The organism is Kutzneria viridogrisea DSM 43870, from assembly GCF_000525635.1.
GTDB lineage: Bacteria > Actinomycetota > Actinomycetes > Mycobacteriales > Pseudonocardiaceae > Kutzneria > Kutzneria viridogrisea.
The window spans coordinates 1,596,003-1,653,673 of the sequence record NZ_CP007155.1 but is presented as its reverse complement, the minus strand read 5'-3'; the positions used below and the strand labels follow the sequence as shown (position 1 = coordinate 1,653,673).

The window sequence follows — 57,671 nt, the reverse complement described above, 5'->3', positions numbered from 1 at the left end:
GCAGGCCACGCCCTCGGCCAGGAAGGCCTCGCGGTCCATGCCCGGATCGCCCTTGGGAGCCGGCGGCCGCTTGAGCACGAACCCGCCCTTGGCGCCGACCGGCACGATCACCGCGTTCTTCACCGCCTGCGCCTTGACCAGGCCGAGGATCTCCGTGCGGAAGTCCTCACGCCGGTCGGACCAGCGCAAGCCGCCTCGGGCGACCGGCCCGAACCGCAGGTGGACCCCTTCGAACCGGGTCGAGTAGACGAAGATCTCGAAGCGCGGCCGGGGATCGGGCAGGTCCGGAACGGCCCTCGGGTCGAGCTTGAACGCCAGGTACGGGCGAACCGCGTCCTGCGCGTCGCGGACGAAGTAGTTCGTGCGCAGCGTCGCGGTGATCAGCGCCAGCAGGCTGCGCAGGATGCGGTCGGCGTCGAGGCTGGTGACCTCGTCGATCATCGCCGTGATCTCGGCCGTGATCGACTCGGTGACCGCGCCCCGGCTGTCCTCGGACAGGGCCGGGTCGAACCGGGACTCGAACAGCTTCACCAGGGCTGCGGCCACACCGGTGTGCCGCAGCACCGCGTCCTCGATGTAGTCCTGGCTGTACGGCGTGCCGGCCTGGCGCAGGTACTTGGCGTACGCGCGCAGTACCGATGCCTGACGCCAGCTCAGCCCTGCGCGCAGCACCAGGGCGTTGAAGCTGTCGACCTCGGCCTCGTCCTTCCAGGCCGCCGCGAAGGCGTCCTGGAACAGGATGCGAACCGTGTTCAGGTCCGCGGTGGCCAGTCGCTCCAGCGCGGCTGCCTCGATGCGCAGCCCGAAGTCGAAGATCCAGCACTGGGTGCCGTCCTCGCGCTGGATCTCGTAGGGCCGCTCGTCGACGACCTCCACGCCCATGCGCTGCAGCACCGGCAGCACCGCGGACAGCGTTACCCGCTCGCCGGCCAGGTAGAGCTTGAACCGCCGCTCCCCGGGCTCGGCGTCGACCGGCATGTAGAAGGACATGTCCAGGTCGCCCTCGGCCAGCGACTGGATCCGGCGCAGGTCGGCCAGGCCCTCGGCCGCGGTGAAGTCTTCCTTGTAGCTTTCCGGGAAAGCTGTCGCGAAGCGCTGCCCTTGTTCGGTGGCCGACTCCGCGCCCAGCGGGCTCTGCACCGTGTTCTCGTCGATGTGCTCGGCCAGGATCGCCTCGGCCATGAGGTCGTCCCAGCTGCGCACCGCCTCACCGAGACGGGCCTGGATGTGCGCCGCGTTCGGCTCGACGAGCTCGCTGGGCTCGGTGTGCACCACGAAGTGCACACGTGCGAGCGGGCTCTCCCCCACCAGCGCGCTGTACTCCAGGTTCTTGCCACGGAGCTCGTCGAGCAGCACCTCCTGCATGGCCAGCCGGGAGGTCGTCGTGTAGCGGTCCCTGGGCAGATAGACCAGGCAGGAGAAGAAACGACCGTACGGGTCGCGACGCAGGAACAGGCGCAGCCTCCGCCGCTCAGCCAGCGCCAGCACACCCGTCGCGGTGTCGTACAGGGTGTCGGTGTCCGCCGAGAACAGCTCGCTGCGCGGGTAGTTCTGGATGACCTCCAGAATCCGCTGGCCGGAGTAGGACTCCAGCGGGAAGCCCGCGCGGTGGATGACGTCGCGGACCCGGCGGCTGATGACCGGGATGTCCAGCACGTCCTCGTGCAGGGCGGAGGTGGTGAAGACCCCCAGGAAGCGGTGCTCACCGGAGACCTTGCCCTGTGGGTCGAAGGTCTTCACGCCGACGTAGTACGGGTACATCGAGCGGTGCACTGCGGACGGCGCACTGGCCTGGGTCAGCACCAGCAACTCCGGTGCGAGGGCGTGCGCCGCGGTGTCCGGCCCCGCGGTGAGGCTGCGGGCGGCGAGGCTGTCCTGCCTCAGCACGCCCAGCCCTGAGGCCAGCACCGCGCGCAGCGCGGGCTCGTCGCCACCGGCGGGGTCGTCGACCAGCTCGTACTGCCGGTATCCGATGAAGGTGAAGTGGCCTTCAGCCAGCCAGCGCAGCAGGCTCGCACCGTCGGCGACCTCGTCGGCCGACAGCTGCGGCGGGTTCTGGGTGAGTTCCTCGGCGAGCTGGCGCGCGGTACCCGCCATCTTGTCGGTGTCCTCGACGACCTCCCGGACGTCGCTGACCACGGAGACGAGGCGGTTCTCCAGCTCGCGACCGCGCTCGGCGTCGGTGATGAGGTCGACCTCGACGTGCATCCAGGACTCGGCCAGCGAGTCCTTCGGCGGTGCCGCGGGGTCCGCGTCCGGCAGCACCTCGTGCAGTGCACCGGCCACGTCCCTGCGCACCACGACGATCGGGTGCACCACGCGGTGGACCTGGATGCCGCTGCGGATCAGCGCCGACGTGATCGAGTCGACCAGGTAGGGCATGTCGTCGGTGACGATCTGCACGACCGTGACCGGGCAGCTCCACCCGTCCTGGGCACGGCTGGGGTTGATGATGCGGACGACGGGACGCCCAGGAACGCGGCTCTCGGCGAGCTGATAGGTCGACCGGACCGCTCCGACCAGGTCGCTGGGATCGTCATCGATGACTTCCTCAGCGGGGACGTAGCGGTAGTAGAGGGAGATCAGTTCGGCGAGTTCGGGTGCGGCGTCGATCGCTGCCGCGATCAGTTCGTCACGTACCTGTTCGGGACTGTCCAGCCGGTCTTCGCGGCTTCCACCGGTATCGGCGTCGGCAGGGCGGGACGGGGCTCCAGTCGAGGTCATGTCAGGCGACTCCACGCTATCCGGCGCCTCGGTGCGCCGGGACCACCGTTCACCCTAGTTGGGGACGAATGCCGGTACCGCAAGGGGTTGCAGGCTGAATCGAACGTGTGACGACTGCCACCACGGGACACGCGTGGTTACTGACCGGTCGGTTTGTCGGCCTCACCGGTCGGGCGGAGTCCAGGTCCACTCCGACCAGTCACGCTCGGGCTCCCGCCGTCGCTTCGGAGCACTGTCGTGATCATCAGCGAAGGCAGGCGCGGACCAGCTGTCGAGTGCCGAGGAGTCCGGTCGAGCAGGCGAGGCGGCACCGTTGTGACCGGAGAAGACCCAATCGGACAGCATTGGCGGCTCAGCGGAACCGTTTTGCGCGCCAGGCTCTTCCTCACGCTTGGCGCGCCTGCCTGTCGACACGGGCTGCCAGTCGTAACTGTCCGATTGAACCTGTTGGCGAGGTTGCTCCGCCTGAGCCCGGCGTAGCTGTTCCTGACGTCGGGCTTCCTCTCGGGCCTGCTCCTTCTTCTCCTCTTCGTGCTGCGTGGACTCGAAGGCGACGAGTGCCTCCGCCAGCAGGTCGGCCAGTTCGGACCGGGATCGCCGACCACTGGATGAGGGTTCTTCACGTTGTTCGGCAGCAGGCTCAACCCCAGGTGCCGATACCTCAGGTTCCGGTCGCCATTCAGGTTCCAAGTCATAGGTCGGACTCGCAGGCGGGACGGCCCCCAGAGCGCTGGTGTCAAAGAGCACCGTGGCTGCCTCGGAGCTGCCCCAGTCCGGCAAGACCGGCCCAGGGGACTCGCCGGACGGAAGCGTGACCGGTTGCGGCGAGAGTTCGGGAGCCGAAGGCTCCGGGGTGGTCGGCCAGGAATCAGTGACCGCCTGTGCCGCAGGTTCTGCTTCGGGCACCCGAAGTGCATCAGGCTCCGTCACCCAGGAGGAGGGCGGCACAGTCGACTTGCTGGCCGTCGGTGCCTGCAGTTTCCACTGGACTTCGTCGCCGGCGACCTCAGGGCTGTCGGTGTCGCTCTTGCGCCTGCGACCTGAACTCGACTGATTCCTCGTCGGGACTTCGCTTTCGGCACTTGTGGGCGGCTCAGACGGCTCCGGAGCCCTTCGTCGCCCACCGGTTCCACTGGCCGCTGCGAGTAGTTCAGCGAGCGACGCAAGACTGGGCCGATTCGGATCATCCGTCGCGTGCCTCGACGAAGGTTCAGCAGCGGCTACCCGATCCTCAGCCCGCCTTCGCCCTCCCGTGTGCTGAGGCGCAGGTGCGTCAACTGCCGGAGCGGGCTGCTCGGGCTGCTCGCCAACTGTCCTGAAGAATGCCGCCAGACCATTCTGCGCCGACGGCCTGCTCCGCTCGCCTGACGTCGTGTCGTCGGAGAACATACCGGTGGTGGCTTCAGCCTTCGCCACGATCTGGTCGGGCTGGCCAGCCGAGTCCGTGCCCCGTCCTCGCCACCGATCAGCAGCCTGCGCCCATGCAGCGGACAACCCAGCCGCAGGTTCTTCGGGAGTACGAGCCCTCCTGCGGGGCAACTCCGCACCTTCCACATCAGAAGGAGATCCCGCGACATCGGGCGGAGTCTTGCCCACGCCGAGCTCAGTCCTTGCCTCAGACAAGGCTCGGTCGGCATCAGTGAGCAATGCTTCCCCACCGCTGCCCTGCCGGTATTCGGCGACAGCTGTTCGCACAGTCACCGGCAGATCAGGCGTGACCTCGGAGCGGAACTCGTCAGCCCACCGTTGGGCCTGGTCCCTGGTGGTGTGCGGAAGCAGAACGGCGAGTTCGTCACCGCTGACCCGTCCCACGGCCGCCTTGTCCGGAGCCGTGTTCTTGACCTTGTCAGCGACCTGGCGCAGGACCTGTTCATCCAGTTTGCCGGAGCCCGACATCGCTGCCGGATCGACATCAAGCAGGACGAGCGTCAAAGCGTGGTCCACGTACCCGCCGTTGACCACCGCGTCGAGTTGTCTCCTGAACCCACGCCGATTGAGCAACCCAGTCAGGTCATCCCTGTCAGGCGGCCGCTGCCCGCGTCTGACGGGCGTGCGCACGATCGATGAGAGCTGCTCTTTCAGGCCGGTGGGCTCGCGGTGAGCGGTGGAGAACTCCTCCGCCAGCTTGGCGCGAACCGAGTAAAGGGCCCGCGACCTGCGGCGTTCCGCCGCGTGGGCGCTGCGCAGGCAGGCCAGCGCATCAGACAGCCGCCCAGCGAGTTCGTGGACGTGGGCCAGGGCGAGTTTACTTTCCGAGAGGAGAGCGTCCAGCTGATGCCGTTCGGCGCTGTCCGCGACATCGCACAACAGGTCGTTGGCGATCTCCGAGCGGCCGGCAGGTAGATGAACCCTTGTCGCGAGCGCAAGCTTGAGCCAGCCAATCGCAGCGGCTGCAGGTGCGCGAACAGGCTGGTCCACAACGGGAGCCGCGGCGTCGATCGCCTCTGCGACCTGTTCGGAGTCCATGAGCCCGCAAACCAACTCCAGGACCAGCCTGCCAACGACGTATCCGGAGTCAGCAGCATTGTCCGTCAGTTGCGAGAGGAGACCAAGCCCGTCCCGGGCGGACTCCACCGCGGCCTTGAGATCGCCCCATCGCCGGTGCTGACGCGCGGCCGACGCGCGCAGCAAGGCTCGTGAGAGCAGCTTGGTGTCCGTATCGAGCTGCGTGTCTTCCGTGTAGAGCCGATCAGCTTCGTCCAGCGCTTCGGTGAGTTCCTTGCTTCGCCCGATGACTACCAGGCAGTCACTCAGCCCAACCAGCGCGGCTGCACGGATCTCCGCTGCCGCGCCCCCGGCTTGCAGGACTGGCTTGAGCACTCCGAAGCCGGTGAGTGGCACACCCGCAGCGCGAGCGCTCGCCGCAAGCTCGATCCGCAGTCGCCAACACAACTCGTCGTCGCCTGCTGACTCGGCCGCCTTGAGCGCCGCAACGGCACGCTCTGCCGCTTGCACTCCGCGGTCAAGGCGGTTGAGGGCGAACACCGCCAGGGCTTCCGCCCTCAACCGCTCTGGCTCGTCCCTACGACCTGCGGCAAGCGCGGCGGCCCGTTCACTGAGCACCAGACTCAGTTCCGGGGCACGCCAACGCAGATGCCAGGCGGGCTCGTTGAGCGTTCCCACCTCTGCATCAATGCGTGCTTCGCCTTCGGCCACGATGGAGTGCCGCCTCAGTCCCTGGTGAGCTTCCGGTGTGTGACACGGTGCGGCCGCGCGGCGTCCGCACCAAGTCGGTCGATCTTGTTCTTCTCGTACCCCTCGAAGTTGCCCTCGAACCAGAACCACCGAGCCGGGTCCTCGTCCGTGCCCTCCCAGGCAAGGATGTGGGTTGCGACGCGGTCGAGGAACCACCGATCGTGGGAGATCACGACCGCGCACCCGGGGAACTGTTCGAGGGCGTTCTCCAGCGAGCTCAGCGTCTCCACGTCGAGGTCGTTGGTCGGCTCGTCGAGCAGGATCAGGTTGCCGCCCAGCTTGAGCGTCAGTGCGAGGTTCAACCGGTTGCGCTCGCCGCCGGAAAGCACACCCGAGGGCTTCTGCTGATCAGCCCCCTTGAACCCGAACGCGCTGACATACGCCCTGGATGGCATCTCGGTCTGGCCGACGTGGATGTAGTCCAGACCTTCGGAGACCACCTCCCAGACCGTCTTCTTGGGGTCAATGCCCCCCCGGTTCTGGTCGACGTAGGACAGCTTGACCGTCTCGCCGATCTTGACGTTGCCCTCGTCCGGCTGCTCAAGGCCGACGATCGTCTTGAACAGCGTCGTCTTGCCGACACCGTTCGGGCCGATCACACCGACGATGCCGTTGCGCGGAAGGTCGAATGACAGGCCATTGATGAGGACCCGCTCACCGAACCCCTTGCGCAGGCGGTCGACCTCGACCACCACGTTGCCCAGACGCGGGCCCGGCGGGATCTGGATCTCCTCGAAGTCGAGCTTGCGAGTCTTCTCCGCCTCGATCGCCATCTCCTCGTAGCGCTGCAGACGGGCCTTGGACTTGGCCTGGCGGGCCTTGGCGCCGGAGCGGACCCAATCGAGTTCGTCCTTGAGGCGCTTCTGCAGCTTGGCGTCCTTCTTGCCCTGGACTGCGAGCCGCTCGGCCTTCTTCTCGAGGTAAGTGGAGTAGTTCCCCTCGTACCCGATCACCCTGCCGCGATCGACCTCCATGATCCACTGAGCGACGTTGTCGAGGAAGTAGCGATCGTGTGTGACGGCGAGCACGGCGCCGGCGTACTGCGCGAGGTGCTGCTCCAGCCACAGGACGCTCTCGGCATCAAGGTGGTTGGTGGGCTCGTCCAGCAGCAAGAGGTCAGGCTTGCTCAACAGCAGCTTGCACAGTGCGACACGTCGACGCTCTCCACCGGAGAGTTTGGTGACATCAGCATCGGGGGGCGGGCAGCGCAGGGCATCCATCGCCTGCTCCAGTTGCGAATCCAGGTCCCACGCGTCCGCGTGATCGAGCTCCTCCTGGAGCTTGCCCATCTCCTCCATGAGCTCGTCGGAGTAGTCGGTGGCGAGCTTCTCCGCGATCTCGTTGAACCGGTGGAGCTTGACCATGACCTCGCCAACACCCTCCTCGACGTTGCCGAGGACGGTCTTCTCCTCGTTGAGGGGGGGCTCCTGCTGCAGGATGCCGACCGAGTAGCCCGGGCTGAGGAACGCCTCGCCGTTGCTCGGCTGGTCAAGGCCAGCCATGATCTTGAGCACAGTGGACTTGCCAGCGCCGTTGGGGCCGACAACACCGATCTTGGCGCCGGGGAGGAACGCGGTCGTGACGTCGTCGAGGATGACCTTGTCCCCGTGCGTCTTGCGCGCCTTTTTCATGGTGTAGATGAACTCGGCCATGGCCGCGATCGTAGAGCCGCACGAGTCGGACGAGTACCTCGGTAGCCATGAACGAGGTTCTTGACGCTCCGTAGTTGACTCGAACGAGGATGCCCCCTCGGCTTGTGTACCGCCGTTCGGACGCACCCGACCAGCGGTTACCTACCTCTGGCCACCTACGCGGACCCTACCGGCGAGCACAGCCACCGCTGGCGCCAACTCCCCAAGCGACCCTTGACCGTCGCCATCAGAACCAGCAGGCACCTCGAGGCGGCGGGGCGGTGCGCTCCGCCCAACGCACCGCACCGCCACTCGTCAACCGGCAACCGCAGACAGCACGTCTTCGGTCTGAGCCGCCCGCTCGCCCTCAACGAGTTCGAATCGCACCGGCTTGGCCTCCTCGCCCGATTCAGAGGTGGGCCTTCGGTTCACCCGAGCTGTGCACTTCGCGAGATTCGGCCCCACGGCCGATGCATCCAGCCGGAGCTGCGTGCGTTCCTCGCCGTTGACCTGGTAGCGCTCCTGGTAGACCCGTCCGGTCACGACAACCGGGTCCCCCTTCTTCAATGACTCGAGAACTCCGACTGCGAGCTTCCTCCAGCACGTCACCTGGAAGTAGATCCGCTCCCCATCCACCCACTGGGCCGTGTCCTTGACATACCTCCTCTCAGTGGAGATCACACCGAAGTTCACTACTTTCACACCCTCCATCGTCGTGCGCTCGACCAGATCCCGAGTGACGTTACCGACAACTGTAATCACAGTTTCAAACATTTCAGCGCCCTTCACGAGGCAAAGCCAATGGAACGTCTTTCACCACAAACTGCTACCAACAAGTACAGCCTGACACCACCAGCACCTGCCCGGAAGCACCTAGACGCAGCCTGTGGACAACCGGACCACCTGTGGACAGGCACCCAGATAACGATCTTGCGACACGCGAACTGTCAGGGGTGTGTGGTAATGCAAAAAATCAACGGCAACCCGATTGGGTGATAACAGGCCCTTGTCGAAGCAACCCCTTGCCAGAACAACCGACCGAACCTAGCGTCAGTGTCAAACCGACAACCGGGGGAGAAATGAAGGACGAAGAAGTTACTCGCACGGCGAGAGAAATCCTTGAGCACGTCGTGCGCGCCACGGAGACCCTGGAGGCCACGGAGAAGGCCGCAGTACTGACCGTGCTGAGCAACAGTCTGAAAGCCGAACTGTGCGATGCTGTTGGCGCCGTCGAGGAGAAACGTCAGTACCTACATGTCGGCTGCACAAGCACCGCAGAGTTCCTCAAAGCCGCATGTCACTACTCAGGCCGCGAAGCATCAGCGTTGGTCTCATGCGCGACCCTGTTCAGGGAGCACCTGCCCCGGACCCGAGTGGCGCTCCGCGAAGGGCGCATCGGCTGGTCCCACGCGACCACCATGGTCAGAACAGTCAAACGGCTCGGCATCGGCCCAGTCGCCGAGGCGGAGCCCATCTGGATCGACTCGATCGCAACCGATCAGCGCCCAGAGGCACTTCAACGCGTCGCCCGGGCCCGTGTGGTCGAGGCCGAAGCGAGCTCGCAGGGAAGTATCAGCACAGCCATAGAAAGATCGTCCAGGAAACAGGCCGCACTGACTCCGCTCACGCGCCCAACGGCGCCGACGTCACCGCGACCGCAGATCGACACGCCCTCTTCGACGCAGATTTTCCTCTGCACCACCCGTCACTGCATTCGATCGGGATGCACAAGCGCACCGAGCATGTGGAAGTTCGAGGTCGGAGTTCGTTGGCGAGACGGACAGGTTGAGCAGTTGAGCTGTCACGTGCTGGCGTGTGACCACCACGGCGAGAACGTCGTCGCACTCACGAGCGCGATCAAGGGGCACAGCGGCAGAGTTAGGCTCACCAGGTTGGCTGGGATGGATGAGGCAGCCTGACGGCACTGTGAGGTTGCTGGGAGAAGCCGGAGTCGAGGTTCGTGATCAGCGAGGATGGGGCGATGCGTGTCCTGGTCGTAGATGACGAACCAGCTGTCCGCGAGTCGATCAGCCGTAGCCTCCGCTTTGAGGGCTACCGCGTCGAACTGGCCGCCGACGGGGTGGCGGCGCTGCGATCACTGGCAGCCGAGCCTGCGGACGCCGTTGTGCTGGACGTGATGATGCCAAGCATGGATGGTTTGGAGACCTGCCGTCGACTGAGGGCATCGGGCGACCGCGTCCCGGTGCTGATGCTCACAGCAAGACGGGCGGTCGGCGACCGGGTCGCGGGGCTTGACGCTGGTGCCGATGACTACCTGGCAAAGCCGTTCGCCCTCGAAGAGCTACTAGCGCGTCTCCGGGCACTGCTGCGGCGCTCTGACAACAACATCAACGAAAAGCTCAGGTTTGGCGACCTCGAGTTGGACATGTCGACCCGGTCGGTCTCTCGATCCGGTCGCCTGATCGAACTCACTCGCACTGAGTTCGACCTTCTGGAGCTTCTACTCAGACATCCGCGACGCGTCTTGTCCAGGTCGGTGCTGTTCACCGAGGTCTGGGGCTACGACTTCGGCACCGGATCGAACAGCTTGGACGTGTACATCGGCTACCTGCGCCGCAAGTTGGAGACGAACGGGGAGGCCAGACTCGTGCACACAGTGCGCGGCGTCGGGTACGTCCTGAAGGAATCGGAGAGCACTTGAAGCTAAGACGCCCGTCACTACGCCGCAGACTGGGAATTGTCTCTGCAGCAGCGGTTGCAGTTGCGGTGGTGGGCGTGTCGCTGGCCGCCTGGCTGCTGCTTCGCGACCAGTTGAGTGACGTCGTCAACGAGCGCCTCAACCGGCAGGTCGGATTCGCCATCAAGATCGACTCAGCGGGCATGCAGGTACCCGCTCCAGATGGCGGACCCGACACCCCGCTGTACCAAACCGTCTTCGCCGACGGCTCGTGGTTGGCGCCCACAGGTCAGGCCGCGATCCCTGTGTCGGCCACTGACCGCGAGGTGGCACGTCGCGAAAGGTACGAGTCCACCGAGGACGTCAAGATCAATTCAACTTCGTACAGAGTCCTGACACGCTGGATCCACACGAAGCAGACCGGCCCCAACGGGCGCGCCGTCCAGATTGCAATAGACCTGAGCGAAATGAACAACACTCTCGGCCGCTTCGGACTGATCCTGGCGTTGACCGGCTCAGTCGGCATCATCGCCGCGGGTGTTCTTGGCTACCTGCTTACACGCGCAGGATTGCGACCAGTGGACCGCGTGATTGCAGCAGCTGAGCACGTCGCCAGCACTCAAGACCTACGTGCCGCAGTTCCCGTGGAGTCGAACGACCCCGACGAAGTGACACGGGTGGCTGACAGCATGAACTCGATGCTGTCAGCCTTGGATGCGTCACGCGAGGCCCAGCGACGGTTGGTCGAGGACGCTAGCCACGAGTTGGCAACCCCCCTGACAAGTCTCCGCACAAATGTCGACTTGATGCTGCGAGCGGAAAACCACCCAAGCCGCAGATTGGCCCCAGAGGATCGGCAGCGACTGCTAATAGATGTGCAGGCCCAGATGCGCGAACTGGACCATCTGATCGACGAAGTGGTCGAACTGGCGAGAGACCCACGCAGCGATGAGGAGACAACCCCACTGGACCTCGCTGCGGTGGTACGGTCGGCGGTGGCCAGAGCGCGAACACGAACGCCACAGGTTGAGTTCCAGATCGACGCAGAATCGGTCGAGATCAGTGGTCGCACTGGAGCACTTGAGCGCGCCGTGCTGAACCTGCTGGACAACGCGGCAAAGTGGGGACCGGCGGACGCACCCGTGGATGTGAGCGTGCGGCGGCAGGCAAGTGGCGCGGTGGTCTGCGTGGCTGACCGCGGACCTGGTGTACCCACCGCGGATCTACAGCGGGTCTTCGAGAGGTTTCACAGAGCCCCCGAGGCGCGGTCGATGCCAGGTTCAGGACTAGGACTGGCGATCGTGAGACAGGTGGTGCTGGCGCACGGTGGCCGGGCGTGGTTGACACCTCGTGACGGCGGCGGGACACAGGCTTGGATCGAGTTGCCCAGCCCGGGCAGGGGCACAGCTAGACTGAGTGAGTGTGGACTCACTCATTGACATGAGTGAGCGCTCACTCATAAACTCTCCGGCATGCCAGCGGACTCAAGCACGCGACGGCGCCGAGCCCCGGCGATGAGCACGGAAGAGCGTCGCGAGACGATAGCGGTGGCCGCTCTGCCGTTGCTCGCAGAGCACGGCACTGACGTCACCACGAGCCAGATCGCCAAGGCCGCAGGCATAGCGGAAGGCACGGTGTTCCGGGTCTTCAAGGACAAGCAAGAACTGTTGGACTTCTGCGTGCTCCGCGCATTCCAGACGCACGAGACGCTGGAGTTGATCGACAGCCTGCCGGATTCGACACCGCTGGTGGAGCGACTGGTGCAAGCAGTCGGCGCACTGGCGGAGGCAGCGGGGCGTGCGGGGGCACTGATGCACGCGTTGGGTGCGACGGGGTATCGGCCGGACGAGTCCCGGTTGAGGAAGTCGGCGAGCAAGGAACACGAACACCCGATCAACGAGGAGTTCAAGAAAGCGACCACAGCCTTGGCGAAGCTCCTTGGTTCGGGGTCCGAGGTACTGCGAGTGCCGGCCGAGCAGGCGGCAGGTTACCTGCTGGGACTGACGTTCGTCGGTCAGATGCAGGCCAAGAGGTCGGGCGGCCCAGCTCCAGAAGTAGCAGAACTCGTCGACCTGTTCCTTCACGGCGCGGTCGGCGCAACGACGAATCAGGGGGGAAAGGACAGGTAATGACCGATCTGATGATCGAAGCGACCGAGGTGACCAAGTCCTTCGGCACCGTGAAGGCACTGGACGGCGTGAGCATCCAGGTGCCGAAGGGAACGGTGCTGGGCCTGTTGGGGCACAACGGAGCAGGCAAGACGACGTTGGTGAACATCCTCACCACGCTGATGTCCCCGACGAGCGGTCACGCGACAGTGGCTGGCCTGGACGTGATGCGGCACGGGGACCAGGTCCGCAGCAGGATCGGACTGACCGGCCAGTTCGCCGCGGTCGACGAGAACCTGAGCGGCGTGGACAACCTGGTGCTGATCGCCCGCCTGCTGGGGGCGAGCAGGAAGCAGGCAAAGGACCGGGCGGGCGAGCTGCTGGCGACGTTCGACCTGAGCGAGGCGGCGACCCGGCTGGCCAAGACCTACTCCGGCGGCATGCGGCGCAGGCTGGACCTGGCGGCAAGCCTGGTGGGCAGGCCAGACGTGATCTTCCTGGACGAGCCGACCACTGGGCTCGACCCGCTCAGCAGGATTGGCCTGTGGGAGATCGTCGAGGGGCTGGTCGGCGACGGCACGACCGTGCTGCTGACGACGCAGTACCTGGAGGAGGCCGATCGCCTCGCCGACTCGATCACCGTTCTGTCCAAGGGCAGGGTGGTGGCCGCGGGGACGGCGGCACAGCTCAAGGCGGAGGTCGGGCAGCGCACCGTGAGCGTGGTGCTGGCGAATCCGGACGACGCGGTGACGGCACTCGACGCGCTGTCCAGGGCGGGGCTGCACCCGATGCACGACAGGTCGCGCAACTCGATCGCCTCACCGGTGGCCAAGTCGACCGACCTGGCCACTGTGGTCCGAGCACTGGACGAGGCAGGGGTGGAGGTCGGCGAACTGGCGCTGTCCGAGCCGACCCTGGACGACGTCTACCTGGCAGTCAACAGCGAAGCGCCCGCCGCCTGACCTTGAGGAAGCAACGATGACAACGACCATCTCGACCGCACCCGCGGTCGACCAGGACAAACCGGGGCGTCCGAGCGGCTGGCACGGCAGCAGCTTCGTGACCCAGGTGTGGGTGTTGACGGCGCGTTCGATGAACGCGTTCTGGCGAGACCCGAGAATGCTGTTCTTCAGCCTGTTGCAGCCGCTGGTGATGCTGCTGCTGTTCAGCCAGGTCTTCGGCGGGCTCAGCAAGCTGGGCGGCCTGGACCAGTACGGCGACTACATCAACTACCTGTTGCCGTCCACATTGGTCACCACCACCATGACGGCGGCGATGAGTTCGGGTGTCGGTCTGCTCACCGAGATGTCCAACGGCGTGATCGCCAGGTTCCGCTCGATGCCGATCAGCCTCTTCTCGGTGCTGCTGGCGCGCAGCCTCTCCGACATCGTGCGGATGGGCATCCAGCTGCTGGTGATGCTGGTGGCGGCCGCTCTCCTGTTCGGGTTCCGGCCCGCCGGTGGAGTGATGGGGGTCGTCGGAGCGCTGGCGGTGTCGCTGGTGGTGGGCTGGGGCCTGAGCTGGCTGTTCCTGGCGATCGCCACCTGGGTGAAGAAGCCGGAGACCATGCAGGCGGTGGCGTTCCTGACGATGTTCCCGCTGATGTTCGCGTCGAGCGCCTACATGCCGCCGTCCACCATGCCGAGCTGGGTCCAGGCCGTGGCCACCGTGAACCCGCTCAGCTACGCGGTCTACGCCTCGCGTGGGCTGGCGACGACGATCTGGGAGTCGCCGGCGGTGCAGACGCTGACCGCCTCGCTGGCGATCTCGCTGGTGATCGCGGCGGTCGGTGGCTGGATCGCGACGAGGAACTTCCGCCGCACCACCTGATCAGTACGGGGCACGACAAGGGGCCTGCCGCGATCTGCGGCAGGCCCCTTGTCGGCTACTTGGGGGAACGGCGCTCGCTGAGTTTGTCGAGCATCGCGTTGTAGGCGGCGAGCTCGGCGTCACCGTCAGCGTCGGCCCTGCGGTCGGAGCGGCGGGCGGCGCGCTCGTCGGTGCGGGCCCACTGGGTCAGCAGCGCGAGCATGACCACGAGCAGCGGGATCTCGCCGGAGGCCCAGGCGATGCCGCCGCCGAGTCGCTGGTCGGCGAGTTCGTTGGTGACCCAGGGCAGCGCGAGCGACCGGTAGAAGTTCTGGCCGATCACGGTCTGCATGCTCATCAGGATGACGCCGAAGAACGCGTGGAACGGCATGGAGGCGAAGACCATGCCGAGCCGACCGAGCGGTGGCAGCTTGCGCGGCGCCTGGTCCACGCCGATGACCGGCCAGTAGAACAGGTAGCCGACCAGGATGAAGTGGGCGTTCATGGCGAGGTGCGCCCAGTGATAGGCCAGCGCGGAGTCGAACAGCCCGGAGAAGTACAGGACGTAGAACGAACCGACGAACAGCACGAGCGCGATCACGGGGTGGGTCAGCGCGCGCGCGATCGGCGAGTGCACGGCGGTGAGCAGCCACTCCCGCGGACCGCTCGGCGCGTCCCTGCCTGCGACGGGCAGCGCGCGCAGGGCCAGCGTGACGGGACCGCCGAGCGCGAGCAGTGGCGGCGCGAGCATGTTGAGCATCATGTGCCCGCCCATGTGCACGCTGAACATGGATGGCGAGTAGCGGCCGATCCCGGACGAGGTGGCGAGCAGCACGGTGAGGCAGCCGCCGAGCCAGGCGACGGTCCGGCCGACGGGCCACTTGTCCCCGCGCTGGCGCAGGCGCCGAACTCCGAGCAGGTAGGTCAGGGCGCCGAGTATCGAGGCGGTGCCGAACACGAGGTCGAACCGCCAGTCGAACAGCAGTTTGAGCACGGTGGGTGCGCCGTCAAGCGGATAGCCGATGAGCAGCTCGATCGTGCTGACCTGGCCGTAGACGTCCTGCGGCGGCGGGGTCCTGGCCAGCGCGGCGGCGACACCGATCGTCACGAACATGATCAGGATCTCGACCGCGGCGAGCTTGACCAGTGCCCGGCCGGAGCCACCGGCGGCGATCGCCCGCACCCCGCGTTGGCGCTGGAGGTAGCCGAAGACGCCGAGCACCACCAGCAGCGCGATCTTCGCGAGCACGAGCAGGCCGTACGAGGTGGTGAACAGGTCCTCGACCGGCAGGCGGACCAGCGCGTTGATGACCCCGGACAGGGCCATCACGAGCCAGCACACCAGCGCCACCTTGGAGAACCGGCTGGCGGCGAGCCCGAGGTGGTCGCCGCGCCTGCGGGCGTGCGCGAGCAGGGCGACCAGGCCGCCGACCCACAGCGCGGCGGCGATCAGGTGATAGAGCAGGCTGTTGGTGGCCAGGTCGTGCGAGCCGCCGCTGGAGGAGTGCCCGCTGGCGGCGACCGGCACGAGCGCGACCAGCGAGCCGAAGAACAGGGTGGCGGTCCAGCCCCAGGACACGGCCAGGAAGCAGCCGACGGCCAGCACGAACACGATCGCGGCGGTGATCACCCAGGCCTCGGCCTGCTCCACGTCGCCGATGCTCTTGAACAGCACGGCGGGGGCGAGCATGGAGCCGACCGGCTTGCCCACGGCGTCGGCCAGGGTGAACGGCACTTCGAGCAGGGCGCCGACGCACCAGGCCACGGCGGACCAAGCGGCGGCGCGCAGCGCGGCGTAGCCGTCCACGGTCAGCACGCCGTTCTGCCTGGCGGGCACCAAGAACGCGGCGAGCAGCAGCGCACCGACGCAGAGCGTGGAAGCGGCCTCAGTGAGCACGCGCACGGCAGTGATGCCGTACCGGGTGAGCGCGCCGGGGTCGGGCAGGCCGAGGTTGGTGTAGAGCTGCTCGCTGCCGGAGAACATGGTCAGCACCGCGGCCACAGCGGCCGCGATGACCGTGCTGACCAGGAGCAGGGGCAGTAGCGCCGCGCGCCGTCTTGCCGGTGCGCTGGGTGCGGGAGCGGCGATCACGACGTCTTCAGGCACATGACGAGCCTAAGCCGCGACACAGGTCACACCGTCGGCGCTCCGGCCATCACGGGATCGGCCTCCCTGCGCCGGGCCCTGACCACGAGCAACACCGTGGGCGGGATCAGCGCGACGATCACAGCGGCCATGCCCAGCGCGAAGGCCAGGGTGGTGGCCTGGGCCACCTGACCGATCAGCGGCGGCCCGGCGAGGAAACCGGTGTAGGCGACGGTGGTGACGAAGGCGATCTCACGCTCTCCCCCGGTGCCGTCAGCGCGGCGGCCGACCGCACCGGCCAGCCCCATGGTGACGGGGAAGGAGAACGCGAGGCCGATCCCGGCGAGCATGAAGCCCAGGTAGCCGGCGGGCGCGGCGGGTACCAGCACGGCGGTGAGCAGGCCGACCGCGGCCAGGGTGGCTCCGCCGGCCAGCAGCCGGTACGGCCCCCACTTGCGTTCGGCTCGCTCACCGGAGAGCCGAGTCGCCGCCATGGCCACGGAGAACACGGCGTAACCAGCGGCGGCCAACGCGTCGGCGACTCCGCGTTCGCGCACGAGGAACAGCGCGGTCCAGTCGGCGGAGGCGCCCTCGGCGATGGCCGAGCACAGTGCGATGGCGGCCAGCAGCCAGAGCACTGGCATGCGGACCGGCGAGGGTCCGCTGACCACTTCATCCCCGGCACGGGCACGGGAGCGTTCGCCCTCGGCAGCGGGCAGCGAGGAGGTGATCAGCGCGATGAACAGCAGCCCGGCGGCCCCCGCGATGCTGAACTGGCTCAGCGGGGACCAGCCTCCCGCGGCGGCCAGCGCGGCACCGAGCGAGCCGAGCAGGCCGCCGATGCTGAACCCGGCGTGGAACACCGGCATCAGCGGGCGGTCCACCTCGCGGATCACGGCGACGGCGGCGATGTTCATCGACACGTCCAGCGAGCCGACGGTCAGTCCAAGCAGGAACAGCACGAGCCCGAGTTGCAGTGGGTCGGCGACCAGGCCGAGCACCGGCAGCACCAGGCAGCCACTGGCCGCACCGAGCACGACGAGCAGGCGCGCGCCGAACGCGGCGCACAGCCTGCCCGCGATCGGCGCGGAGCAGACCAGGCCGACGCTGACCCCGAACAGGGACAGCCCGAGACCGCCGGGTTCGGCACCGACCTGCGCGGCGAGTGCGGGCACGCGAGCCGCCCAGGTGCCGAACACGGACCCGTTGAGCACGAAGACGCCGAACACCGCGGCTCGCCTGGACAGCACGGCTCCCCCTAGTTCCCGGTACTGAAGCGCTTCAGTGAGTCTAACCGGCCAACTGGCGATTCCGCGCCAACTATTCTTTGTCACGTGGACACCGAGCAGACCCGACGGCCGACCCTGGACACGGTCGCCCGTGCCGTCGGCGTCTCCAGGGCGACGGTGTCCAACGCCTACAACCGCCCCACCCAGCTGTCAGCGGACCTGCGCGCCAGGATCCTGGAGACGGCGATCAAACTCGGGTACACCGGGCCGGACCCCGTGGCGAGGAGCCTGGCCACGCGCAAGTCGGCCGCGGTGGCGTTCATGCTGCAGTCCGGCCTGTCCAGCGCCTTCTCCGACCCTGCGCTGTCGATCACCCTGGACGCGCTGGCGGCCACGGTGGACGGCCGCGACCACGCACTGGTGCTGCTGCCCGGCAACGAGGCGATGGGCCCCCGCCCGGAAAGCGTGACCCGCGCGCAGGCCGACGTGGCGATCGGTTACTCGCTGCCCGACGACGCGCCCGCGCTGGAGGCCGTGCGCAGGCGCGGGCTGCCGCTCGTAGTGGTGGACCAACCCGCGGTCAGCGGGGCGGCCCGGGTGGAGCTGGACGACTTCGGCGGCACGACGGCCGCGGCGAAGCACCTGCTCGAACTCGGACACCGCCGCTTCGGGGTGATATCGCTCACGCTGCACCCCGACGGCAGGACGGGACTCGCCGACGAGCAGCGCAGGCAGGGGTCACCTTTCCGTGTGACCCGCGAACGGCTCGGCGGTTACCTGGACGCGCTGTCGGCAGCCGGGGTCGACCTGGACGAGGTCGCGGTCTGGGAGACCACCTGCAGTGATCGCGAGACCGGACGCACCGCGGCGCGTGCGCTGTTGAGCGCGGCCCCACGTCCGACAGCGCTGCTGTGCATGTCGGACGAGCTCGCCCTCGGTGCCCTACAGGGCGTGCGCGACCTCGGTCTGTCGGTGCCCGCGGACATCTCGGTGGTCGGGTTCGACGACACGCCCGCGGCGGGGCAGGCCGATCCCCCGCTGACCACGGTGCGCCAGCCGCTGGCCGAGAAGGGGCGGCTGGCCGGGGAGCTGGCGCTGATGTTGCTGGACGGTGGCAGACCCGGCAGACCGGTCAGACTCGATGTCGAACTGGTGGTGAGAGCGTCCAGCTCTCTCCCGGTCGGGTGAGTCCCTCCACCGACGGACAACACCGGGTACCTCCAGTGACACGGTGAGTGGTTGTCCATATTGTGATCATCCGAACGGGGGTCAACCGGAAACGGATTGGCCGCCAGGAGCGATGAACCCCACGGAGCGACAGGATCGCTCCTCAAGCCTCCGTAGCTCAGCGGACAGAGCGAGTGACTTCTAATCACTTGGTCGCAGGTTCGAGTCCTGCCGGGGGCGCCGCAGTTGACCAGCACGAATGACGGACGGTACGTGAACGAATACAGTTCCGTTGTGCATTGTGCAGACACGGAGAGTAATCAGTCGGCGATCGAGCGTCATGCCGGGTGACCACCGAAGACGGACACCGCACCCGGCATGACGAACGCCCTGAGCATCGGCACTACTACCCTGCGTGAGTTCGCGCGGACCACTCCTCGACGCCGAATCATTACCCGATGTCGACGTGGAGTTGGTGGACTCCACTGTGACGCAGGTCGCGTACCCGCAAAGCACGCCCGCCCGCCTTTCCGCTTCGCCTATTCGGCAGATCAACCCGTTTCTCAGTGGAGCATTCCCGCGCGCCATTCGGTCCAAGTGAAGTCCGTGTGAGCTCGATTCACACGGCGGCCTTCTCGTCCTGGCCGCGGTCGGCCTCGACCCTGCGCAGCAGCACGGTGGCCGCCACGGCGAGCACCGCCAGCACGGCGGCCGCGACCAAGGCGGACCACTGCATGCCGGACACGAAGGCCGCGCGGGCGACCTCCAGCAGCCGGGTGGCGGCCTCACCGCCGAGCCGGGCGGCGACGGCGACCGCACCGCCGAGCGTCTCGCGGGCCTCTCCGGTGACGTCGGCGGGCAACTGCGCCAGGTAGACGGCGCTGCCGATGCTGCCGAGCACCGCGATGCCCAGCGCTCCGCCGAACTCCTGACCGGTCTGCGCGAGCCCGGCGGCGGCTCCGGCGCGCTCCGGGGGCGCGGTGGAGATGATCATGTCGGAGGCCAGGGTGAGCACCACACCCAGCCCCAGCTGCATCACGGCGGCACCCAGTACGACCACCACCAGCCCGTGGCTGGGCTCGGCCCCGGTCCCGGTCATCAGGGCTAGGCCGACCGCGCCCAGCCCGACGCCCGCGCCGAGCACGTAACCGGGTCTGGTCCAGCGCACGAACAGCGCGGTCATCGAGGCGCTGGCGATCATCGCCCCGATCGCGGGCAGCGCCCAGAGACCGGCCTGCAACGGGCTGAGCCCGACCACGAGTTGCAGGTACTGCGCGGTGTAGAGGCCGAACCCGGTCATGGTGAACAGCGCGAACAGGTTGACCAGTACGGAGACGCTGAACGCCGGGGCGCGGAACAGCCGCAGGTCGATCATCGGGTGCTCGATGCGCCGCTGCCGGTGCATGAACACCGCGCCGAAGCCGAGCCCGACCACGATGCCCGCGATGGCGGCAGGCCCGAGCCCGCCCTCGGCGACCTGCTTGATACCGAAGATCACCGGTAGCACGGCGAGCAGGGACAGAGCGGCACTGGGCAGGTCGAACCGGCCGGGGTTGGCGGCCTTGTACTCGGGCACCAGCAGCGGAGCGATGACCAGCAGCAACAGCATGAACGGCACGTTGATCAGGAACACCGATCCCCAGGGCAGGTGCTCCAGCAGCACCCCGCCCAGCAGCGGCCCGAGCAACGCGCCCGCGCTCAGCCCTGCGGTCCACACCGAGATGGCCACGGTGCGCTGGCGCGGGTCGTGGAACATCGCGCGGATCAGCGACAGGGTGGAGGGCTCGAGCACGGCGCCCGCCAGCCCGAGCACGGCCCGACTGATGATCAACATGGTGGGGCTGGTGGAGAACGCGCCCAGAACCGAGGCCGCGGCGAAGGTGGCCGCGCCGATCAGCATCAGCCGCCTGCGGCCCACTCGGTCGCCGAGCGTGCCCATGGCCACGAGCAGCCCGGCCAGTACGAACGAGTAGATGTCCATGATCCACAGCTGTTGCGCGGCGGTGGGCGCCAGGTCGGCGCTGATGAACGGCAGTGCGTACACCAGCACGGTCATGTTCATGGCGATCAGCAGACACGGCAGCAGCAGGACAGTGAGCCCGATCCACTGTCTGCGGCCGCTCGTGGGCGGGTTCTGCGACACGGTTTCTCCCTGTCCTACTGCGCGGGCACGACGTCGGTCGTGGCGTGCGCGGCCTGTTCCAGCGCGCGCACGTCGGCCTTGCCGTTGGGCGTCACCGGCATCCGGTCGACGATCGCCCACAGCGTGGGCACGGCGTAGGCGGGCACGGTCTCGGCGACGAACCCGGCCAGTTCCTCGCGGGTGCACGGCGCGTCCTCGGCGAGCACGACTCCGGCGAGCACGCGGCGTGAGTCGGAGTCGGCGCCGACCGCGATCACCAACGCGTCACGGACCGAGGGGTGCTCCAGCAGCCTGCTGCGCACCTCGCCCAGCTCCACCCGGAAGCCCATGATCTTGACCTGGTTGTCCCTGCGGCCGAAGAACCGCACGCGGCCCAGCCGGTCCCAGCGGGCCACGTCCCCGGTGCGGTAGATCCGCAGCCCGTCCTCGGTGATGCCGAACGCCTTGGCGTTCTGCTCCGGGGAGTTGTAGTAGTCCACGGCGAGCCCGTCGCCGAGGCAGCACAGCTCGCCGACACCGCCGGGCGGCACGAGGCGGCCTGCCTCGTCCAGCACCAGCACGCCGTTGCCCGCCATCGGGCGGCCGATGGGCAGCGGATCGCTGACCTCGCTGGCGTCGGACATCAGGTGCAGGGTGGTCCACACCCCGTTCTCGGTGGGGCCGTACAAGTTGCCCACGCGCAGGCCGGGATAGCTCTGCAACAGGGAACGGACCTGTTCGGCGGGCACCACGTCGCCACCGGCCAGCACGCAGCGCACCCCGGCGAAGGCGTCCGGCCTGCTGTCGGCGAGCACGCGGAACAGGCCTGAGGTCAGGTACACCACGCTGATGTGCTGCTGGGCGAAGAACTGGGCAAGTTCGGAGGGGGTCAGCGAGGTCTCCGGGCAGACCACGAGCGCGCCCCCGGAGATCAGCGGGGTGAAGACCTCCAGCACCGAGACGTCGAAGGACAACGTGGCGAACCGCATGTAGCGGTCCTCGGGGCGCAGGTCGATGTAGTCCGGATCGGCCACGAGACGCACGATCGCGCGGTCCGGGACGCGCACGGGCTTGGGATCGCCGGTCGAGCCGGAGGTGAACAGGATGTACGCGACCCGCTCGGGATCGGCCGGAGCCGCGGGCGGGATCGGCAGCTCGGTGCCCGCGGCCGACAGGTCGGCAGGTGCGACGACCGCACACCGCCCGGACATCAGCGGCAACAGCGGGGCGACCCCCGACTCGGTGCCGATGATCGCCTTGGGGTGCACCTTGGCGAGCATCTTGGTGAGCTTGTCGGGCGGGCTCGCCGGGTGCAGGGACACGTAGGCCACGCCCAGGCGCAGGATCGCCAGCACGGCGACCACCTCAGCCGCCGAGCGCGGCACGGCCACCACGACGTGGTCGTTCTCGCGGACCTCCGCAGCGGCCAGCATCGCCGACTGGATCTCGACCGCGGTGTGCAGTTGCCGGTAGGTCAGCGTGATGTCCGACTGCGGGTCCTGCACGGCCACGGCGTCAGGTGTGGCCAGGGCCTGCCGCTCGACGAGCTGCCACGCGGTCCGGCTCACGTCCGCGGGCCGACCGTCACGCAGGTCGAGCAGCACCTGACGTTGCCGGTCGGACATGCCGCGCACGGTGCCGAGCGGGTCGGCGTAGTGCCGTTCGAGCTCCAGCAGCGTGCCCTCGACCGCCTCGGCCAGGTCGTTGGCGTCCGAGGCGGAGTAGGCGGAGGTGGCGTACTCCAGGGAGAGCAGCGGGGAGTCGCCCCAGCGCTGCACGTAGAGCAGCAGGTCGTTGGGGGCGCCGCCGCAGTGCCCCTCGTGCAGGCGTACCTCCAGTTCACCCGCGTGCAGCGACTCGGGCGCGAACTGGTCGTTGGCGGAGAACACGATCTGCGTCATCGGGATGCGGCGGCCGTCGGCCACGGCGAACGCACCGGTGCCCATCATCAGCTCGGCCAGGCGCACGTCCCCATAGGACAGGCTGTCCGCCATGGCGGCGGCCGTGCCGTGCAGGAACTGCTCCACGGTCTGGTCCTCGGGCAGGCGGCAGACCATCGGGGCCGGTGCGGCGCAGGGCCCGAACACACCGAGGATCTCCTCAGTCGGCCGCATGCCCACGCTGTTGGCGATGAGGAACTCCGCCATGCCGGTGCGGCGGCCGATCACCAGCGCCCACGCACCGAGCAGCACGGCGGTCCTGGTGACCTTCGCGCGGGCGGCGAGTTGTTCGCAGGCCTCGCGCGCCTGCCGGCTCAACCCGAAGTCGAGCATCGCTCCCTTGTAGTCGAAGGCCTGCGGGCGCGGCGTGTCGGAGGGCACCTCCACCACCGTGGGCAGCCCGGAGAGCTGGGCGATGCGGTCCTGGGTGATCGACACCAGGCTGCCGCTGGCGTCCAGGGCCTGCCTGCGCCGCACCACGACGTCGGGCACCGGCGCGGGCGTGGGGTCGAGCTCCTGCCCGGCGCGCAGCCTGCCGTACGCCTGGGCGAACTCCTGCCACATCAGCCCGACCGACCAGCCGTCGGAGATCACGTGGTGCACCAGCATCGACAGCAGGTGGTGCTGCTCGCCGAAGGTGGTGAGCACGAAGGCGTAGCTCGGCTTGGTCCACGGCGACAGGTAGTGGTTGCTGGTGCTGCCGAGCTGTTCGTGCACGGCGCGGACCGGGCTGTCGCCCTCGGGCACACGCAGTGACTGCACGAACAGCTCGGGCTCCCACTCGGGCACCACCCGACGCCAGACCTGCCCGTCCTCGCGGACGAGCACGGTGCGCAGCGACTCGTGCCGGGCGGCCAGCCAGCGCAGGGTCTCCCGCAGGGCGGCGAGGTCGAGCGGTCCGGTCAGCTCGGCGCTGGAGAGCATGTGCCACTCGGTGCCGGTGCTGAAGTTCTCCGACAACAGCAGGCCGCGCTGGGTCTCCATCAGCTCCAGCAGTTCCGGCCCCTCCCCCGGCTCGACCTGGGCGACCGGCGGGCACTCGCTGGCCGCGGCGAGCACCGCGGCCAGCGGGGTCCGGCCGAGCAGGCCGCCCGCGTCCACCGCGAGGGCGAGCCTGCGCTCGGCGAGGCCGACGAGCTTGATCGCGTCCATCGAGGTGCCGCCGAGCGCGACGAAGGACTCCTCGGTGGCGCGGGCGAGCACGGCGTCGGCGCCACGGCCGAGGACTTCGCCGACGAGTCCGGACAGCTGCGTGAGCGGGGTGGGCGCGTCGTCGACCGACGGTGCCATGAGGTCCTCCATGCGGTGGTGGCTTGCGCGCAGGTGTGGCGGCGGTCAGGCGGATCCGGGCATCGCCGCGGCGGAGCACAGCGGCACGCTGGACACCAGAGCGGCCCGGTTGTTGACCTTGAGCTTGCGGTACACCCTGGTCAGGTGCTGTTCAACGGTGCTGACGGTGATGTGCAGCCGGTGTCCGATCTCCCGGTTGGTGTAGCCGAGCGCGGCCAGCCCCGCGACCCGGCGCTCCGCGTCGCTGAGCGATCGGGTGGCGGCCGACTCGACCTCCTGCCACAGCTCGATCTGCTTGCTGAACTCGGTGGAGCGGTGCAGCGCGACCCGTTCCTGCAACGGCACCGCCTTGCACGCCTCAGCCTCCTGCGCGGCCCGGTGCGCCATCATCTGCGCCCGGCCGAACTCACCGAGCTCCTGGTGCACCTGGCCCAGGTCGGCCAGCGTGTGCGCCAGTTCCAGCCGGTCCCCGCAGCCCTGCAACAGGTCGATCGCCTCGCGCAGCAGCGGTGGCCGCTGCTTGAGGTCGCTGCTGGCGGCCAGCACGCGCAGTGAGATGCCCCGGGTGCGCGCGTTGGGCGCACTGGTCGCCAACTGCTGCGTCACCAGCTTGCGGGCCTCCTTCGGCCGTTGCAGCAACAGGAACGCCTGCGCGAGGTCGCTGCGCCAGGGCACGGCACCGGGCAGGTCCAGGCGCGGGTTCTTGGACATGAGGTTCGCACAGTTCTGGAAGTCGCTGACCGCGGCGAAGGCCCGGTTGGTCGCCAGGTGGTAGTGACCGCGCGCGTGCAGGTACCGGTGCCCGAACACGGTGTCGAGCATGGCCTCCGGGGTGATGTGCCTGGTCAGGTCGGCGGCCAACTCGAAGCGGCCCATCGCGGTGTAGGTGAGCAGCAGGGTGGACAGCGGCAGCCCGATGAGCACGCCCCAGCTTTGCGTGTTGAGCAGGCCGAACGCCTGCTCCGCCTGGGACCGCGCGGTGGGCAGGTCACCCAGCTGGTAGGCGATGTCGGCACGGATCCCGCCCAGGACCGCCTGCCAGGTGACGGCCTTGCGCTGCACGGCCTCGTGCAGCAACGAGTCGCACCAGGCGGCGGCCTTGTCCGCGTGGTCGGCGTGCACCAGCGCGAGCAGCGCCGAGGCCACGACCTCCAACGTGGTGTCGCCGAGCCGGCAGCTCTGCAGGATGTGCTCGACCGCTGCGGTGTCCTCGGCGCCGCCGGAAAGCACGGCGGCAGCACGGGCCCACAGGTTGCCGGTGGCGTAGTCCGGCCCGTCCCCGGCTCTGGGGCGCTTGTGCTGGGGCACGAAGGAGGGTGGCGCGCCGTGCACCCACTGGTAGGCCAGCCGCAGCTCGGCGCCGACCTCGGTGTCGGCGGTGGTGGCCGCGCTGAGCGTGGCGATCGCCTGGCTGGCGCCGCGCACATCGCCCTGCCACAGCAGGTGCCGCACCGCGATCGCGGCCTCGCGGGCCGGCAGTTCGCCCTCGTGCAACGCGGTCAGCAGCGGGCTCATGTGCAGTGCCGCGCCCGAGGGGTTGACCCGCCACTGCGCCTGGACCAGTGCGGCGGCGATCGCGGTGCCACGACGCGGGTCGGTACAGCAGCGCAGCGCCAGTTCCAGCGAGCTGGTGGCCAGCTCGACCCGGTCTTCGGCCAGCCACTGCTCGGCGGCGTCGCGCAGGACCTCGATCGCCCACTCCGCGGGCGCGTCGTCGGCGGCGATCAGGTGCGTGGCCACCTCCACCGCGCTGCTGCCGTGCTGGTGCACCAGTTCGGCGGCGCGACTGTGCAGGGCGGTCCGGAGCGCGGATCCGATGCCGTCCAGCACCGCGGACCTCACCGCAGGGTGGCGGAACCCCGACTCGGTGAGCAGACCGGCACGGACCAGTGTGTCGGCGGTGTGGCTCACCACGTCGGCGGACTCGCCCACCAGGCGAGCGACCAGCGCAGGGCTGGCGTGCTCGGCCAGCACCGCCCAGCCGCTGGCCACGTCGAACAACAACGGGTCGCCGCGGTGCAGGCAGGCCAGCACGGCCTGGGCGAAGGCGTCACCGGGAGTGCACGTGAGCTGCTCGTCCGCGGCCTGGTCCGCCACCAGGGCGTGCAGGAGCAGCGGGTTGCCGCCGGTGAGCCGGTGGTACTGCGGTGCGAGATGAGTGGCCAGTTCGGCATCGAGCCGCTCGCCGATCAGTTCGGCGACCTCGCCCTGCGCCAGCGGACCGAGCGTGATCCGGTGGTGCGGCCTGCGGGTGATCTCCGCGCGGAAGTGCGCCGGAGTGAGCTGCGGGCGGTCCCACTCGGTCAGCACGACGAGCACGGCGGCGCTCTGCATGCGCCGTTGCAGGTACAGCAGCACCTGCAACGAGGCTCGGTCGGCGAACTGCATGTCGTCCACGGCCAACACGAGGGTGCGGTCGCGGCTGAGCTCCACCAGCGCGCGGCACATCTGGTGGGCCGCCTCCACCTCGGACTGCCGGACGGCCACCGGGTCGGTCCCGGTCCGCGGCGGTGGCTCGTCGAACCCGAGCAGCCCGCTGACCCTGTCATAGATCGCCTCGGGCAGCTCGGCGCTGTGGAAGAGCTGCCCCATCACACCCATCTGGAGGGTGGACTCCGCCAAGGAGCAGGTCGCACTGAGCACCAGCGCGCCGCGGTGCTCGGCGTGGTCGAGAAACTGCTGAACCAATTCGGTCTTACCGCTGGCCAGACCCCCACTGATCAGGGCAATCCGTCCCTTGCGCCTCGCGCACTCGGCGAACAGCCTCTGCAGGTCGGTCAGTTCGTTGTTTCGCGCCACCAATCTCACTAGTTTTTCCTCCCCAGTAACCCGTACCACCACCAGGCTGCGTAGGACTGGAGATACATCGCCGCTGCGCCTGATAGCGCCAGGGGCCGCCAGGTAGTGAATCGGGTTCATCGCTGACCCCCGCCAACAACACTAGCGAGATGTCGCGCTCTGTACGCGTACCGCTGAACGCGTTCTGTATTAGCCCATTCGGGATGTGACCTGGCGATAGCGGCGCGTCACTACGCTAGATTATGTTGTCACGCACAGTCAAAAATACCTCACATACAGCAGCGCGTTACGCCATCAAGGGCAGCGATCACTGGGGGGAACGGCTCAATGGACCGGAGTGATGTGGGAACGGACTTCCGCACTTCGTTATCCGAGACCGGGCAGTTGTGCCGCGATTCGGCGTCCAGGGAGCTGTTCGCGCGGGTCACCGGCCGGTTCTTCCGGGCGGAGACCCGGCGGAGGGCGCGGACCTACGTGCAGGGTCTGCTCACCCCGCTCGAGACGAAGAACGGCCGAACGCTGGCGATGGCCTCCGGGGAGCGCCGCCCGGACGGCATGCAGCGCCTCCTGACCGAGGCGACCTGGGACGTTGACGGAGTTCGCGACGACGTGCGCACGAGCGTGTCGGAACGCTTCGCGAACGAGGAGGGAATTTTTGTCATCGGCGAAACAACATTCGTGAAGAACGGTCAGCACTCGGCCGGGGTGGAACGGCAGTGCATCGGACGGTCCGAGGTGCCGGAGAATTGTCAGGTCGGCGTGTTCCTGGCCTACGCGACCGGCGACGGATGTGTGCTGGTCGATCGGGAGTTGTACCTGCCCAGGTCGTGGACGGACAACCCGCGCCGCCGGTCGGCGGCGGCGGTGCCCGCGTCGGTCGGCTACGCCTCGCCGAGCGAGCTGGCCAGGGTGATGCTGGCCCGCGCGGTGGACGCCGGGGTGCCGGGGGCGTGGGTGAGCGTGGACCTGACCGGGGGCGCCGATCGCGACCTGCGCGACTGGTTGCAGCGGCGGCACCTGGGCTACGTGGCCGCGATGCCCATCGACCAGCCGATTCCGCACGGAACCCAGCAGGTCAGCGCTGCCGACCTGGTCGCGGGGGCCCCGAACTCCGTGTGGAAGCGCTGGCCAGGACGGGCGTGGGGGCGCAGCGGGCTGTGGGCGGTGGCCAGCCCGCGCACTCCGCTGGGCACGACGCCGAAGTGGGCGTCCTGGCTGCTGGCCGGGCGTGAGCCCGAGGCCCTGCCCGGCGAGGAGCTGACCTGCCACCACTGCTGGGGGCCAGCGGGCACGACCGACGGAGAACTGGTCGAGGTGGCCAGCGCACAGCTCGACCTGGCCGACCGGTTCCGGCTGGCCAAGGCGTCCGTGGGGCTGGGCGACTACCAGGTGCGCCGCTACGACGCCTGGTACCGGCACATCACCCTGGCCATGCTGGCCGACGCGCACCTGGCGCTCAGCGCCGCCACGGACTCGGCGGCCTCCACCGGGAGCGCCGTGCCGGGCGACCTGCGGTGGCACACCTGAGCTGACAGGGCAGGACAATGGGGTCGAACGTCAACCGTGAACGGGCACCTCGTATTCGCAGCTCGTCCGCAGATCTGCGGTAAAGTCGCGCGCCTTCAGAGCAAATTGAGTTCACTGCACCAAAAGAGTTGAACTTTTGCTTGGGCATCTGTGCGCGCGTTCGCCCCAGAAGGACGCTGACAGCTACAGGTCGTGACCACGGCGGGACGGTGCGTCTCGAACGGAGGTGGGGCCAGCCCTACCCCCGCGGTGGTCCCAATCGGCTTCAACCCGGATCCCCGCACTCGTAACGTCGTCACCAGTTCCCCACAAAGCATGGAGGTTGGAGATGCGGACCTCGGTACGGACGACTGGTGGCGCTGGTGCGCGGGAGCGCGGCAGGCGTGCCGTGAGCACCCCACAGCGGGTCCAGGCGCCGGTGCTCCGGGTCCGCGCGCTGGCCAAGCAGTTCGGTGACCAGGTGGTCGTGGACGGGGCCGGCCTGGACGTTCCGGGCGGCAGCGTGCTCGGGCTGGTCGGTCCTGCGGGGTCGGGCAAGACCACGCTGCTGGCGATGGTGACCGGCCTGCTGCCGCCGGACGAGGGCACGGTCCAGGTCCTCGGGGTGGACGCCTGGGCACAGCACGCGCGGGCACGACAGCTGGTCGCGGCGATGCCGGACGACGACGCCGTTCCGGACAGCCTCACCGGCCGCGAGCTGCTGATCTGGAAGGGGCTCGTGGCCGGGCTGGACGCGAGGACCGCGGCCGAGGCGGCTGGGCTGCTGCTCCGCGCGACGGGGCTGGCGGAAGCCGAGGGGCGCACCGTCGCCGAGTACACGGTCGGGATGCGCAGGCGGATCTGCCTGGCCACGGCGCTGGTGCGGCGACCGAAGCTGCTGGTGCTCGACGACCCCTTCGCCGGGGTGGACGAGGACTCGGCGGCCACCATGCGCGTCGTGCTGCGCTCGTTCACCGCGGAGGGCGGGTCCGTGCTGTTGGCCAGCCGCTCGGCCGAGTCCGTGTGCGACCTCGTCTGCGCCGTGGAGCGCGGGCGCGTCGCCACCGGTCAGCGTTGAACGGGCGACCGTGGACATGCGCACACACGGCGAGGCGCTGACCGCGCGGGAACTGGTCGAGTTCCTGGACGACCAGTCCACTGGTGAGGAGTTGCTGCGCAGGGAGCTGGAGGCGGCGCGACAGCGGCGGATCGCGGCGGACCTGGCGGCGGCAGCGGCCAAGGGCGCACCCGGGCAGCGACAGCCCTGGGGCGGCGTGCGCCGGGTGGACCCCGCGGTGCTGGTCTTCGGCGACCTGGCCGAGGCCGCGGCCAACTCCGAGGAGGACCACCGGCGTCAGCACCGGCTGTGGGTGCTGTGGTGGGCCGACACCGCTTCAGTTGCGCTCAAGGCAATCGCGCACGATCGCATCGTGCGCTACAGCCGGATCGCACCGGCCGGAGCCGATTCGCTGCGCATCGGGCAGGTGCACTGCGGCATCCACACCCTGTGGTGGGGAACCGGCCTCTGCCTGCCCGAACTGCCCAGCGTGACCGCACTGGCGTGTGCCCTGGAGAGGCTGGCGGACCAGTGCGGATTCACCCCTGGCGACGCGGGGCAAATCCGCCAGGCGCACGAGGACGTGCGCGCCAGCGGAGCACCGGGCGTGGACGAGGCGACCGCCTACGCCACCGCGATCACCCGGGCGCTGCGCCGCGTCCGGTTCTGACGCGGCGACGCCAAGGCGGTGTCCGCACTAGTTCTGCGCCTCCAACTCGCCGTCGAGGATGCTGAACAGCTCGTCCGCGGTCGCCGACCTGAGCTGGGCGCCGTCGTCGACCGGCTGCTCGGCCCGTCCGAACGACTCGACCCACCGGGTGGTGAGCGCACGCAGCCGGGCGGCGATCCTGTCGTGCTGGGCGTCGTCGGGGGTCACCCCGGCCAGCGCGGCCTCCAGCCTGGCGAGGTCGGCGTCGAGCGAGGACATGGCCAGTTCCTCCTCGTCGACGAGCTCGGCGAGCAGGTGGCGAGCCACGGCGGCCGGTGACGGGTAGTCGAACACCAGGGTGGCGGGCAGCCGGACCCCGGCCATGCCGCTGAGCCGGTTGCGCAGTTCCAGCGCGGACAGCGAGTCGAAGCCGAGTTCGGCGAACTCGCGGTTCGGCTCGATCGCGGCGGCACCCTCGTGCCGGAGCACGGTCGCGATGTGACCGCGCACCAGGTCCAGCACGAGCCGTTCCCGCTCGGGTGCCGACAACGCGGTCAGCCGCTCGGCGAGGGACAGTTCGGTGTCCTGCTCGATGACCTGCACGGCCCGTCGCGCGGGCGGCCGGACGAGTCCGCGCAGGATCGCGGGCACCTCGCCCTCGCGCAGCACGGTGGTGTCGAGCTGGATCGGCAGCAGCACGGGATCAGCCCCACCCAGCGCGAGGTCGAACAGCCTCAGGCCATGCTCGGTGGACAGCGGCTGGACGCCAGCGCTGGTCATGCGCTGCACGTCGGCCTCGGTGAGCTGGCCGGTCATCGTGCTGCGCTCAGCCCAGAACCCCCACGCGAGCGAGGTCGCGGCGAGCCCCTGGGCCCTGCGGTGTGCGGCCAGCGCGTCGAGGAAGACGTTGGCCGCGGCGTAGTTGCCCTGGCCAGCACCGCCGAAGGTGCCTGCCGCCGAGGAGAACAGCACGAAGCGGGTCAGGTCCTTGGTCAGCTCGTGCAGGTTCCACGCGGCGTCGACCTTCGGCCGCAGCACCGCCTCGACCTGCTCGGGTGTCAGCGAGGCGATCGTGGCGTCGTCCAGGACGCCCGCCGTGTGCACCACCGCGCTGAGCGGGTGCTCGGCCGGGACGGCCGCGAGCACGCGTTGCAGGGCCTCGCGGTCCGCAGCGTCGCAGGCCGCGACGGTGACGTGTGCGCCCAGCTCGGTGAGCTCGTCGAACCGGCCTCCGCTGCGGCTCACCAACAGCAGGTGCCGCACGCCGCGCTCCACCAGGTGCCGGGCGAAGTGCCTGCCCAGCGTGCCGGTGGCCCCGGTGATCAGCACCGTGGACTGCGCGTCCCAGTCGTCGGCAGGCGCACGGCCCTGCGCCCAGGCCAACCTGGGCGCCAGCAGCGCATCACCGCGGATCGCCACCTGCGGCTCACCGCTGGCCAGCACGGCGGACAGCTGCTGCGAGGTCGGCGACTCGGCGTCGACCAGCACGAAGCGGTCCGGGTTCTCCTCCTGCGCGGCGCGGATCAGACCCCACACCGCGGCGCTGGCCAGATCCGACACGTCCTCGTCTTCAGTGGCGCACACCGCCCCGTTGGTTAGGACCAGCAACGTGGCGGTGGCGAATCGTTCGTCGGACAGAACGGTCTGCACGGAGGTCAGCACGCGGTTGGTGGCGGCGTGGGCTGCTGCGGGCACGTCGGAGGAGTCGGCGCGGACGGGTAGCACCACGACATCGGCACCGGCAGCCGCGTCGAGGTCGGGCACCGACTCACCGACGGTCGCCCAGGTCCCGGTCGGTTCGGTCGCCGACCCGGTGATCGGCGTCCACTCGACCCGCAGCAGCGAGTCGGCGCCCGTGGTCCGGGCCGAACCGAGTTGGGCGTCGGAGACCACGCGGACCGCCAGCGAGGACACGGTGGCCACGGGGGCACCGGTCAGATCGGCGGCATCGACACTGATGTTGCCGGACTCGTCGCGCAGCAGTCGCACACGCAGCGCGGAGGCGCCGGCGGCGTGCAGCGTGACCCCGTTCCAGGCGAACGGCAGCACGGTGCGGGTCTCGTCCTCGAACAAGGTGTCGGCGTGCAGCGCGGCGTCGAGCAGCGCGGGGTGCAGCCCGAACTGGGCTGCTTCGGCGGTGGCGGGCAGCGTGACCTCGGCGAACACCTCGGCGCCGCGCCGCCACACGGTGCGCAGGCCCTGGAAAGCGGGGCCGTACCCGTAGCCGCGCTCGGCCAGCTGCCGGTACGGCTCGTCCACGGTGATCAGGCTGGCGCCTTCCGGTGGCCACACGGTCAGGTCGTGCGCGTCGACCTGGACGGCCGGTGCCAGCAAGCCGGTGGCGTGCCGGGTCCACGACTCGTCCACGGCGCTGGAGTACACGTTCAGCGCACGTCGCCCCTCGGGATCGGGCGCGCTGAGCGAGACCTGCACCCCGATGGCGCCCTGCTCGGGCAGCACGAGTGGCGCCTCAAGGGTCAGTTCCTCGACACGGCCGCAGCCGACCTGGTCGCCCGCGCGGATCGCCAGCTCGACGAAGCCGGTGCCGGGGAAGACGGCCACACCGTTGACGGCGTGGTCAGCCAGCCACGGGTGGGAGTGCAGCGACAGCCGTCCGGTCAGCACGACCCCGTCGGACTCGGGCAGCGGTACGACGGCACCGAGCAGCGGGTGTTCGGCGGCGACCTGGCCGAATCCGCTGGCATCGGCCACAGTTGTGCCGCTGTCCAGCCAGTAGCGCTTGCGCTGGAAGGCATACGTCGGCAGGTCGACCCGCCTGGCGTTGGGCAGCAGGGCCGACCAGTCGACGGCGATTCCGCGCACGTGCAGTTCGGCCAGGGACAGGCACAGGCGGTGCGGGCCGCCCTCCTCGCGGCGGAGCGTGCCGGTGACGACCGCGTCCCGCCCGAGCACGTCCAGGGTCTCCTGGATGCCGATGGTCAGCACCGGGTGCGGCGAGGACTCGACGAAGCCACCGAAGCCCTCACCGGCCAGAGTCCGCACCGCCTCGTCGAACTGGACGGTGCGGCGAAGGTTCTCGTACCAGTACTCGGCGTCCAGGGCCACGCTGTCGACCCACTGGCTGGTCACCGTGGAGTAGAACGGGACCTGGCCGGTACGCGGCGTGATGGCACCGAGGTCGGTGCGCAGCCGGTCGCGGATCGTCTCGACCTGGGCCGAGTGCGAGGCGTAGTCCACGGCGATCTTCTTGACGCGGACGCCCTCGGCACCGAACTGGCTCATCAGCTGGTCGAGCGCCTCCGGTGTGCCGGAGACGACGACCGAGTTCGCTCCGTTGACGGCCGCGAGCGAGAGCTGACCGCCCCACTCGTCCAGGCGTCCGGCGACCTCCTCGGCGGGCAGCGCGACCGACACCATGCCGCCGCGACCGGCCAGCGCCTCGCCGATGGCCTTGCTGCGCAGGGCGACCACCCGAGCAGCATCCTCAATGGACAGTGCACCGGCAACGCAGGCCGCCGCGATCTCACCCTGGGAGTGGCCGATCACCGCGGCCGGTCGCACGCCCAGCGACTGCCAGACAGCGGCGAGCGACACCATCACCGCCCACAGTGCGGGTTGCACCACGTCGACCCGTTCGAAGGGTGGCGTACCCTCGGCGCCGCGGATCACGTCGAGCAGATTCCAGTCCACAAAGGACGAGAGCGCGGCGGAGCACTCGGCGAGGCGCTCGGCGAACACCGGTGACTGCTCCAGCAGTTCGGCCGCCATGCCGACCCACTGCGAGCCCTGACCCGGGAACACGAAGACCAGCCGGGAGCCACCGGAGGCCTTGCCCTGCACGAGATCAGTGGAGGACTCCCAGCCTTCCAGTGCGGCCAACCCGGCGAGCACCGACTCGTGGTCCCCACCAACGACCACGGCGCGGTGCTCCAGCGCGGCACGCGTGGTGCCCAGCGAGAAGCAGACATCGGCCAGGTTGACGGTGGGCTCGGCACGGAGGAAGTCCGCCAGGCGGGCGGCCTGTGCTCGCAGTGCGGTCTCAGTCCTGCCGGACAGCACGAGCGGAACAGAACTGTGCACAGTGGACTGCACTTCGGTGGCCACCGGGTCCGGCGCCTGCTCGATGATCAGGTGCGCGTTGGTGCCACTGATGCCGAAGGAGGACACGCCCGCACGACGCGGGTGACCGTTGACCTCCCAGGGCCGCGCCTCGGTGAGCAGTTCGATCGCGCCCGCCGACCAGTCGACCTTAGTGGAAGGCGTGTCCACGTGCAGGGTCTTCGGCAGGGTCGCGTGCCGCATGGCCATCACCATCTTGATCACACCTGCGGCACCGGCCGCGCCCTGGGTGTGACCGATGTTGGACTTGACCGAGCCCAGCCACAACGGGCGGGTGCGGTCCTGGCCGTAGGTGGCCAACAACGCCTGTGCCTCAATGGGATCGCCCAGGGTCGTGCCCGTGCCGTGTGCCTCGACCACGTCGACCTCGGCCGCGGACAGCCCGGCGTTGGCCAGGGCCTGGCTGAGCACTCGTTGCTGGGAAGGACCGTTCGGGGCCGTGAGCCCGTTGGACGCGCCGTCCTGGTTGATCGCCGAGCCCTTGATCACCGCCAGCACCGGGTGCCCGTTGCGGCGGGCGTCGGACAGCCGCTCCAGCAGCAGCATGCCCACGCCCTCGGCGAAGCCCGTGCCGTCGGCGGCCTCCGCGAAGGCCTTGCAGCGGCCGTCCGGGGAAAGCCCGCGCTGACGGCTGAAGTCCACCAGCAGGTCGGGCGTGGACATCACGGTGACGCCGCCGGTCAGGGCGAGCGAGCACTCACCCTGCCGCAGGGACTGCGCGGCCATGTGCATGGCCACCAGTGAGGCGGAGCATGCGGTGTCGATCGTGAGCGCGGGACCTTCCAGGCCGAGCACGTAGGCGATGCGCCCGGAGGCGATGCTGCCCATGTTGCCGTTGGTGAGGTAGCCCTCGACGTCCTCGGGCACCTGGGTCAGACGGCTGGCGTAGTCGGTCTGCAACACGCCCGCGAACACGCCGGTCCGGCTGCCCCGCAACGAACTGGGGTCGATGCCCGCGCGCTCGAACACCTCCCAGGAGGTCTCCAGCAGCAGCCGCTGCTGCGGGTCCATGGCCAACGCCTCGCGCGGGGAGATGCCGAAGAACTCGGCGTCGAAATCGGTGGCCTCGTGCAGGAACCCGGAGTGCCTGGTGTAGGTCTTGCCGAACTTGCCTGGCTCCGGGTCGTACACCCCGTCCACGTCCCAGCCGCGGTTGGTGGGCATCGCGGTCACCGCGTCGGTGCCGGAGGCGACCACCTCCCACAGCTGTTCGGGTGAGCTGACCCCGCCGGGGAAGCGGCAGCTCATCGACACGATGACGATCGGGTCTTCGTCCACATCGGACTTGACTGCCACGGCGGCGCTGACCGGTGACTCGGCGCCGAGGAGCCGGTCGCCGATGTGCTCGGCGAGGGCCGCGGGCGTCGGGTAGTCGAAGACCAGCGTGGCGGGCAGTCGCAGGCTGGTGGCGGAGTTGAGCCGGTTGCGCAGTTCCACGGAGGCCAGCGAGTCGAAGCCGAGCTCACGGAACGCCCGGCGCGGATCGATGGCGGCGGCCTGTTCGTGGCCCAGCACCGTGGCCACGTGCGTCCCCACCAGGTCCAGCAGCAGCTGTACCCGCTCGGGCTCGCCGAGCGCGGCAAGTCGTTGTGCCAGCGTGGATCCGCCAGTGGTGAGCGAGGCGTCGACCACGCGGCGCGAACGCGTGCGCACCAGGCCGCGCAGCACCGAGGGCAGCGCCGACCTGGATCGCAAGGCGGTGGTGTTGAGCCGGATCGGCACCAGCAGCGGCTCGTCGCTGCTCAGCGCGGCGTCGAACAGGTCAAGGCCCTGCTCGGGTGTGATGCCCAGGATGCCGGACCGTTCGAGGCGTGCCAGGTCGGCGTCGGTGAGCTGCCCGGACATGCCGCCGACCTGGTTCCACAGGCCCCAGGCCAGGGACACACCCGGCAGGCCGTTCGCGCGGCGGTGCTGGGCGAGCGCGTCCAGGAACGTGTTGGCAGCGGCGTAGTTGCCCTGGCCCGCACCGTCCACGACACCGGCCGAGGAGGAGAACAGCACGAACAGGGCCAGGTCGAGGTCCTTGGTCAGCTCGTGCAGGTGCCAGGCGGCGTCCACCTTGGGCCGCAGCACGGAGTCGAGCTGCTCGGCGGTGATCGCGCCGATCGTGCTGTCCGCCAGGGTTCCCGCGGTGTGCACGACTCCGACGAGCGGGTGCTCGGCGGGAACATCAGCCAGAACAGCTTGCAGTGCGGCACGATCGGCGACATCGCACGCGACGACCGTTGCCGTGGCGCCCAACTCGGACAGTTCGGCGCACAGCTCGGCCGCACCCGGCGCGTCCGAGCCGCGGCGGCTGGTCAGCACGAGGTGCCGAACCCCGTACTGCGCAACGAGGTGGCGGGCCACCAGCGCGCCGAGTGAGCCGGTTCCGCCCGTGATCAGCACGGTGCCGTCGAGTTCAGCCGTGGGCGTCTCGGCAAGCGCGGTGCGGGTGAGCCGCGGCGCGAACACCTCGCCACCGCGGACGGCCAGTTGAGGTTCGCCGGACTCGATGGCGGCCAGCACCGCCTGCTCGGGGAGTCCGTGCTCGTCGACGTCCAGCAGAGTGATGCGGTCCGGCTCCTCCGCCTGGGCCGCGCGCAGCAGGCCCCACACCGCAGCCGCCGGAAGGTCGGTGACCGCCTCTCCGCGCGCGGACATCGCGCCCTTGGTAAGCACGACAAGCCGTTCCGACTCGCCTGCCAACCAGTTCTGCACCAGCGACAGCGCGCGCTGGGTCGCCGCGTGCGTGTCGGCCGCCAGATCGCCGGTCGGCTCGGTGATCATCGGTACGACCACCGCGCCAGGGAGGTCCAGCTCGGTGCTGGTGCAGGCACCGGCGGCCACCGGGATCCAGTCCACTCGGAACAGTGCGTCGCTGGCAATGGACGTGGTCTTGGCCGACATGGCCCGCACCAGCAGGGATTCGACGGAGGCCACGGGTGCACCGGCCGCGTCGGCGACCTGGATGGTGACCGCGTCCGTACCGGCCGATGCCATGCGCACCCGGAGCGCGGCGGCCCCGGCGGCCAGCAAGGACACGCCGCGCCACGCGAAGGGCAGCGTGATCTCCTCGTCCTTGGCGGGTTCGAGGAACTCGCCGAAGTTCATCGCGTGCAGGGTCGCGTCGAGCAGCGCCGGGTGCATCGCGTACTTGTCGGCCTCGCTGCCCTCCGGCAACGCGACCTCGGCGAACACCTCGTCGCCACGCCGCCACACTGCGCGCAAGCCCTGGAAGACAGGCCCGTAGCCATAGCCCTGTTCGGCCAGTTCCCGGTAGGTGTCACCGATCTCGACAGGTGTGGCGCCAGCGGGTGGCCAGGTGGTGAGGTCGAACGCCTGCGCGGTGTCTGCCTCGGCCAGGAAGCCGGTGGCGTGTCTGGTCCACGTGCCCTCACCGCCGGAGTACACGCTGAACTGGCGATCTTCGGTCACGACCACCTGCACGGCGACGCCGCCGCGCGCGGGCACGACCAGCGGGGCACCGATCGTCAGTTCCTCGACCACACCGCAACCGATCTGGTCACCGGCCTGGACTGCCAGTTCCACGAAACCGGTACCGGGGAACAGGATGCTGCCACGCACCTCGTGGTCGGCGAGCCAAGTCTGGGTCTGCGCGGACAGGCGGCCGGTGAGCACCACGCCGCCACTGTCCGGTGTGGACACAGCAGCACCCAGCAGCGGGTGGTTGATCGCGACCTGACCCACCGCGGACACGTCACCGTGCGCCGCGGTCGCGTTGATCCAGTAGCGCCGGTGCTGGAACGCGTAGGTCGGCAGATCGACCCGGCGCGCACCCCTCCCGGCGAAGAACGCCGCCCAGTCCACGTGCACGCCGTGGCTGAAGGCCTTGGCCAGGCCGGAAACCAGCTCGTGCTCCTGGGGGCGGTCCTTGCGCTGCAAGGCGATGCACGCGGCGAGTTCGGACTCGACGCAGTCCTGGGCCATGCCGGTCAGCACACCGTCCGGGCCGATCTCCACGAACCGCGTCACGCCATGTGCTTCCAGGGCGCGGATCTCGTCGTGGAACCGGACTGCCTCGCGCACGTGACGCACCCAGTACTCGGGCGAGTCGACCTGTCCCATCATCGGGATGCTCGGCGCGGCGAAGCTCAGCCCCTCGGCGACCCGCGCGAACTCCGCGAGCATCGGTTCCATCAGCGGGGAGTGGAAGGCATGCGACACCCGCAGCCGACTGGTCCTGCGGCCCATCGCCTCGAACTCGGCGCGGATCGCGAGCACACCGGCCTCGTCCCCGGAGATCACCACGGAGGACGGCCCGTTCACCGCGGCGATGCCCACCCCGTCACGGCTGGGGATCTCGTGCTCGCCCGCCTGCACGGCGACCATCGCGCCGCCGGTCGGCAGGGCCTGCATCAGTCGGCCGCGCGCGCTCACCAGGGTGCAGGCGTCGGTCAGTGAGAGCACTCCGGCGACGTGAGCCGCCGCGAGTTCACCGACCGAGTGCCCAGCGACGAAGTCCGGTGTGACGCCCCAGGACTCCAGCAGCCGGTACAGGGCGACCTCGTGCGCGAACAGCGCGGGCTGCGCGTAGCCGGTCTGGTTCAGCAACTGTTCGTCGTCGACCCGCAGCGCGTCACCGAGATGAGCCGCGACGGCGTCCCAGGCCTGCGCGAACACCGGGAACGCCTCGTACAGCTCGTGGCCCATGCCGACACGCTGTGCGCCCTGGCCGGTGAACAGGAAAGCGACGGCGCCAGACTCGGCAGCAGCGCCCTGCGCATCTGCGAGACCGCGCAACAGCTCCGCACGATCCGTACCGGCAACTGCCGCACGGTGAGGCAGCGCGGCACGGGTAGTCGCGAGGGAGTACGCCACGTCGAGCGGGTCAGCGTCCACATCAGACATTCGCGCCACCTGGGCGGCCAACGCCTCGGGGGTCCTGCCGGACACGATCCACGGCACTACACGGGGTTCGAGCTCACGTGCGGACGGCTCGAGGACCGGTACCTGTTCGAGGATCACGTGGGCGTTGGTGCCGCTGATGCCGAACGAGGACACGGCCGCACGGCGCGGGCGATCCAGCTCGGGCCAGGGCTGCTCCTCTGCGAGCAGCCGCACATTGCCCGCCGACCACTCGACCTGGTGCGAGGGCTCGTCCACGTGCAGGGTCCTGGGCAGCACGCCGTTGCGCATCGCCATGACGGCCTTGATGATCCCGGCGACCCCGGCGGCGGCCTGGGTGTGGCCCATGTTCGACTTGATCGACCCCAGCCACAGCGGCAGGTCGCGGTCCTGGCCGTAGGTGGCCAGCAGTGCCTGCACCTCGATCGGATCACCCAGTGTGGTGCCGGTGCCGTGTCCCTCGACCAGGTCCACTTCGGACGGATGCAGTCCGGCGGAGGCCAGCGCCTGGGCGATGACCCGCTGCTGGGAAGGTCCGTTCGGCGCGGTCAGGCCGTTGGAGGCGCCGTCCTGGTTGACCGCGCTGCCCCGCACGACGGCCAGCACCTCGTGCCCGTTGCGCCGCGCGTCGGACAGCCGCTCCACCAGCAGCAGGCCCACGCCCTCCGACCAGCCCGTGCCGTCGGCGGCCTCCGCGAAGGACTTGCACCGCCCGTCGGCGGCCATGCCCCGTTGGCGCGAGAAGTCCACGAATGTGTCCGGTGTGGACATCACGGTGACGCCACCGGCCAGTGCGAGCGAGCACTCCCCCGACCGCAGCGCCTGGATCGCCCAGTGCAGTGCGACCAGCGAGGAGGAACAAGCCGTATCGACCGTGACCGCGGGGCCTTCCAGGCCCAGCGCGTAGGCGATGCGCCCGGACACGACGCTGGCGAGGCTGCCGTTGCCGAGGTACCCGGCGAGGTCCTCGGCGACCTCACCGAGGCGGGTGGCCCAGTCGTGGTACATGACCCCGGCGAACACGCCAGTTCGGCTGCCGCGCAAGGAGATCGGGTCGATGCCCGCGCGTTCGACGACCTCCCAGGCGGTTTCCAACAGGAGCCGCTGCTGGGGGTCCATGGCGGTCGCCTCACGCGGGCTGATGCCGAAGAAGTCCGGGTCGAAGTCCCCCGCCTGGTGGAGGAATCCGCCCTCGCGGGCGTAGGTCTTGCCGGGCATGCCGGGCACCGGGTCGTACAGATCCGCCACGTCCCAGCCGCGGTCGACGGGGAAGTCCGAGACCACGTCCACGCCCTCGGCCACGACCCGCCACAGGTCCTCGGGCGAACCGATGCCGCCGGGGTAGCGGCACGCGATGCCCACGATGGCGATCGGTTCCTCGCTGGCGGCGACGAGGTCGGTCCGCGCGGGCTGACGGCGCTCGGCACCGAACAGGGCCTCGGCGATGTGCCCGGTCAGCGCGGTGGAGGTTGGGTAGTCGAAGGTCAGGGTCGCGGGCAGCCGCAGTCCGGTCGCGGTGTTGAGCCGGTTGCGCAGCTCCACCGCGGCAAGCGAGTCGAAGCCCAGCTCGGTGAACGCCCGGCCGGGGTCGATCGCGGCGGCGCTGTCGTGGCCGAGCACCTCGGCGACCTTGCCGCGGATCAGCTCGAGCAGCGTCCGATCCCGTTCCGCGGGCGGCAACTGGGCCAGCCGGTGCGCGAAGGTCACCTCGCCCGCGCCCGAAGCCGTGCGCCGCGACGGGGTGCGGACGAGCCCGCGCAGGATCGCGGGCACGCCGTCGGCGCGGGCCAGCAGGGCGCGGGTATCCACGCGGGTTGGCAGCGTGACGGGTGCGCCGGAGCGGACCGCCAGGTCGAACAGCGCGAGGCTTTCCGCGGCGGTCAACGGGTCCAGGCCGAGGCGGGAGATTCGTTGCAGGGTAAGGGAGTCGAGGTTGGCGCCCATGCCCGCGTTGTCGGCCCACAGGCCCCAGGCCAGCGAGGTGGCGGGCAAGCCCTCGGCGTGCCGGTGCTCGGCGAGCGCGTTCAGGAAGACGTTGGCGGCGGCGTAGTTGCCCTGCCCTGCGCCGTCAACGAACCCGGCCGCCGAAGAGAACAGCACGAAGGCAGTCAGGTCCAGCTCGCGGGTCAGCTCGTGCAGGTACCAGGCGGCGTCGGCCTTGGGCCGCAGCACGGTGTCGACCCGTTCCGGGGTGAGCGAGCCGATCAGCCCGTCGTCCAGGACACCGGCGGCGTGCACCACAGCGGTCACGGGGTGTGCGGCGAGCAGGTCGGCCAGCGCGCCGCGGTCTGCCACGTCGCAGGCGAGCACCGTGACGGTCGCGTCCAGTTCGGCGCACAGCTCGGCCGCACCGGGCGCGTCCATGCCGCGGCGGCTGGTCAGCACGAGCTGCCGAACCCCGTACTGCGCAACGAGGTGACGGGCCACCAGGCCGCCGAGGCCGCCCGTGCCGCCGGTGATCAACACCGTGCTGTCCGGGCCGAAGGGCTCGCCGTCCTGTGTGGACTGATCGACCGGCGCGAGGCGCGGTACGAGGACTTGGCCTGCGCGCAGGGCGAGTTCGGGCTCGCCACTGGCGATGGCCGCGGGCAGCAGGGCCTCCGATGCGGGGTCCTCGTCCAGTTCGACCAACACGAACCGGCCCGGCTGCTCGGCCTGCGCGGAGCGGACCAGGCCCCAGACCGGGGCACTGGACAGGTTGTCGCGGGTGATCAGGACAGTTGGCGCCGAGCCCTGGACCTGCTCCAGCGCCTGGCCCACGGCCTGCCGCACCGCCTCGGGCACGTCCTGGGCATCCGACGAGATCCGCACGAGTTGCACGTCAGCGGGCAGCTCGGCGGGCTGCGGGGTGATGGGCTGCCAGCGGACCTCGTACAGGGAGCCGCCGCGCTCGGTGACACGCAGTTGCTCGGGGCTGACGGCGCGCACCACGAAGGACTCCACCGAGGCGACCGGCGCCCCGCTCGGGTCCGCGAGTTCCAGGGACACCGCCTCCGGCCCGGTCGCGGTGATCCGCACGCGGAGCGCGGCGGCGCCGGTGGAGTGCACCGACACACCGGTCCAGGCGAAGGGCAGCCGGATCTCGGGGCCGGGCGGCACCTCGGCGGCGAAGTCGGTGGCGTGCAGCACGGCGTCGAGCAGGGCGGGGTGCAGTGCGAAGGCGCCGGGCTTCTCCTGCTCGGGCAGGGCCACCTCGGCGAAGACCTCCGCCCCGCGCCGCCACACGGCGCGCAGCCCGCGGAAGACCGGCCCGTAGCCGTAGCCCTGCCCGGCCATGTCCTCGTACAGCGCAGAGATGTCGATGGCCCGCGAGCCCTGCGGGGGCCACACCGTCAGGTCAAATGAGACTGCGGTCTCAGTTCGCCCGAGCAGGCCGGTCGCATGACGGACCCATCGGCCGTCGCCCCCGCCGGAGTAGAGGTCGACCGTGCGGCGGCCGGACTGCTCGCCACCGACCACGACCTGGAGCGCGACGCTGCCCTCGGACGGCAGCACGAGCGGGCTCTCCAGGGTCAGTTCCTCGACCAGGTCGCAGCCCACGTGGTCACCGGCCTGCACGGCCAGTTCCACGAAGGCCGTGCCGGGGAACAGGACCGAGCCGGACAGCACGTGGTCGGCCAGCCACGGGTGGGACCGCAGGGACACGCGTCCCGTCAGGACCACCCCGTCCCCGGCGGCCAGGCCGAGGACCGCGCCCAGCAGCGGGTGGTCCGCGGCGACCTGGCCGAAGCCAGCGGCGTCCACCGTGGACGAACCGGCGGGCAGCCAGTAACGACGGCGCTGGAACGGGTAGGTGGGCAACTCGACACGCCGCGCCCCGGTACCGGCGAAGTACCCGGCCCAGTCCACGCGCCCGGTGCGGACGTGCACCTGGGCGAGGGCGGCAACGGCCTCACGGGCTTCCGCGTGGTCACGGCGCAGTGCGGGCACGAAGGCGACATCGGCCTCGTCGGCGACGGACTCCGGGCCCATGGCCGAGAGCACGGCGTCCGGTCCCAGCTCCAGGAAGGTGGTCACGCCCTGGTCGACCAGCTCGCTCACCCGGTCCCCGAACCGGACCGCGTCGCGCACGTGCGCGACCCAGTACTCCGGGGAGGTCACGTCCCCGCTGCTGGCGATGGGGATCGTGGGCGGCGAGTAGGTCAGCACCCGGGCGATGCGCAGGAACTCCGCCAGCATCGGCTCCATCAGCGCGGAGTGGAACGCGTGCGAGGTACGCAGGCGCCTACTCTTGCCGAACTGGCTCGCGACGGCCAGCACGGACTCCTCGATCCCGGACAGCACAACGGAGTTCGGGCCGTTGACCGCGGCGATGCTCACCCCGTCGGTGAGCAGCGGCAGCACTTCCTGTTCGGTCGCGCGCACCGCGACCATGGCGCCACCGGTGGGCAGCGCCTGCATGAGACGGCCACGGGCGCAGACCAGCAGGGCCGCGTCCGCCAGCGTGAGCACCCCAGCGACGTGCGCCGCGGCCAACTCGCCGATCGAGTGCCCGGCCAGGTGGTCGGGGCGGATCCCCCACGAGCTGACGAGCCGGTACAGGGCCACCTCGACCGCGAACAGCGCGGGCTGGGCGTAACCGGTCTGGTCGAGCAGGTCCGCGTCCTCGCCGAAGAGCACGTCCAGCAGCGGACGGTCCAGGTGCAGGTCGAGGTAGCCGCAGGCCTCGACCAGGGCGTCGGCGAACACCGGGAAGGCCTCGCACAGCTCGCGTCCCATCGCCAGCCGCTGGCTGCCCTGACCGGTGAACAACACCGCCAGGCCGCCCGGCACGGCGGTGCCCGAGGCCCGGGTACCCTCGGCGAGGGCGCGCAGCTCGCGCACCACCTCGTCGCGGTCACCGCCCAGCAGCACCGCGCGACGCTCCAATGTGGACCGTGAAGTCGCCAGCGAGTAGGTGAAGTCGGTGACCTCCTCGCGCGGCAGGGCCTCGGCCAGTTGGCGGGCCTGCGCGCGCAATGCCTCCTCGGTGCGGGCCGACAGCACGACGGGCAGCACGGCCGGCGCTACGGCCTGTCCGTCCTGTTCGGACTGTGGAGCCTGCTCCACGATGACGTGCGCATTGGTCCCACTGACCCCGAACGAGGAGACTCCGGCCCGGCGCACGCCCTCCGGCCAGGGCCCGGTCTCGGTGGCCAGTTCCACCGCGCCCACCGACCAGTCCACGTGCGGGGTCGGCGCGTCCACGTGCAGGGTGCGCGGCAGAACTCCCCGCCGCATAGCCATGATCACCTTCAACACGCCCGCGACACCGGCGGCGGCCTGGGTGTGCCCGATGTTGGACTTGACCGAACCCAGCAGCAGCGGCTGCTCCCGGTCCCGGCCGTAGGTGGCCAGCAGGGCCTGGGCCTCGATCGGGTCGCCGAGCCGGGTCCCGGTGCCGTGCGCCTCCACGACCTGCACCTGCTGGGCGGTCAGCCCCGCGTTGGCCAGCGCCTGCCGGATCACCCGCTGCTGGGACGGCCCGTTCGGGGCGGTCAGCCCGTTGGACGCGCCGTCCTGGTTGATCGCCGAGCCGCGCAGCAGCGCCAGCACGGTGTGCCCGTTGCGCTGCGCGTCCGACAGCCGCTCCAGCACGAAAACGCCCGCGCCCTCGGCGAACCCGGTTCCGTCGGCCGCCGAGGCGAACGCCTTGCACCGGCCGTCGGCGGCCAGCCCGCGCTGGCGGCTGAACGAGGTGAACACCCCGGGACTGCCCATGATCGCCACGCCACCGGCGAGCGCGAGCGAGCACTCGCCCTGCCGCAGGGACTGCACGGCCAGGTGCAACGCCACCAGCGAACCGGAGCAGGCCGTGTCCACGGTCAGCGTCGGGCCCTCCAGCCCCAGTGTGTAGGCGACCCGGCCGGACACCACGCTCGGCGCGTTGCCGGTGAGCAGGTAGCCGTCCAGGCCCTCCGGCGCCTCGTGCAGGCGCGGGCCGTACTCCTGGGGTTCGGCGCCGATGAACACCCCGGACTGGCTGCCGCGCAACGTGGCCGGGTCGATGCCCGCGCGTTCCAGTGCCTCCCAGGCGGTTTCCAGCACCACGCGCTGCTGGGGGTCCATGGCCACGGCCTCGCGCGGGGAGATCCCGAAGAACTCCGCGTCGAACTCCCCCGCCTCGGCGAGGAATCCACCCTCGCGGGCGTAGGTCTTGCCCGGCTGCCCGGGGTCCGGGTCGAACAGCGAGTCCAGGTCCCAGCCGCGGTCGTCCGGGAACGGCGAGATCACGTGCCGCTCCTCGACGAGCAGCTGCCAGAACCGCTCGGGGGAGTCGGCCCCGCCCGGGTAGCGGCAGCCGATGCCGACCACGGCGATCGGGTCGTCCGAGGGCGCGAGCGCGGCGGTCACCGGCGCGACCTCCTCGGACAGCCCGAGCAGTTCCGCGCGCAGGTAGCGGGCCAGCGCGGTGGCGGTCGGGTGGTCGAAGGCCACGGTCACCGGCAGGTCCAGCCCGGTCTCCGCGACCAACCTCGCGCGGAGCTCCACAGTGGACAGTGAGTCGAACCCGGCGTCGCGCAGCGCCCGGTCGGGGTCGAGCGCGGCGGGCGCGTCGGGACGGATCCCGCGCAGCACCGCGAGGGCGGCACCGGCGACCAGGTCCACCAGTGCCCGCAGCTGCTCGGGCGCCGAGAGGGTGTGCAGCCGGGCGGTCAGCTCGGCTCCGGCCACGAGGTCTTCGGACTCACTCATCGGCGCGCTCCACTGGTCCGCCAGGAGAACTGGCTGCGAGTTGGTGCTTGGCATCAGGGCTTGGGTGTCGAACTTGGTCCGCACGAAGGACAGCGACCGCAGCAGATCGCTGGAGCCCATCGGGCGGGCGGAGGTGGTGCGCACGATGCCGCCCAGTGGCATCGAGCCGAGCTCCGACCAGCGCAGCGTCCCGTCGGTGTCCAGGTAGCTGCGACTGCGGCCCATGTTGTCCGGGTGCAGGCAGAAGGGCACGTCCAGGTAACCGCGGCGGAACGCCAGGAACAGGGCGCGGCCTACGTCCTCGTCCAGGTCGAGCACCGCGTCCACGAACGCCCTCGCCTCGGCGTAGGTCTGCGTGTCCGCGTTGACCAAGTCCTTGTCCAGCAAGGGGGTTCGCTCGGCCACGGCGCCGGCGTGCTCCAGCGCGGCCACGTTCTCCGCCACCGTGGGGATGCGCAGGGACTCGGCCACGGTCTTGACGATCAGCCGTTCGCAGCCGGTGGACCTGGCCAGCTCGGCGGCCTGCCCCAGCAGCAGGTACGCGCCCTCCGGCGTGGTCGGGTAGACGCCCATGTGCGCGTAGACCACCACGTGCCAGCGCACCCCGGGCAGCAGTTCCGCGCACAGCCTGCGCAGCGCGAACACGCCCTCGCTGTCCTGGGCCAGGTTGGAACCCTGTGCGTAGCTGGCCGAGACGCAGCGCATCCCGTGCTGGTGGAAGAACAACGCCTCCAGGGCGCTGATCGCGACGAGCTGGCTCGGCGGGCAGAGCTGCCCCATCATGCAGCCGCCGAAGCTCTCCAGGTGCGGCTGGGCCGAGCGCAGGCTCGCGAACAGCTCGGTGGACCGCTCCCAGTTGCGTAGCGAGTCGTACAGCGGGGTCCGGCCGTAGGGCAGGCAGTAGGACACCGGCCCGCCCTCGCTGGCGGTCAGGCCCGCGCGCATCATCGCGGCGAAGATGTCCAGCGGCACAGCGGATCCGTGCCGAACCTGCACCGGGAACGCCTCGTCAGCGACCCCGTCGAGCACCGAGCGGGTGGTGGCCTCCGGGTGGCTGACGATCGGGTAGCCGTTGAGCCCGATCCCCTGGCGCAGCGCGGTCTCCACCGCGTGCAGCTCGCCGACCCTGGTGTAGCTGTCCAGGGTGATCGTGCCGACCGTGGTGGCCCGCGCGTCCTTGGTGGACAGCAGCCCGGCGCGCATCGCGGCCGGGTCGGACATGCCCATCCTCGGCTGCACCACCAACCGCCCGGACTGGGCGGCCCGGCGCACGAACTCGCCGAACCCCCCGGTGACCAGCTCGGCTGCGGTCAAGACGACACCCGCGCGGGCAGCGACCCGACGAAGCTGCGGAACAGCGCAAGCCCCTCGGCCCCGTCCTCGAAGACCGCGTCGAACCCCGCCTGGATCAGCGCGTCCACGTGCGCGGTGTTGCCCGGTCCCGCGATGCCCAGCTTGCCGCCGATCACCATCGGGGTGGTGGCCAACTCGGGGCGCTCGCGCAGCTTGCGCACCACGCGCGCCCCGTCCTGGTAGCCGTGCCCGTTGACACTGCTGATGACCAGCATGTGCGGTCTGCGGTCCAGGCACTCGCTGACCAGCAGTTCGTCGGGCACGCAGGGGCCGAGGTTGACCACCTCGCAGCCCAGCTCCTCCACCAGCAGCTGGAGGAAGACCAGGTTCCAGGTGTGCGAGTCGGAGGCCACGCTGCTGATCAGCACGGTGCGGCCCCGGCTGGCCACCGGCCAGTCCGCGGGCTCACTCATCGCGTTGCCCATAGGTCCGGACGTGCTCGATGCGCGAGACCGACACCACCTCGCCGCCGCGCACGACCACCTCGGCCGGGGCCGGCCTGCCCAGGAACATCAGCAGGCTGGCGGTGGGCCCGTAAGCCCCAGTGTTGGGGATCGTCACCAGGTCACCGGAGGCCAGGTCGGGCAGGGCGATGTTGCGCCCGAGCACGTCGCCGGGGGTGCACAGCGGGCCGACCAGGCTGGCGGTCTGCGCCGCGGCGGCACCGTCCGCGTCCGGTTCCACGGCGACGGGGAGCAGCCTGCCCAGCCCGGACATGCCGCCGAAGGTGTTGATGCCCGCGTCCAGGATCACGAACCGGCGGCCCCGGCTGTCCTTGACGTTGACGACCTCGCTGACCAGGTGCCCGCTGTCGCCGACCAGGTAGCGCCCGGACTCGCAGGCGAAGTGCGGGTTGCCCTCGCGCCACTCGGGGAAGTGCACGTCCAGTGTGGACTCCAGCTCCCCGCGCAGCTTGTCGTAGACCGGGCGGGCCCCGGGCGCCCCGTAGGGCGCGGCGAAGCCACCGCCGATGTCGATGAACCGCAACGGCACGTCCAGCTCCCGCCGCAGACGCGCGGCCAGCTCGATGGTGTGCTGGAACTCCCCGATCAGGCTCTGCTCGTCCTTGGCGTTGCTCAGCGGGAAGAAGTGCAGCCCCGCGATGCTCACACCCTCCACTTGGGACAGTCGCGGCATCAGCTGGGGCAGGGTCTCGCTGTCGAAGCCGAACTGGGAGGGTGTGCCGGTCATCCGGATGCTGGTGGTGGCGCTGGCCGAGGCGCTGTTGACCCGCAGCAGGCAGTCCGCCCGCACACCGTGCGCGACCGCGGCGGCACCGACGTGCTCCAGGTCGGTCGGCGACTCCACGGAGAAGGTCCGCACGCCCTTGGCGATCGCCACGGCCAGCTCGCCGTGCGTCTTGCCCGGCCCGGTGTACATCACCTCGGCGCCGAGGAAGCCCGCCACCAGCGCGGCGGACAGCTCGCCGGTGGAGGAGATCTCCACCCGGCAGGACCGACCCTCGCCCTCGCGTAGCGCGCGCAGCAGCTCGGGGTGCGGGTTGGCCTTGGCGGCGTAGAACACCGTGAAGGACTCGGGCAGCGCCTCGAACAGGTCGCGGCGGGCCGCCTCGACGCGGTCCAGGTCGTAGACGTAGAGCGGAGTTCCGTACCGCTGGGCCAGATCGGCGTAGCGCGAGCTCATCGCCGGCCTCCCTCGATCAGTGCCAGGAGCTGCTTGCGCTCGTTCTTGCCGTGCAGGGTCAGCGGAATGTCCTCGACCACGTGGCAGGCCGCGGGCACCTTGGCCGGTTCCAGGCGGGTGGCCAGTTCGCGAAGCACCGCGTGCGGCGCCAGGTCGGCATCGACGAACAGCAGCAGGTCGTGCTCCTGTCCCGGGGGCAGCGCGGCGGCCGCCCGCACGCCAGGGATGTCCATGGCAGCGGCCTCGATCTCCACTGTGGACATCCGAATTCCCTTGCGCTTGAACATGTCGTCGCGGCGTCCCTCGAAGTACAGGTAGCCGTCGGCGTCCAACCGCCCGTAGTCCCCGGTGTGCAGGCGCAGCTCGCCGGTGACCGGTTCGTAGCGGAAGTTGCGCGCGGTCTGCTCGGGCGAACGCCAGTAGCCGGGCATCACGTGCGGGCCGCTGACCACGATCTCGCCGACCTGCCCGACCGGCAGCTGCGTCCCGTCGGAGTCCAGGATCCGCACCAGGGTGCCGGGCAGCGGGCGGCCCACCGAGTCGGGGCGCTCCCCGTCCTGCTCGGGCGGCATCACCGAGATCCGCTTGCACTCGGTCTGGCCGAACTGCCGCACCACCCGCACGCCGGGGAAGGCCGCGCGCAGGCTGTCGATCGTGCTCGGCGGCAGGGCGGCCCCGGTATTGGTGAACATCCGCACGGTGGGGGCGGCCTCCTCCTCGCGGGCGGCCAGGGTGGCGATCATCGTGGCCAGCGAGGGCACGATCGGCACCACGGTGGCCCCGCTGGCACGGATCCGCTTGAGCAGCAACAGATCGGAGTCCCCGTCGGCCAGCACGATCTCAGCACCGACCGCGGTGCACATGACCACCTTGTACAGGCCGTAGTCCCAGGACATCGGGAACCGGCAGAACACCACGTCCTCGGCGCGGTAGCCCAGCTCGGAGACCAGCGCCCGGCTGGCGAAGGTGATCTGCGCGTGCGGGCACACCACGGCCTTGGGCGCCGCGGTGCTGCCCGAGGTGTAGACCAGCACCGCGATGTCCTCGGGCAGGACCTCCACCGGGACCGCGCTGCGACCGCTCATGCGCAGGCCCTGGACCTGGTTCCACACCTCGCCGAACCCGATCACCGGTACCTGGGTCAGCTCGGACACCCGCTGCACCGAGGCGTCGTCGACGACCACCAGCGCGGGATCGGCGTTGTCCAGCACCGAACTCAGGTGGAAGGACTTCATCGCCGGGTTGAGCGGCACGAAGACGGCGCCGCTGCGCACGGTGCCGTAGAACAGCGCGACGAGCTCGCGCGTGGTCGGCAGCTGCACGACCACGCGCTGGCCGGGCAGCACCCCGCGGTCGGCGAGCCAGGCGTGCACGGCACGGCTGTGGTCAGCGACCTCGGCGTAGTTCCACCGGCCGTAGCCGTCGCTGACCGCCACGGCCTGCGGTGTGCTCGCGGCCGTCCCGTCCAGCAGGGTGTGCACGAGCCCAGCCCGCCCGCCGGTGCGGCTGTCCAACGCGGTCATCGCACATCTCCGATCGCATAACGCCGGAAGTTGCACAAAATCGGTACCCAAGAAATTACTGCCGACCCGCACCACATTCCCACCCCTAGTTCACCCCTAACAAACAGTGAGCAGGTCGGCGGCCCTGGCCCGCAGAACCCCGCGGTCGACTTTCCGGTTGGAATTGAGTGGGAACTGTTCGAGGTGGTGGTAGCGGCGTGGAATCATGCGCTCCGGCAGCACCTCGCGCAGTTGTCGCACGAGTCCCGCGGGCGGGGTGTCCACGCCGGTGTAGAACACCACCAGTTCGGCGGACTCGGCGCGGGTCACCGCCACCGTCACCGCGTCCTGCACCCCCGCGCAGCCGCGCAGCGCGTGGTCGATCTCGGCCAGTTCCACCCGCCAGCCCTGCACCTGGACCTGGGCGTCCATCCGCCCCAGGTAGGCGAGTTCGCCCTCGGCCACCCAGCGCACCCGGTCCCCGGTCCGGTACCAGCGGCGCCCGCCGTGCTCCAGGAACCGGCCCTCGTCCTCCGCCGGGTCGAGGTAGCCCCTGGTCAGCTGTGGTCCGGTGACGCACAGCTCGCCATCGGCCCCCTCGGCGACCGGCCGGTCCTGGGCGTCGATCAGCAGCACCTCGTGCCCGGGGTGCGGGGCGCCGATCGGCACCACCCCGTTCACGGCAAGCTTCGGGGACACCGCTTCCGACCAGCGGTGACCGGTGATGGTGATGGTCAACTCGGTGGGCCCGTACAGGTTCTCCACCAGCGAGCCGGGCGCCGCGCGCTGCCAGTCGGCGGTGTCCTGGCACTGCAGGGCCTCGCCCGCGAAGAAGCTCCAGCGCAGGCCCGGCAGGGTGCCCGCGCCCAGCCCGCCCATGCGGCGGACCAGCGAGATCGCGCTGGGCGTGGCGAACCAGACCGTCACGCCCTGGTCCAGCAGGAACCGCGGCAGCTCGCGGTAGGCCAGCGGCGGCACCCAGACCAGGGTGGCGCCCGCGCCCCAGGCGCAGAACAGGTCGAACATCGCGCAGTCGAAGTTCAGGTCAAACGTTTGCGAGAACACGTCCTCGGGGCTGAAGTCGTAGCGCCGGTCGAGCAGGTCGAAGTAGTAGGTGGTGCTGTCGTGGCTGATCGGCACCCCCTTGGGGCGACCGGTCGAGCCGGAGGTGAACAGCAGGTAGGCCGGGTCCGAACCGCGCGCGGCCCGGGGCCGGTCCAGGGCGTGCGCGGCCGAGGGCAGGGTGCTGCCGGGCGGCCGCTCACCCTCGGGCACCTCGCCGACCAGCAGCACCGGCACGTCCGCCCCGGGCACCGCGCGCAGCCCGGGCAGGTCGGCGACCAGGGCGCTGACCTGCGCGGAGTCGAGCATCTGCCGGGTCCTGGCCGCGGGGAAGTCCGGTTGCAGCGGCACCACGGCGGCCCCCGCGTACAGGCAGGCCAGGATCGCCACGTAGGAGTGCACACCCCGCCCGGTGAGCACGCCGACCGCCCTCGGCGGGTCGGGGCAGGCCGCCAGCAGGGAACCCGCCCAGGTCAGCGCGAGCTCGTGCGCGGCCCGGTAGGTGATCGACTCCTCGGCCACGCGCACCGCGTCCCGGTCCGGGCTCACCGCGAGCCCGCGCAGGAACCGGGCGTGCAGCCCCAGTTCGGAGTTGTCCACGAATACCCCCAACAATGGTGTGCGAAATTGACCCGCCAGCATTCCGGCGAGTTCTTCTCTGATAGCGGAATTATCGGCTCATCGTGGCCATTTTCATGCTAGCGTCGATTCAGCATCCCCGATCAGTGATATTCGCGCATCCACTGGGAGTCATCATGTGGGACCCACAGTTCGAGCAGATCCTCCGCGACTACCTGCCGTTCCTGTCCGCGGACGAGCCGCTGACGGAGGACATCAACCTGCGTGAGCACGGCCTGGACTCGCTGGCCATGGTCGAGCTCCTGGCGAACCTGGAGAACGCCTTCGCCGTGCGGTTCGTCGACGAGGCGCTGAAGCTGGAGACCTTCCAGTCCCCCGGCGTGCTGTGGTCCACCCTGTCCGGGCTCACCGCGGCCAACGCCTGAGGACCAGCCGCGGCCCGGCTCCCGCTGGGGGCCGGGCACGGGGTTCACACCGCCCGCGCGGCGAGCACCGGCCGCCGGGGCCGCATCGCCAGCCTCGGGTCCACCGCGACCACCGTGAAGGCGTTCCTGGTGACCTTGACCCGGCCGAACAGGCTGTCCACCCCGCAGACGTGCACGGTGTCCACGCCCTGCTCCCGCAGCGAGGCGACGACCTCCGGCCAGCACAGTGCCCGGGTGAACCCGTCCAGCAGCAGCGTGCGCATGCCCTCGGCGCCGCGGATGACCGTGCCGTCCTGGTCGGCGATCACCGGTAGCTCCGGGTCGGCGAACTCCAGGCCGGTGAACAGGTCCCGCTCCACCTCGGCCCGCAGCGGGGCGAAGGCGGCGCAGTGCATCGGGGGCCGCATGGTGTACAGCGACAGTCCACCGGCCGAGCGCAGCCGCTGCTGCAACCAGTCCACACTGGACTCAGGCAGGCTCAGCATGTAGAAGTCCTCGTCCACGTAACAGGACACGTCGTTCCACTCCCCGCGCGCGTCCAGCTCGGCCCGCACCTCGTCCAGCAGTTCCCTCGGCGTGCGGACGAACGAGTGCGTGACCAGGTCGGTCAGCTCGCGGGAGAAGAAGTCCTCCATGTGGCGGGCCAGGCGTGCGGTCAGCAGCACGGTGTCCGCGAAGGACAGCGCGCCGGAGTAGGCCACCGCGGACTTCGCGCCGAAGCTGGCCCCGGTGCAGTACTGCGGGCGCAGGCCGAGCGCGTCCTGTGCCCAGTGGGCCAGCGCGACCGAGTTGACCAGGAACGCGACCTGGGCGTATTCGGAGTAGTCGCCCTCGGTCTCGCGGAAGCGGTCCACCAGCGAGTAGCCCAGTACCTCGTCGGCCTGCGCGACCAGTCGCCGCGCGACGGCGTTGCCCACCATGAACCGGCCGACCTCGGTGAAGTCGGCGGGCCCCATACCGGGGAAGACCACGGCTCCGGCCATCTCAGCTCAGCCCCTTCAGGTACTCGACCAGCACGGCGGTGAACTTCTCCGGCTCCTCCAGGTGCGGCACGTGGCTGGACTGCTCGAAGATCTCCCAGCGCACGTCGCCGATCAGGTCGGCGTAGGGCTGCACGGTGGCCGGGGTCGCCTCGTCGTGGCGGCCGGAGATCAGCAGCGTGGGCACCTCGATCCGTTCGCACAGGTCGATCACGGAGAAGTCCTTGAGGCTGCCGATGACGTGGAACTCGGTCGGCCCGTTCATGGTGAAGTAGACCGTGGGGTCGTTGTAGATCTCCATGAACGAGGCCGTGTAGTCCGCGGGCCAGGGCAGGATCCGGCACACGTGCCTGTCGTAGAACACGCGCATCGCCTGGAAGTACTCGTCGCTGTCGGTGGTCCCGGCCGCCTCGTGACGCAGCAGGGTCTGTTGCACCTGTTCGGGCAACTGCGCCCGCAGTACCGCCATCTCCTCCAGCCACAAGGGCATCGAGGCAGGCGAGTTCGCGATCACCAGTCCGCGCAGGCCCTTCGGCCGCCGGGCGGCGTGGCTCGCGGCGAGCATGCCGCCCCAGGACTGGCCGAACAGCACGTACTGCTCGGTGATGCCCAGGCCGCGCAACAGGTTGTCCAGTTCGTCCTGGAACAGCTGCACTGTCCAGAAGTCGGCGCCGCGGTCGGGCAGGTGGCTGGAGCCGCCGTTGCCCAGCTGGTCGTAGTGCACCACCGGCCAGCCCGCCTCGGCCAGCGCTGTCAGCGCGAGCAGGTAGTCGTGGGTACTGCCCGGTCCGCCGTGCAGCACGACCACCGGGGGCCGTCCGCAGTCGAGCCGACCGGTGACCCGGTACCAGGTGCGGTGCTCACCGAACCGCAGCGTTCCCTTGGCGCTCGGGGCCAATGCCGCCATGTCCACCACCTCACCAGCGATGTACGTTGTCGCAAAACGACTGTTCCCCAGGTGCGGGGTCTCCAGCACCGGCCAAGCTACCGGCCGTGCGCGGCCCGCGGACCCCTAGCGCTCCCCCTAAAGCCCCCCTGTGGCCAGGTCTTTCACGTGGTCGGGGTGGTTCGTATCCAGACGGTGGGACCCGTTGCCCGGTGATAGGGGTGCGGCAGGGGTGGGGTCCGGCAGTAGCCTCCGAATCAGAACCATTGCCAGCACAGGGAAACCTGGGGACAGGACTCCGCCATGACCAATGCCGAGGCACCGGCCTTCCCGATGCGCAGGGCCTGCCCGTACAGCGAGCCCGCCGAGTACGCCAAGCTCCGCACCGACCAGCCGGTCTCCCAGGTCACCCTCGCCACCGGGCGCAGGGCCTGGATCGTCGCCAGGTACGAAGACGTGCGCAAGCTGTTGCTGGACCCCAGGGTCAGCTCCGACCAGGCCAAACCGGGCTTCCCGCACCACGTGCACATCCCCGAGGAGATGCTCGCCCACCTGTCGATCCCGTTGGCGGGCATGGACGCCCCGGTGCACACGGCGCAGCGCAGGATGGTGCTGCCCGAGTTCACCGTGGCCAGGATGCGGGCGCTGCGCCCGCGCATCCAGGAACTGGTCGACGAGTTGGTCGACGCGATGCTGGCGGGCGAGCGCCCGGTGGACCTGGTGCGCGCGCTGGCCACTCCGGTGCCCTCACAGGTGATCTGCGAGATGCTCGGTGTGCCCTACGCGGACCGGCACATCTTCGAGACGGTCACCGAGCTGATCCTCGACCACAACACGGCCCCGCAGGACCGCGCCGCGGCCGACGGCCAACTGGTCGCACACCTGGACAAACTGGTCACCGCGGCCGAGGCCGACCCGGGCGACAACCTGCTGGGACGGATGATCGTCAAGAACCGGGAGACCCCGGTCTTCGACCACGCGGGCATGGTGGGCCTGATCAGGATCCTGCTGATCGCCGGGCACGAGACCACCGCGAACATGGTGTCGCTGAGCGTGTTCGCCCTGCTGGACCGGCCGGACCTGCTCGCCCAGCTGCGCGAGGACCCCGACCTGACCCCGAAGGCCGTCGAGGAGCTGATGCGCTTCTTCAGCATCTCCGACCACGTGACCTGCCGGGTGGCCACCGAGGACCTGGAGATCGACGGGGTGTTGATCCGCGCGGGCGAGGGCGTGATCGCGCTCAACGGCTCGGCCAACCACGACGAGTCGGTGTTCACCGATCCCGACGAGGTGGACTTCCATCGCGAGGCCCGCCACCACGTGGCCTTCGGCTACGGCATCCACCAGTGCATCGGGCAGAACCTCGCCCGGCTGGAGTTGGAGATCGTGCTGAACACGCTGATCGCCCGGCTGCCCGGCCTGCGGTTCGCGGTACCGCCGGAGGAGCTGTCCTTCAAGTACGACGGGGTGATCTACGGCATGCACAGCCTGCCGGTCACCTGGTGACGCGTCGGTTCCCACATGGCTAGTGGCGCGTCGCGCGTCGTTGACCTGGTATCCGGTCCGGGCCGAGGCTGCGGTGCCATGAAAGTGCCGTTCAGGACATCCAGTGTCCTGAACGGCACTTTCATGACACGGCCCGCGTCGGCGGGCGCGGCTGGGTGGTCGCCGGCGAGACACGGTCAAGGTTCCGAGGCGAGCCACTGGCGCGGTGTCCAAGCCCCTCGTCGGGCGCCGGACACCGCGCTAGGCTGCACGGCGTGAGCTTTCCTCACACCGTGCAGCCGGAGCAGTGTGGAGAACCGATGCGAGTGCTGATCGTGTGCTTGTCCGCGCACGGCCACCTGTTCCCGATGATCTCCACCGGCTGGGCGCTGCGCGCGGCCGGGCACGAGGTGCTGATCGCCACCTGCGGCGGGCTCACCCCGGTGGAGCGGACCGGGCTGCCCAGTGTGGACCTGGCGCCCGGGTTCAGCATGGCGATCCCCGAGGGCATGGATGTGCGGCGATCGGCGGCGCCGCCGATCGCCGAGCAGGAGTGGGCGGGCTTCTTCGCCTTCACCGCCGAGGTAATGGCCGAGGGCCTGGCCGCACTGGTGGGGTCCTGGCGGCCGGATGTGCTGCTGCACGAGGAAACCCTGTTGATCGGCTCGGCGGTCGCGATCGGCGCGGGCGTGCCTTCCGTGGCGCACGGGCTCGGGCTCGCGCACGGACTGGCCGAAGTGGACACCCTGTTCGAGCCGCAACTGCCGCTGTTCAGTCGGTTCGGGGTGCACGGCCTGCCCGAGCCCACCGCCGTGATTGACCTGAGCCCGCCGAGCATGGGCTCCGTCCCCGGCGGCTGGCCCATGCGGTACGTGCCGTACAACGGGCCGGGCATGTTGCCGGAGTGGTTGCTGGACAACGGGGATCGCCCACGGGTGGCCGTCACACTCGGCACCTTCAACCCCTACCTGACCGGGGTGGGCCCGGCCGCACGGGTGGTCGAGCTCGCCGCGGAGCTGGACGCCGAGTTCGTGCTGGCACTGGGTTCGGTGGACACCTCGTCCCTGGGCCCGTTGCCGCCCAACGTGCGGATCAGCGGCTGGGTGCCGTTGCACGCGTTGCTGGCCACCTGCTCCGCGGTGATCCACCACGGCGGCACCGGCACCACCATGACCGCGCTGGACGCGGGCCTGCCGCAGCTGATCATGCCCGCGGACGCCGATCAACCACTCAACGCCGAAGCGGGGTTCCGGCGCGGGCTGGCCCTGGTCTCCCGTTGCGAGCAGCTCGGCGCCAAACAGGTCGGTGACCTGTTGCGGGACCCCGACCTGCGGCGGGCTGCGGCCGAGGTCCGCGCCGAGATGCACGCCATGCCCGCGCCCGGCGAGGTGGCCCAGCGGATTCTCGGGCTGGTGCGGGGCTGATCACCGGCCCCGCAGCCACTGGTCGATCGCCTGCGCGGTGCTGGCGGCCTCGGACTCCACGATGCTGAAGTGGTCGCCGGCCACCTCGACCAGGTGGTGCGGGGCGGCCCAGCCCGCGCGCCAGTCCTCGCTGTCCGGGTTGGCGGTGATGGACCGCTCGGGGCGCACGAACAGCACCGGGGCCTTGGTCGGCCCCGGCTGGTAGCCGTTGAACAGGTCGATGTAGCGGGCCATCGCGGACAACCGCGCGCTGTCGAAGTGGCCCAGCGAGTCCTCACGGTCGAACAGGCCCGCGAGCATCTGGCCGAAGACCCCGGTGCTGGTGTCCATGGTGGGCAGGTAGGTGTCCAGCAGCACGACCCCGGCCAGCGGCAGGCCCTCGCCCTCCAGGTAGAGCGCGGTGGCGTGGGCGAGCCAGCCGCCCGAGGAGTACCCGAGCAGCGCGAGCGGCCGGTCCCCCGCCTCGGCGCGGATGCTCTCGCCGAGCACCTGCGCGACCGCCGCGTACGTGGACGGCAGGCTCTCCCCCGAGGCGAAACCCGGTGTGGGCAAGGCGAACATGTCGCGCACGCCGCGGAAGTGCGCGGCCAGTCGGGCGTGCTGGTGAACCCCGCCGGTGGCCATCGGCGTGCAGAGGCAGGCCAGCACCGGGCCGTCCGGCCCCGTGCACAGCCCGACCGGTTCGGGCAGCCGGTCCAGCCCCGCGCTGGAGTCGAACTCGGGGCGCAGCCCGGCGGCGGCGCTGAGCAGCGCGAACCCGGGCTTGAGTCGGTCGGCC

The 57,671-nt window shown here is 70.0% G+C and carries 29 protein-coding genes, 1 tRNA gene and 1 pseudogene (2 of these 31 cut by a window edge); 14 read left to right on the top strand and 17 right to left on the bottom strand.

The genetic code is table 11. The features are described 5' to 3' along the window. The 4 genes from KALB_RS07420 to ssb form a co-directional block, all read right to left on the bottom strand. Positions 1-2,724, bottom strand: the 5' portion of a protein-coding gene (locus KALB_RS07420) for an NAD-glutamate dehydrogenase (RefSeq protein WP_025355091.1). It extends 2,238 nt beyond the left edge of the window; 2,724 of the gene's 4,962 nt are visible here — the first part of the coding sequence; its start codon is at positions 2,722-2,724; the stop codon falls past the left edge of the window. Positions 2,725-2,886: 162 nt separating this feature from the next. Beyond that, positions 2,887-5,880, bottom strand: a complete 2,994-nt coding sequence (locus KALB_RS45115) for a GGDEF domain-containing protein (protein ID WP_148309388.1) — start codon at positions 5,878-5,880, stop codon at positions 2,887-2,889. Between the two features lie 14 nt (positions 5,881-5,894). Then, entirely contained in the window at positions 5,895-7,571 is a 1,677-nt protein-coding gene (ettA, locus tag KALB_RS07410) for an energy-dependent translational throttle protein EttA (RefSeq protein WP_025355089.1), read from the bottom strand. A gap of 294 nt (positions 7,572-7,865) precedes the next feature. After that, on the bottom strand, positions 7,866-8,339 hold the full coding sequence (gene ssb / locus KALB_RS07405) for a single-stranded DNA-binding protein (RefSeq protein ID WP_051913286.1): 474 nt from the start codon (positions 8,337-8,339) through the stop codon (positions 7,866-7,868). A 290-nt stretch (positions 8,340-8,629) separates the two neighbouring features. Here ssb and KALB_RS46355 point away from each other — a divergent pair, with 290 nt between their 5' ends. The 6 genes from KALB_RS46355 to KALB_RS07380 all read left to right on the top strand — a co-directional run bounded on the left by KALB_RS46355 (position 8,630) and on the right by KALB_RS07380 (position 14,126). Next, positions 8,630-9,469, top strand: a complete 840-nt coding sequence (locus tag KALB_RS46355) for a DUF222 domain-containing protein (RefSeq protein WP_148309387.1) — start codon at positions 8,630-8,632, stop codon at positions 9,467-9,469. A gap of 62 nt (positions 9,470-9,531) precedes the next feature. Beyond that, positions 9,532-10,212, top strand: a complete 681-nt coding sequence (locus KALB_RS07400; protein WP_025355087.1) for a response regulator transcription factor — start codon at positions 9,532-9,534, stop codon at positions 10,210-10,212. 68 nt (positions 10,213-10,280) lie between these two features. Continuing rightward, entirely contained in the window at positions 10,281-11,627 is a 1,347-nt protein-coding gene (locus KALB_RS45110) for a HAMP domain-containing sensor histidine kinase (RefSeq protein ID WP_148309386.1), read from the top strand. Positions 11,628-11,702: 75 nt separating this feature from the next. After that, positions 11,703-12,317 carry a TetR/AcrR family transcriptional regulator gene (locus tag KALB_RS07390; RefSeq protein ID WP_025355085.1) on the top strand — a complete coding sequence of 205 codons (615 nt, stop codon included), beginning with the start codon at positions 11,703-11,705 and terminating at the stop codon, positions 12,315-12,317. Beyond that, the gene (locus KALB_RS07385) at positions 12,317-13,258 is read left to right on the top strand and encodes a daunorubicin resistance protein DrrA family ABC transporter ATP-binding protein (protein WP_025355084.1); all 942 of its coding nucleotides are present in this window, start codon (positions 12,317-12,319) and stop codon (positions 13,256-13,258) included. Before KALB_RS07390 ends, KALB_RS07385 begins: the two co-directional genes overlap by 1 nt. 16 nt (positions 13,259-13,274) lie before the next feature. Further along, a complete protein-coding gene (locus KALB_RS07380; protein WP_025355083.1) occupies positions 13,275-14,126 on the top strand; it encodes an ABC transporter permease in 852 nt (283 codons plus the stop codon). Positions 14,127-14,181: 55 nt separating this feature from the next. Here KALB_RS07380 and KALB_RS07375 read toward each other — a convergent pair whose 3' ends face one another. Then, positions 14,182-16,194 carry a bifunctional copper resistance protein CopD/cytochrome c oxidase assembly protein gene (locus KALB_RS07375; protein WP_030110813.1) on the bottom strand — a complete coding sequence of 671 codons (2,013 nt, stop codon included), beginning with the start codon at positions 16,192-16,194 and terminating at the stop codon, positions 14,182-14,184. Positions 16,195-16,238: 44 nt separating this feature from the next. Continuing rightward, positions 16,239-17,441, bottom strand: a complete 1,203-nt coding sequence (locus KALB_RS07370; protein ID WP_030110812.1) for an MFS transporter — start codon at positions 17,439-17,441, stop codon at positions 16,239-16,241. An 84-nt stretch (positions 17,442-17,525) separates the two neighbouring features. On the opposite strand from KALB_RS07370, the gene KALB_RS07365 reads away from it, so the two are divergent. Both KALB_RS07365 and KALB_RS07360 read left to right on the top strand, forming a co-directional pair. Continuing rightward, entirely contained in the window at positions 17,526-18,608 is a 1,083-nt protein-coding gene (locus tag KALB_RS07365) for a LacI family DNA-binding transcriptional regulator (protein ID WP_025355080.1), read from the top strand. 146 nt (positions 18,609-18,754) lie between these two features. Then, positions 18,755-18,827 (top strand) — tRNA-Arg (locus tag KALB_RS07360). 379 nt (positions 18,828-19,206) lie between these two features. Here KALB_RS07360 and KALB_RS07355 read toward each other — a convergent pair. The 3 genes from KALB_RS07355 to KALB_RS07345 are packed head-to-tail and all read right to left on the bottom strand — an operon-like array spanning position 19,207 to position 26,738. Further along, a complete protein-coding gene (locus KALB_RS07355) occupies positions 19,207-20,730 on the bottom strand; it encodes an MFS transporter (RefSeq protein ID WP_025355079.1) in 1,524 nt (507 codons plus the stop codon). Positions 20,731-20,744: 14 nt separating this feature from the next. Then, a complete protein-coding gene (locus KALB_RS07350) occupies positions 20,745-23,939 on the bottom strand; it encodes a non-ribosomal peptide synthetase (protein WP_025355078.1) in 3,195 nt (1,064 codons plus the stop codon). A 45-nt stretch (positions 23,940-23,984) separates the two neighbouring features. Next, positions 23,985-26,738 (bottom strand): ATP-binding protein, encoded by a 2,754-nt coding sequence (locus KALB_RS07345; protein ID WP_236650197.1) that lies wholly within the window; start codon positions 26,736-26,738, stop codon positions 23,985-23,987. 327 nt (positions 26,739-27,065) lie between these two features. On the opposite strand from KALB_RS07345, the gene KALB_RS07340 reads away from it, so the two are divergent. The 3 genes from KALB_RS07340 to KALB_RS07330 all read left to right on the top strand — a co-directional run bounded on the left by KALB_RS07340 (position 27,066) and on the right by KALB_RS07330 (position 29,971). Beyond that, positions 27,066-28,265: an IS701 family transposase gene (locus KALB_RS07340; RefSeq protein WP_236650196.1), complete on the top strand. Its 1,200-nt coding sequence runs from the start codon at positions 27,066-27,068 to the stop codon at positions 28,263-28,265. A 388-nt stretch (positions 28,266-28,653) separates the two neighbouring features. Beyond that, positions 28,654-29,322 (top strand): ABC transporter ATP-binding protein, encoded by a 669-nt coding sequence (locus KALB_RS07335; protein WP_025355075.1) that lies wholly within the window; start codon positions 28,654-28,656, stop codon positions 29,320-29,322. Positions 29,323-29,332: 10 nt separating this feature from the next. Beyond that, entirely contained in the window at positions 29,333-29,971 is a 639-nt protein-coding gene (locus tag KALB_RS07330) for a hypothetical protein (protein ID WP_025355074.1), read from the top strand. 27 nt (positions 29,972-29,998) lie between these two features. Here KALB_RS07330 and KALB_RS48450 read toward each other — a convergent pair whose 3' ends face one another. The 5 genes from KALB_RS48450 to KALB_RS07305 all read right to left on the bottom strand — a co-directional run bounded on the left by KALB_RS48450 (position 29,999) and on the right by KALB_RS07305 (position 51,714). Beyond that, complete coding sequence (locus KALB_RS48450; RefSeq protein ID WP_025355073.1) at positions 29,999-46,867, bottom strand: type I polyketide synthase; 16,869 nt, start codon at positions 46,865-46,867, stop codon at positions 29,999-30,001. Continuing rightward, positions 46,864-47,319: a cobalamin B12-binding domain-containing protein gene (locus tag KALB_RS07320; protein WP_042221803.1), complete on the bottom strand. Its 456-nt coding sequence runs from the start codon at positions 47,317-47,319 to the stop codon at positions 46,864-46,866. The genes KALB_RS48450 and KALB_RS07320 overlap by 4 nt, the downstream gene beginning before the upstream one ends. Then, positions 47,312-48,550 carry a type III PLP-dependent enzyme domain-containing protein gene (locus KALB_RS07315; RefSeq protein WP_025355071.1) on the bottom strand — a complete coding sequence of 413 codons (1,239 nt, stop codon included), beginning with the start codon at positions 48,548-48,550 and terminating at the stop codon, positions 47,312-47,314. The genes KALB_RS07320 and KALB_RS07315 overlap by 8 nt, the downstream gene beginning before the upstream one ends. Beyond that, on the bottom strand, positions 48,547-50,073 hold the full coding sequence (locus KALB_RS07310; RefSeq protein ID WP_025355070.1) for an AMP-binding protein: 1,527 nt from the start codon (positions 50,071-50,073) through the stop codon (positions 48,547-48,549). The genes KALB_RS07315 and KALB_RS07310 overlap by 4 nt, the downstream gene beginning before the upstream one ends. 96 nt (positions 50,074-50,169) lie before the next feature. Further along, positions 50,170-51,714 carry an amino acid adenylation domain-containing protein gene (locus KALB_RS07305; protein WP_025355069.1) on the bottom strand — a complete coding sequence of 515 codons (1,545 nt, stop codon included), beginning with the start codon at positions 51,712-51,714 and terminating at the stop codon, positions 50,170-50,172. A gap of 155 nt (positions 51,715-51,869) precedes the next feature. On the opposite strand from KALB_RS07305, the gene KALB_RS07300 reads away from it, so the two are divergent. Further along, the gene (locus KALB_RS07300; RefSeq protein WP_025355068.1) at positions 51,870-52,118 is read left to right on the top strand and encodes a phosphopantetheine-binding protein; all 249 of its coding nucleotides are present in this window, start codon (positions 51,870-51,872) and stop codon (positions 52,116-52,118) included. Between the two features lie 44 nt (positions 52,119-52,162). Here the strand turns inward: KALB_RS07300 and KALB_RS07295 are convergent, their stop codons facing one another. Beyond that, positions 52,163-53,101, bottom strand: coding sequence for an ACP S-malonyltransferase (locus KALB_RS07295; protein ID WP_025355067.1), 939 nt, complete (start codon positions 53,099-53,101; stop codon positions 52,163-52,165). 1 nt (position 53,102) lies between these two features. Further along, positions 53,103-54,005 carry a proline iminopeptidase-family hydrolase gene (locus KALB_RS07290; protein ID WP_025355066.1) on the bottom strand — a complete coding sequence of 301 codons (903 nt, stop codon included), beginning with the start codon at positions 54,003-54,005 and terminating at the stop codon, positions 53,103-53,105. A 282-nt stretch (positions 54,006-54,287) separates the two neighbouring features. On the opposite strand from KALB_RS07290, the gene KALB_RS07285 reads away from it, so the two are divergent. Both KALB_RS07285 and KALB_RS07280 read left to right on the top strand, forming a co-directional pair. After that, the gene (locus KALB_RS07285) at positions 54,288-55,490 is read left to right on the top strand and encodes a cytochrome P450 (RefSeq protein WP_025355065.1); all 1,203 of its coding nucleotides are present in this window, start codon (positions 54,288-54,290) and stop codon (positions 55,488-55,490) included. Between the two features lie 299 nt (positions 55,491-55,789). Further along, the gene (locus tag KALB_RS07280; RefSeq protein WP_025355064.1) at positions 55,790-56,893 is read left to right on the top strand and encodes a nucleotide disphospho-sugar-binding domain-containing protein; all 1,104 of its coding nucleotides are present in this window, start codon (positions 55,790-55,792) and stop codon (positions 56,891-56,893) included. On the opposite strand, the pseudogene KALB_RS07275 reads toward KALB_RS07280, so the two are convergent. Next, positions 56,894-57,671, bottom strand: a pseudogene (locus KALB_RS07275) (beta-ketoacyl synthase N-terminal-like domain-containing protein) (its annotated part continues 5,045 nt past the right edge of the window); the annotation flags it as partial.

Coding starts and splice junctions, on each gene's coding strand:
- KALB_RS46355 (WP_148309387.1), top strand. CDS start 8,630: ATGAAGGACGAAGAAGTTACTCGCACGGCGAGAGAAATCCTTGAGCAC.
- KALB_RS07280 (WP_025355064.1), top strand. CDS start 55,790: ATGCGAGTGCTGATCGTGTGCTTGTCCGCGCACGGCCACCTGTTCCCG.
- KALB_RS07310 (WP_025355070.1), bottom strand. CDS start 50,073: ATGACCGCGTTGGACAGCCGCACCGGCGGGCGGGCTGGGCTCGTGCAC.
- KALB_RS07400 (WP_025355087.1), top strand. CDS start 9,532: ATGCGTGTCCTGGTCGTAGATGACGAACCAGCTGTCCGCGAGTCGATC.
- KALB_RS07300 (WP_025355068.1), top strand. CDS start 51,870: ATGTGGGACCCACAGTTCGAGCAGATCCTCCGCGACTACCTGCCGTTC.
- KALB_RS07290 (WP_025355066.1), bottom strand. CDS start 54,005: ATGGCGGCATTGGCCCCGAGCGCCAAGGGAACGCTGCGGTTCGGTGAG.
- KALB_RS07285 (WP_025355065.1), top strand. CDS start 54,288: ATGACCAATGCCGAGGCACCGGCCTTCCCGATGCGCAGGGCCTGCCCG.
- ettA (WP_025355089.1), bottom strand. CDS start 7,571: ATGGCCGAGTTCATCTACACCATGAAAAAGGCGCGCAAGACGCACGGG.
- KALB_RS07380 (WP_025355083.1), top strand. CDS start 13,275: ATGACAACGACCATCTCGACCGCACCCGCGGTCGACCAGGACAAACCG.
- KALB_RS07350 (WP_025355078.1), bottom strand. CDS start 23,939: ATGGCACCGTCGGTCGACGACGCGCCCACCCCGCTCACGCAGCTGTCC.
- KALB_RS07390 (WP_025355085.1), top strand. CDS start 11,703: ATGAGCACGGAAGAGCGTCGCGAGACGATAGCGGTGGCCGCTCTGCCG.
- KALB_RS07295 (WP_025355067.1), bottom strand. CDS start 53,101: ATGGCCGGAGCCGTGGTCTTCCCCGGTATGGGGCCCGCCGACTTCACC.
- KALB_RS07385 (WP_025355084.1), top strand. CDS start 12,317: ATGACCGATCTGATGATCGAAGCGACCGAGGTGACCAAGTCCTTCGGC.
- KALB_RS07320 (WP_042221803.1), bottom strand. CDS start 47,319: ATGAGTGAGCCCGCGGACTGGCCGGTGGCCAGCCGGGGCCGCACCGTG.
- KALB_RS07340 (WP_236650196.1), top strand. CDS start 27,066: ATGGACCGGAGTGATGTGGGAACGGACTTCCGCACTTCGTTATCCGAG.
- KALB_RS07315 (WP_025355071.1), bottom strand. CDS start 48,550: ATGAGCTCGCGCTACGCCGATCTGGCCCAGCGGTACGGAACTCCGCTC.